60 protein-coding genes and 1 pseudogene (1 of these 61 running past the window's edge) are annotated in these 54989 nt (G+C 62.6%); 33 read left to right on the top strand and 28 right to left on the bottom strand.

Annotated features, from left to right (window positions below; genetic code table 11):
* Positions 1-173 precede the first annotated feature (173 nt).
* Positions 174-1427, bottom strand: coding sequence for a tyrosine--tRNA ligase (gene tyrS / locus NKH89_RS16140; RefSeq protein ID WP_352909310.1), 1254 nt, complete (start codon positions 1425-1427; stop codon positions 174-176).
* Positions 1428-1885: 458 nt separating this feature from the next.
* Between tyrS and NKH89_RS16135 the strand changes: the two genes are divergently transcribed.
* Positions 1886-2614, top strand: a complete 729-nt coding sequence (locus tag NKH89_RS16135) for a glycosyltransferase family 2 protein (protein ID WP_352495790.1) — start codon at positions 1886-1888, stop codon at positions 2612-2614.
* Positions 2607-2939: a lipid-A-disaccharide synthase N-terminal domain-containing protein gene (locus NKH89_RS16130; RefSeq protein ID WP_023674681.1), complete on the top strand. Its 333-nt coding sequence runs from the start codon at positions 2607-2609 to the stop codon at positions 2937-2939. The genes NKH89_RS16135 and NKH89_RS16130 overlap by 8 nt, the downstream gene beginning before the upstream one ends.
* Before the next feature lie 28 nt (positions 2940-2967).
* Here NKH89_RS16130 and NKH89_RS16125 read toward each other — a convergent pair whose 3' ends face one another.
* Entirely contained in the window at positions 2968-3618 is a 651-nt protein-coding gene (locus NKH89_RS16125) for an FMN-binding negative transcriptional regulator (protein WP_352495791.1), read from the bottom strand.
* 6 nt (positions 3619-3624) lie between these two features.
* Positions 3625-4299 carry an alpha/beta hydrolase gene (locus NKH89_RS16120; RefSeq protein ID WP_023717356.1) on the bottom strand — a complete coding sequence of 225 codons (675 nt, stop codon included), beginning with the start codon at positions 4297-4299 and terminating at the stop codon, positions 3625-3627.
* A 238-nt stretch (positions 4300-4537) separates the two neighbouring features.
* On the opposite strand from NKH89_RS16120, the gene NKH89_RS16115 reads away from it, so the two are divergent.
* The 7 genes from NKH89_RS16115 (at position 4538) to sufA (ending at position 11688) form a co-directional block, all read left to right on the top strand.
* On the top strand, positions 4538-5701 hold the full coding sequence (locus NKH89_RS16115; protein WP_352495792.1) for a cysteine desulfurase family protein: 1164 nt from the start codon (positions 4538-4540) through the stop codon (positions 5699-5701).
* Positions 5702-5888: 187 nt separating this feature from the next.
* A complete protein-coding gene (gene sufB / locus NKH89_RS16110; RefSeq protein ID WP_023717358.1) occupies positions 5889-7406 on the top strand; it encodes a Fe-S cluster assembly protein SufB in 1518 nt (505 codons plus the stop codon).
* A 30-nt stretch (positions 7407-7436) separates the two neighbouring features.
* On the top strand, positions 7437-8192 hold the full coding sequence (gene sufC, locus NKH89_RS16105) for a Fe-S cluster assembly ATPase SufC (RefSeq protein WP_023717359.1): 756 nt from the start codon (positions 7437-7439) through the stop codon (positions 8190-8192).
* Positions 8193-8235: 43 nt separating this feature from the next.
* Positions 8236-9504, top strand: a complete 1269-nt coding sequence (sufD, locus tag NKH89_RS16100) for a Fe-S cluster assembly protein SufD (protein WP_352481178.1) — start codon at positions 8236-8238, stop codon at positions 9502-9504.
* Positions 9505-9557: 53 nt separating this feature from the next.
* The gene (locus NKH89_RS16095; protein ID WP_352495793.1) at positions 9558-10799 is read left to right on the top strand and encodes a cysteine desulfurase; all 1242 of its coding nucleotides are present in this window, start codon (positions 9558-9560) and stop codon (positions 10797-10799) included.
* 5 nt (positions 10800-10804) lie between these two features.
* A complete protein-coding gene (locus NKH89_RS16090) occupies positions 10805-11197 on the top strand; it encodes an SUF system Fe-S cluster assembly protein (protein ID WP_023717362.1) in 393 nt (130 codons plus the stop codon).
* Positions 11198-11307: 110 nt separating this feature from the next.
* Positions 11308-11688, top strand: a complete 381-nt coding sequence (gene sufA / locus NKH89_RS16085) for a Fe-S cluster assembly scaffold SufA (RefSeq protein WP_006206001.1) — start codon at positions 11308-11310, stop codon at positions 11686-11688.
* A gap of 230 nt (positions 11689-11918) precedes the next feature.
* On the opposite strand, the gene NKH89_RS16080 is transcribed toward sufA, so the two are convergent.
* Positions 11919-12416: a GFA family protein gene (locus NKH89_RS16080; RefSeq protein WP_352495794.1), complete on the bottom strand. Its 498-nt coding sequence runs from the start codon at positions 12414-12416 to the stop codon at positions 11919-11921.
* A 90-nt stretch (positions 12417-12506) separates the two neighbouring features.
* On the opposite strand from NKH89_RS16080, the gene NKH89_RS16075 reads away from it, so the two are divergent.
* Positions 12507-12830 carry a TfoX/Sxy family protein gene (locus tag NKH89_RS16075; protein ID WP_023717364.1) on the top strand — a complete coding sequence of 108 codons (324 nt, stop codon included), beginning with the start codon at positions 12507-12509 and terminating at the stop codon, positions 12828-12830.
* 34 nt (positions 12831-12864) lie between these two features.
* Here NKH89_RS16075 and NKH89_RS16070 read toward each other — a convergent pair whose 3' ends face one another.
* The gene (locus NKH89_RS16070) at positions 12865-13809 is read right to left on the bottom strand and encodes a PfkB family carbohydrate kinase (protein WP_352909308.1); all 945 of its coding nucleotides are present in this window, start codon (positions 13807-13809) and stop codon (positions 12865-12867) included.
* A 277-nt stretch (positions 13810-14086) separates the two neighbouring features.
* Here NKH89_RS16070 and recA point away from each other — a divergent pair, with 277 nt between their 5' ends.
* From recA to NKH89_RS16055, 3 genes are all read left to right on the top strand, one after another.
* Entirely contained in the window at positions 14087-15184 is a 1098-nt protein-coding gene (recA, locus tag NKH89_RS16065; RefSeq protein ID WP_023717366.1) for a recombinase RecA, read from the top strand.
* A gap of 259 nt (positions 15185-15443) precedes the next feature.
* Positions 15444-18110 carry an alanine--tRNA ligase gene (gene alaS, locus NKH89_RS16060; RefSeq protein WP_352909355.1) on the top strand — a complete coding sequence of 889 codons (2667 nt, stop codon included), beginning with the start codon at positions 15444-15446 and terminating at the stop codon, positions 18108-18110.
* 66 nt (positions 18111-18176) lie between these two features.
* Positions 18177-18971: a PhzF family phenazine biosynthesis protein gene (locus NKH89_RS16055; RefSeq protein ID WP_023717368.1), complete on the top strand. Its 795-nt coding sequence runs from the start codon at positions 18177-18179 to the stop codon at positions 18969-18971.
* Positions 18972-19248: 277 nt separating this feature from the next.
* Here the strand turns inward: NKH89_RS16055 and NKH89_RS16050 are convergent, their stop codons facing one another.
* Together NKH89_RS16050 and NKH89_RS16045 are read right to left on the bottom strand one after the other, a co-directional pair.
* Positions 19249-19875: a glutathione S-transferase family protein gene (locus NKH89_RS16050; protein ID WP_023717369.1), complete on the bottom strand. Its 627-nt coding sequence runs from the start codon at positions 19873-19875 to the stop codon at positions 19249-19251.
* An 11-nt stretch (positions 19876-19886) separates the two neighbouring features.
* Positions 19887-21098 carry an NADP-dependent isocitrate dehydrogenase gene (locus tag NKH89_RS16045; RefSeq protein ID WP_352909306.1) on the bottom strand — a complete coding sequence of 404 codons (1212 nt, stop codon included), beginning with the start codon at positions 21096-21098 and terminating at the stop codon, positions 19887-19889.
* Positions 21099-21303: 205 nt separating this feature from the next.
* Between NKH89_RS16045 and NKH89_RS16040 the strand changes: the two genes are divergently transcribed.
* The 4 genes from NKH89_RS16040 (at position 21304) to NKH89_RS16025 (ending at position 24115) form a co-directional block, all read left to right on the top strand.
* Positions 21304-22170: an RNA methyltransferase gene (locus tag NKH89_RS16040; RefSeq protein WP_352855832.1), complete on the top strand. Its 867-nt coding sequence runs from the start codon at positions 21304-21306 to the stop codon at positions 22168-22170.
* Between the two features lie 79 nt (positions 22171-22249).
* Positions 22250-22894: a DUF805 domain-containing protein gene (locus NKH89_RS16035; RefSeq protein WP_023717372.1), complete on the top strand. Its 645-nt coding sequence runs from the start codon at positions 22250-22252 to the stop codon at positions 22892-22894.
* 140 nt (positions 22895-23034) lie between these two features.
* Positions 23035-23847: a glutamate racemase gene (gene murI / locus NKH89_RS16030; protein ID WP_352481172.1), complete on the top strand. Its 813-nt coding sequence runs from the start codon at positions 23035-23037 to the stop codon at positions 23845-23847.
* A gap of 79 nt (positions 23848-23926) precedes the next feature.
* A complete protein-coding gene (locus tag NKH89_RS16025; protein ID WP_023717374.1) occupies positions 23927-24115 on the top strand; it encodes a DUF3008 family protein in 189 nt (62 codons plus the stop codon).
* A 90-nt stretch (positions 24116-24205) separates the two neighbouring features.
* On the opposite strand, the gene NKH89_RS16020 is transcribed toward NKH89_RS16025, so the two are convergent.
* On the bottom strand, positions 24206-24418 hold the full coding sequence (locus NKH89_RS16020) for a hypothetical protein (RefSeq protein ID WP_023674706.1): 213 nt from the start codon (positions 24416-24418) through the stop codon (positions 24206-24208).
* A 380-nt stretch (positions 24419-24798) separates the two neighbouring features.
* On the opposite strand from NKH89_RS16020, the gene rpsD reads away from it, so the two are divergent.
* From rpsD to NKH89_RS16005, 3 genes are all read left to right on the top strand, one after another.
* Entirely contained in the window at positions 24799-25416 is a 618-nt protein-coding gene (gene rpsD / locus NKH89_RS16015; RefSeq protein WP_023717376.1) for a 30S ribosomal protein S4, read from the top strand.
* Positions 25417-25568: 152 nt separating this feature from the next.
* Positions 25569-26462: a tRNA 2-thiocytidine(32) synthetase TtcA gene (gene ttcA, locus NKH89_RS16010; protein WP_352641108.1), complete on the top strand. Its 894-nt coding sequence runs from the start codon at positions 25569-25571 to the stop codon at positions 26460-26462.
* Positions 26452-27279, top strand: a complete 828-nt coding sequence (locus NKH89_RS16005) for an inositol monophosphatase family protein (RefSeq protein ID WP_023717378.1) — start codon at positions 26452-26454, stop codon at positions 27277-27279. Before ttcA ends, NKH89_RS16005 begins: the two co-directional genes overlap by 11 nt.
* A 22-nt stretch (positions 27280-27301) precedes the next feature.
* Here the strand turns inward: NKH89_RS16005 and NKH89_RS16000 are convergent, their stop codons facing one another.
* Complete coding sequence (locus NKH89_RS16000; RefSeq protein WP_031193515.1) at positions 27302-28501, bottom strand: multidrug effflux MFS transporter; 1200 nt, start codon at positions 28499-28501, stop codon at positions 27302-27304.
* 206 nt (positions 28502-28707) lie between these two features.
* Positions 28708-29043, bottom strand: a complete 336-nt coding sequence (grxD, locus tag NKH89_RS15995; protein ID WP_023674712.1) for a Grx4 family monothiol glutaredoxin — start codon at positions 29041-29043, stop codon at positions 28708-28710.
* A gap of 162 nt (positions 29044-29205) precedes the next feature.
* On the opposite strand from grxD, the gene NKH89_RS15990 reads away from it, so the two are divergent.
* The gene (locus tag NKH89_RS15990; RefSeq protein ID WP_352495801.1) at positions 29206-30012 is read left to right on the top strand and encodes a phosphodiester glycosidase family protein; all 807 of its coding nucleotides are present in this window, start codon (positions 29206-29208) and stop codon (positions 30010-30012) included.
* A gap of 12 nt (positions 30013-30024) precedes the next feature.
* Here the strand turns inward: NKH89_RS15990 and NKH89_RS15985 are convergent, their stop codons facing one another.
* The 3 genes from NKH89_RS15985 to NKH89_RS15975 form a co-directional block, all read right to left on the bottom strand.
* The gene (locus NKH89_RS15985) at positions 30025-30258 is read right to left on the bottom strand and encodes a BolA/IbaG family iron-sulfur metabolism protein (protein WP_023674714.1); all 234 of its coding nucleotides are present in this window, start codon (positions 30256-30258) and stop codon (positions 30025-30027) included.
* An 86-nt stretch (positions 30259-30344) separates the two neighbouring features.
* On the bottom strand, positions 30345-32585 hold the full coding sequence (gene purL / locus NKH89_RS15980; RefSeq protein WP_023717381.1) for a phosphoribosylformylglycinamidine synthase subunit PurL: 2241 nt from the start codon (positions 32583-32585) through the stop codon (positions 30345-30347).
* Positions 32586-32734: 149 nt separating this feature from the next.
* Positions 32735-34147 (bottom strand): aminotransferase-like domain-containing protein, encoded by a 1413-nt coding sequence (locus NKH89_RS15975; protein WP_023717382.1) that lies wholly within the window; start codon positions 34145-34147, stop codon positions 32735-32737.
* Between the two features lie 93 nt (positions 34148-34240).
* Here NKH89_RS15975 and NKH89_RS15970 point away from each other — a divergent pair, with 93 nt between their 5' ends.
* A complete protein-coding gene (locus tag NKH89_RS15970; protein ID WP_352587713.1) occupies positions 34241-34492 on the top strand; it encodes a DUF1127 domain-containing protein in 252 nt (83 codons plus the stop codon).
* Positions 34493-34510: 18 nt separating this feature from the next.
* Here the strand turns inward: NKH89_RS15970 and NKH89_RS15965 are convergent.
* The 7 genes and pseudogenes from NKH89_RS15965 to purC all read right to left on the bottom strand — a co-directional run bounded on the left by NKH89_RS15965 (position 34511) and on the right by purC (position 38562).
* Positions 34511-35151, bottom strand: a pseudogene (locus NKH89_RS15965) (Pr6Pr family membrane protein).
* Between the two features lie 4 nt (positions 35152-35155).
* A complete protein-coding gene (locus NKH89_RS15960; RefSeq protein ID WP_023717385.1) occupies positions 35156-35566 on the bottom strand; it encodes a hypothetical protein in 411 nt (136 codons plus the stop codon).
* Positions 35567-35568: 2 nt separating this feature from the next.
* Positions 35569-36234 carry a glutathione S-transferase family protein gene (locus NKH89_RS15955; RefSeq protein WP_352477367.1) on the bottom strand — a complete coding sequence of 222 codons (666 nt, stop codon included), beginning with the start codon at positions 36232-36234 and terminating at the stop codon, positions 35569-35571.
* Positions 36235-36265: 31 nt separating this feature from the next.
* Positions 36266-36934, bottom strand: coding sequence for a phosphoribosylformylglycinamidine synthase subunit PurQ (purQ, locus tag NKH89_RS15950; RefSeq protein WP_352817470.1), 669 nt, complete (start codon positions 36932-36934; stop codon positions 36266-36268).
* Positions 36931-37488, bottom strand: a complete 558-nt coding sequence (locus NKH89_RS15945; RefSeq protein WP_352909353.1) for an RNA 2'-phosphotransferase — start codon at positions 37486-37488, stop codon at positions 36931-36933. The genes purQ and NKH89_RS15945 overlap by 4 nt, the downstream gene beginning before the upstream one ends.
* Positions 37485-37727 (bottom strand): phosphoribosylformylglycinamidine synthase subunit PurS, encoded by a 243-nt coding sequence (gene purS, locus NKH89_RS15940; protein WP_023717389.1) that lies wholly within the window; start codon positions 37725-37727, stop codon positions 37485-37487. Before purS ends, NKH89_RS15945 begins: the two co-directional genes overlap by 4 nt.
* 40 nt (positions 37728-37767) lie before the next feature.
* Positions 37768-38562 (bottom strand): phosphoribosylaminoimidazolesuccinocarboxamide synthase, encoded by a 795-nt coding sequence (gene purC, locus NKH89_RS15935; protein WP_023674725.1) that lies wholly within the window; start codon positions 38560-38562, stop codon positions 37768-37770.
* Between the two features lie 270 nt (positions 38563-38832).
* Between purC and NKH89_RS15930 the strand changes: the two genes are divergently transcribed.
* Both NKH89_RS15930 and NKH89_RS15925 read left to right on the top strand, forming a co-directional pair.
* The gene (locus NKH89_RS15930; RefSeq protein ID WP_023674726.1) at positions 38833-39153 is read left to right on the top strand and encodes a DUF1476 domain-containing protein; all 321 of its coding nucleotides are present in this window, start codon (positions 38833-38835) and stop codon (positions 39151-39153) included.
* Between the two features lie 120 nt (positions 39154-39273).
* The gene (locus NKH89_RS15925) at positions 39274-40047 is read left to right on the top strand and encodes an HpcH/HpaI aldolase family protein (RefSeq protein ID WP_023717391.1); all 774 of its coding nucleotides are present in this window, start codon (positions 39274-39276) and stop codon (positions 40045-40047) included.
* Here NKH89_RS15925 and NKH89_RS15920 read toward each other — a convergent pair.
* Complete coding sequence (locus NKH89_RS15920) at positions 40044-40592, bottom strand: RBBP9/YdeN family alpha/beta hydrolase (protein WP_023717392.1); 549 nt, start codon at positions 40590-40592, stop codon at positions 40044-40046. The two genes, NKH89_RS15925 and NKH89_RS15920, sit on opposite strands and share 4 nt — an antisense overlap.
* Positions 40593-40863: 271 nt before the next feature.
* Between NKH89_RS15920 and NKH89_RS15915 the strand changes: the two genes are divergently transcribed.
* Positions 40864-41676, top strand: a complete 813-nt coding sequence (locus tag NKH89_RS15915) for a VOC family protein (RefSeq protein ID WP_023717393.1) — start codon at positions 40864-40866, stop codon at positions 41674-41676.
* A 1-nt stretch (position 41677) separates the two neighbouring features.
* Here the strand turns inward: NKH89_RS15915 and NKH89_RS15910 are convergent, their stop codons facing one another.
* Genes NKH89_RS15910 through NKH89_RS15895 form a run of 4 tightly spaced genes read right to left on the bottom strand, consistent with a single transcriptional unit; the run spans position 41678 to position 44854 of the window.
* Entirely contained in the window at positions 41678-42250 is a 573-nt protein-coding gene (locus tag NKH89_RS15910; RefSeq protein WP_023717394.1) for an RBBP9/YdeN family alpha/beta hydrolase, read from the bottom strand.
* On the bottom strand, positions 42250-43557 hold the full coding sequence (gene purB, locus NKH89_RS15905) for an adenylosuccinate lyase (RefSeq protein WP_023717395.1): 1308 nt from the start codon (positions 43555-43557) through the stop codon (positions 42250-42252). Before purB ends, NKH89_RS15910 begins: the two co-directional genes overlap by 1 nt.
* Before the next feature lie 59 nt (positions 43558-43616).
* The gene (locus NKH89_RS15900) at positions 43617-44117 is read right to left on the bottom strand and encodes a hypothetical protein (protein ID WP_031193518.1); all 501 of its coding nucleotides are present in this window, start codon (positions 44115-44117) and stop codon (positions 43617-43619) included.
* Positions 44118-44128: 11 nt separating this feature from the next.
* Positions 44129-44854: a DUF2259 domain-containing protein gene (locus NKH89_RS15895; RefSeq protein ID WP_352909303.1), complete on the bottom strand. Its 726-nt coding sequence runs from the start codon at positions 44852-44854 to the stop codon at positions 44129-44131.
* A gap of 248 nt (positions 44855-45102) precedes the next feature.
* Here NKH89_RS15895 and NKH89_RS15890 point away from each other — a divergent pair, with 248 nt between their 5' ends.
* Positions 45103-45357 (top strand): DUF2171 domain-containing protein, encoded by a 255-nt coding sequence (locus tag NKH89_RS15890; RefSeq protein WP_254817658.1) that lies wholly within the window; start codon positions 45103-45105, stop codon positions 45355-45357.
* 29 nt (positions 45358-45386) lie between these two features.
* Here NKH89_RS15890 and NKH89_RS15885 read toward each other — a convergent pair whose 3' ends face one another.
* On the bottom strand, positions 45387-46406 hold the full coding sequence (locus NKH89_RS15885) for a P1 family peptidase (protein ID WP_352909301.1): 1020 nt from the start codon (positions 46404-46406) through the stop codon (positions 45387-45389).
* Positions 46406-47479: a branched-chain amino acid ABC transporter substrate-binding protein gene (locus NKH89_RS15880; protein ID WP_352909299.1), complete on the bottom strand. Its 1074-nt coding sequence runs from the start codon at positions 47477-47479 to the stop codon at positions 46406-46408. The genes NKH89_RS15885 and NKH89_RS15880 overlap by 1 nt, the downstream gene beginning before the upstream one ends.
* Positions 47480-47659: 180 nt before the next feature.
* Between NKH89_RS15880 and NKH89_RS15875 the strand changes: the two genes are divergently transcribed.
* From NKH89_RS15875 to NKH89_RS15845, 7 genes are read left to right on the top strand one after another with little or no spacing between them, the layout of a single operon-like run.
* Entirely contained in the window at positions 47660-48154 is a 495-nt protein-coding gene (locus NKH89_RS15875; RefSeq protein WP_023717402.1) for a flavin reductase, read from the top strand.
* 31 nt (positions 48155-48185) lie between these two features.
* Positions 48186-49115: an AAA family ATPase gene (locus tag NKH89_RS15870; protein WP_352909297.1), complete on the top strand. Its 930-nt coding sequence runs from the start codon at positions 48186-48188 to the stop codon at positions 49113-49115.
* Positions 49116-49119: 4 nt separating this feature from the next.
* A complete protein-coding gene (locus NKH89_RS15865) occupies positions 49120-50364 on the top strand; it encodes a vWA domain-containing protein (protein ID WP_352909296.1) in 1245 nt (414 codons plus the stop codon).
* A 25-nt stretch (positions 50365-50389) separates the two neighbouring features.
* Positions 50390-50728 (top strand): XdhC family protein, encoded by a 339-nt coding sequence (locus tag NKH89_RS15860; RefSeq protein WP_023717405.1) that lies wholly within the window; start codon positions 50390-50392, stop codon positions 50726-50728.
* Between the two features lie 6 nt (positions 50729-50734).
* Positions 50735-51439 carry an XdhC family protein gene (locus tag NKH89_RS15855; RefSeq protein ID WP_352909295.1) on the top strand — a complete coding sequence of 235 codons (705 nt, stop codon included), beginning with the start codon at positions 50735-50737 and terminating at the stop codon, positions 51437-51439.
* Positions 51436-53046 (top strand): NTP transferase domain-containing protein, encoded by a 1611-nt coding sequence (locus NKH89_RS15850; RefSeq protein ID WP_352495811.1) that lies wholly within the window; start codon positions 51436-51438, stop codon positions 53044-53046. Before NKH89_RS15855 ends, NKH89_RS15850 begins: the two co-directional genes overlap by 4 nt.
* 32 nt (positions 53047-53078) lie before the next feature.
* Positions 53079-53996 carry an alpha/beta hydrolase gene (locus tag NKH89_RS15845; protein WP_352855843.1) on the top strand — a complete coding sequence of 306 codons (918 nt, stop codon included), beginning with the start codon at positions 53079-53081 and terminating at the stop codon, positions 53994-53996.
* Here NKH89_RS15845 and NKH89_RS15840 read toward each other — a convergent pair.
* Positions 53993-54989, bottom strand: partial view of a DUF1176 domain-containing protein gene (locus NKH89_RS15840; protein ID WP_352860914.1) — the 3' portion only. The gene runs 35 nt beyond the window's last position; only the last 997 of its 1032 coding nucleotides appear in the window; its start codon lies beyond the right edge, outside the window; its stop codon occupies positions 53993-53995. The two genes, NKH89_RS15845 and NKH89_RS15840, sit on opposite strands and share 4 nt — an antisense overlap.

The raw sequence follows: 54989 nt of genomic DNA, 5'->3' as shown, positions 1-54989 counted from the left end.
TCCTGCCGGACATCTCCCCCACAAGTGGGGAGATTGGCAGCTTCCACGCTGCGCTCTTCCTGCAACGTTGTAGATTGGCGAAAGCCGGCGCGAAAGCCGATCTCCCCCCTTGTGGGGGAGATGTCCGGCAGGACAGAGGGGGGCGCTGTCCCGCCGGCACCAACGGTTGCGCGTCAAACCGGCCGCACCAGAACGTGCTTCTTCTTGCCGAGCGACAGCTTTGCGACATTTTCCAGGCCCATATCCTGCAGCGTCACCATCCTGCGATCGTCGGCAACGAGCTGGTCGTTGAGGCGCACGGCGCCGCCCTGGATATGCCGCCGCGCCTCGCCGTTTGACCCAGCCAGCCCGGCGGTGACGAACAGCGACAATATTCCGACGCCGGCTTCGAGCTCGGCCCTGCCCACCTCGACGGTCGGCAGTGTTTCGGCGAGCGCGCCTTCCTCAAATGTCTTGCGCGCCGTTTCGCTGGCCTCCTCCGCCGCCTCGCGGCCATGCAGCATGGCGGTGATTTCGGTGGCGAGGATCTTCTTGGCCTCGTTGATCTCCGAGCCGCCGAGCCGTTCGAGGCGCGCGACCTCGGCGAGCGGCAAGGTCGTGTAGAGCTTCAGGAAACGGCCGACATCGGCATCCTCGGTATTGCGCCAATATTGCCAGAACTCGTACGGGCTCAACATCTCCGCATCGAGCCAGACCGCGCCCGAGGCCGACTTGCCCATCTTGGCGCCGGACGAAGTGGTGAGCAGCGGCGTCGTCAGCGCATAAAGCTGCGCGCCTTCCATGCGGTGGCCGAGATCGATGCCGTTGACGATGTTGCCCCACTGGTCGGAGCCGCCCATCTGCAGCCGGCAGCCGAGGCGCTTGTAGAGCTCCACGAAGTCGTAGGCCTGCAAGATCATGTAGTTGAATTCGAGGAACGACAGCGACTGCTCGCGGTCCAGCCGGAGCTTGACCGAATCGAAGGCCAGCATGCGGTTGACCGAAAAATGCCTGCCGACATCGCGCAGGAAATTGACGTAGTTGATATCCATCAGCCAGTCGGCATTGTTGATCATGACGGCGTCGTTGGGGCCGCTGCCGAATTTGAGGTAGGGAATGAAGTTGCGGCGGATGCCGGCCAGATTGTTCTCGATGTCCTGCGGCGTCAAAAGCTTGCGCGCCTCGTCCTTGAACGACGGATCGCCGATCATCGAGGTGCCGCCGCCCATCAGCGCGATCGGCCGGTGGCCGGTCTGCTGCAACCAGTAAAGCATCATGATCTGGATCTGCGACCCGGCATGCAGGCTCCTGGCGGTCGCGTCGAAGCCGATATAGGCGCTCACCGTTTCCGTGGCGAAAAGCTGGTCGAGGGCGGCATCGTCCGAGGTCTGGTGGATGAAACCGCGCTCGCTCATCGTGCGCAGGAAATCGGATTTGAAGGCGGACATTTTTCTTTCCTGAAAGGCTTCCGGCCGAACGTGGCTCGGCTATGCATGAAGGCGGGCGTTTAGCACTCAAGCGCGATCAGCAAAAGTGGAATCCGGTTTTAGCGCGCCCTCTTCCCTTCTCCCCTGTGGGAGAAGGTGGACTGGCGCGCAGCGCCAAGACGGTTGAGGGGTGCTGGACAGAGCGCGGTTGGTGCCAAGCTGGAGCACCCCTCATCCGTCGCCTTCGGCGACACCTTCTCCCACAAGGGAGAAGGGAGAGCCGCGCGTCGCGAGACAAGCGGCTCTCCCCGGAACGGGTAACGTGAGAGGCCATCCAAACCTGAAGCGATCATCCTTCACTTCCGGCGCGCCTGCTTGCGTCCTCGTTTCGGCTGGCGTAATGAGGCGCCGCACCAGCGGGCCTCATCCGCTGGACCGCGCGGCATCGATCGAATGCCATATCCTGTGACAGAGTCGAGATGCCGGAGATATCCATCGTCATTCCTTGCCGGAACGAGGCGGCGAACCTGCCGCTTCTGCTCGACGAGATCGGCGCTGCCATGGCTGGGCGCGACTTCGAGGTCATCGTCGTCGACGATGGCTCGACCGACGACACGCCTTCGGTCCTTGCCGCTCAGGCGGCGCTTCGCGCGTTTCCGCTGCGCCACCTCAGGCATGCGAAATCCGCCGGCCAGTCGCTCTCGGTACGCTCGGGCGCCTGGGCAGCGCGCGGCGATATCATCGCCACCATCGACGGCGACGGCCAGAACGATCCCGGCTATATCCCAGTGTTGATCGACGCGCTCCGGCAGGCTGGTCCCGACGTCGGGGCTGCGCAGGGACAGCGTCTGAAGCGCCGCGACAGCAAGATCAAGCAGCTGGCGTCGCGTTTCGCCAACGGGCTGAGAAAGGCCATCTTGCATGACGAGACGCGGGATACCGGCTGCGGCCTCAAGGCGATCCATACCGATATTTTGAGGAAATTGCCGTTCTTCGACGGCACCCACCGCTTTGTTCCGGCGCTGGTCATCCAGGAGGGCTACCGCGTCGTCCATTGCGACGTCGTCGACCGCTCCCGCCGCCACGGCAAATCGAATTACGGCATCTTCGATCGCGGCCTGCAGGGCGTGCTCGATCTTGCCGGCGTCTGGTGGCTGCGCCGCAGGCGCCGCAGAATGCCCAAAGTAGAGGAAATCAGGCATGGGTAACGTGCTTCAGGAATTGGCGACCTGGCTTCACGATGTTTTCGTCAAGCAATTCGATGCCTGGGTCCTGCTCGGCTTCGTCGCCCAGTTCTTCTTCACCATGCGCTTTCTGGTGCAGTGGGTGGCGTCGGAAAAGGCCAAGCGCAGTGTCGTGCCGATCGCCTTCTGGTTTTTTTCGCTGTTCGGCGGCGGCCTGCTGCTGATCTACGCCATCCAGCGTCAGGATCCGGTGTTCATCGCCGGCCAGGCCATGGGCCTGTTGATCTATATCCGCAATCTCTGGCTGATCGCCAACGAGCGCAAGGCGGCGATGACCAAGGTCGATTGAGCCCGCAACCGGCCTAAGCCGATCGAGATTACTTGCCGTCCAGCCCGCCGTAGGACCTTACCAGTTCGATCATATCGGCCGAGTTGACGGTCTCGCTCTCGAGCCCCTCGGCGACGCCGACGCGGTCGGCGGCCGGCCGGTTCTGGCTGACTTTCCATTTGCCGCTGATTTCGGTGATCGCGATCTCCAGGCCGACAATGCCCTTGATCTGGGACTGGATGAAGGGGGCCGGCGCATCGGTCACCGCCCACGGCGCCGCGCGATTGCCCTCCTGCGACATCGTCAGATCGGAAATCTGCTCGGCCAACCAATCCTGGTCTTCGATCACCTTGACGATGCCGCGCACCTGGACGATGGCGTAGTTCCAGGTCGGTACCACCTTGCCGGTTTCACGCTTGGTCTCATACCAGGACGGCGTCACATAGGCATCGGCGCCCTGGAAGACGACCAGCACCGGCGCCAGGGGATTGTCGGCCAAAAGCCGCCATTGCGGATTGGCCTTGGCCAAATGGGCGCGCAGCCTGCCGTTCGGCGGCACATCGGCGTCTAGAAGAAAGGGAATTGCGTTGGCGACCGGCCCCTCGGTGCCGTTCGACACCAGCAGGCCAAGCGGATGCGCCCGGATCAGCCCGTGCAGGACGTCCGGCCGTGTTTCCTGGAAGTGAGGCGGTTGGTACATCGCCGACTATCTCAGCCGCTTCGGCCGTGGGTCGGACAGCTCCCCGGCCAGCCGGCGATCGAGATAGTCCGCGCATTCCTCGATCAAAAGCTCCGCATGGTTGGCAAAGAAATGGTTGGCGCCGGGCAAGGTCTTCTGGGTGATGGTGATGCCCTTTTGCGTGTGCAGTTTGTCGACCAGGCCCTGCACGTCCTTTGGCGGCGCGACCTTGTCGGCGTCGCCATGGATGATCAGGCCGGACGACGGGCATGGCGCCAGGAACGAGAAATCATAGGTATTGGGCTGCGGCGCGATCGAGATGAAGCCTTCGATCTCGGGCCGGCGCATCAAGAGCTGCATGCCGATCCACGAGCCGAACGAATAGCCGGCGACCCAGCAGCTCTTGGAATCTGGATGCAGCGACTGCACCCAGTCGAGCGCCGCGGCGGCGTCAGACAACTCGCCGGTGCCGTGGTCGAATTCGCCCTGACTGCGGCCGATACCGCGAAAATTGAAGCGCAGCGTGGTGAAATTGCGCTTCTGGAACATGTAGAAGAGGTCGTAGACGATCTTGTTGTTCATCGTGCCGCCGAACTGGGGGTGCGGGTGCAGGACGATGGCAATCGGCGCGCTCTTTTCCTTCGAGGGCTGATAACGACCCTCCAGGCGGCCGGCCGGACCGGTGAAAATGACCTCAGGCATGAAATACTCCACTTGGCATAAATTGCGCGGCGCCCGGAACAACTTTTCCTCTGGCCTTGACGCAGGGCGAGCGTCTTTCTAGAAGCTAGTTTAGAATTGTTCAAAACTGGGCGGCCAAAAACTGTGGCTCGGCCACCCGCGCCGCAAGCCGCGTAAATAGGACGTCTTGCCTTGCAATTTCAAGGAAATAACGCGCTATCTTCGCGAAACGGCTTTTGAAGGGACCAGTTGGACGGAAATGGCCGGAGCACGCGCATATCTCGACTACAACGCCAGCGCGCCGCTGCTTGCCTCGGCGCGCGCGGCCGTGGTCGCTGCGCTCGACGTCGCCGCCAACCCGTCCTCGGTCCATGCCGAGGGCCGCGCTGCACGGCGGCTGATCGAGGATGCTAGGCGCGACCTGGCACGACTGGTCAGCGCCAAAACAGAGCATGTCGTGTTCACCTCCGGCGCTACGGAAGCGGCCTCGACGCTGCTGACGCCGGACTGGCAGATGGGGCGCGGCGCCATCCGCATGAGCCGGCTTTACGTGTCCGAGGCCGATCATCCTTGCCTGCTGAATGGCGGGCGCTTCCCGGCCGCGCAGCTGACGCGGATCGGCGTCGACGCCGATGGCATCGTCAGGTTCGACGCCTTGGCGGCAGCGCTCGGTGCGCATGACAAGGCCGACGGCTTGCCGCTGGTAGCCATCCACGCCGCCAACAACGAGACCGGCGTGATCCAGCCAGTTGGCCGCATTGCTGAAATCGTCAAGGCGGCGGGTGGCATCCTGGTGGTCGATGCCGTGCAGGCGGCCGGCCGCATTCCGCTCGATATGTCAACGGGTTACGCCGATTATCTGATTCTCTCCTCGCACAAGATCGGCGGCCCCAAGGGCGTCGGCGCCATTGTCGCGGCGTCGGACTTGATGATGCCGAAGCCGCTGGTCAGCGGCGGCGGCCAGGAAAAGGGCCATCGCGGCGGCACCGAAAACCTGGCGGCGATTGCCGGGTTTGGCGCGGCGGCGCGTGAGGCGCTTGCCGGCTTGCAAACGATCGATGCGGTGCGGCAACGTCGCGACGAAATCGAGGCGATCGTGAAAACGCTGGTTCCGGATGCCGAATTCTTCGGGACCGGCGCGCCAAGGCTTGCCAACACCACATTCTTCGCTATTGCCGGCATCAAGGCCGAGACGGCGCAGATCGCCTTCGACCTGGCCGGTGTGGCGCTGTCGGCCGGATCGGCCTGTTCATCGGGCAAGGTCGGGCCTAGTCACGTGCTGAAGGCCATGGGTTATGGCGACAGCCTTGGCGCGTTGCGCGTGTCGATCGGTCACGCGACCGGCGCTGAAGACATCGAGCTGTTCCGTTCGGCGCTGGCGACGATCGTCGCGCGGCGGGCAAACAGGGAAAAGGCCGCCTGAGCGCGGCAACGTGACATTTGGGCCTTACGGCCTGGTAGAGCCGTGCGTTCGCATTTGGCCGGGTGAATTTCCGGCATGAACGCACTATATGAAACTTACGCCACTTCGGGTGCCCAGGGGTGCTCGCTTGCGGTGCCATAGTTTGAAAACTGCCGGGCCTTGACCCCGGCGTGGATGGAGAACGCTGATGCCTGCTGTGCAGGAGACGATCGATCGAGTTCGAAAGATCGATGTCGACCAGTATAAATACGGATTCCAGACCGAAATCGCGATGGACAAGGCCCCCAAGGGCCTGAGTGAAGACATTATCCGCTTCATTTCGGCGAAGAAGGACGAGCCGTCCTGGATGCTGGAATGGCGCCTGGAAGCCTATCGCCGCTGGCTGACGCTGGACGAGCCGAAATGGGCGCGCGTCCACTATCCCAAGATCGATTTTCAGGACCTCTACTATTACGCGGCGCCCAAGAGCACGCCCGGACCGACCTCGCTCAGCGACGTCGATCCCGAACTGCTGAAGGTCTACGAGAAGCTCGGCATTCCGCTCAGGGAACAGGAGATCCTCGCCGGCGTGCAGAAGACCGATGCCTCGGAGCTCGAAGAAGCCAGCGACAATGTCTACAAGTCGGGCCGTGTCGCTGTCGACGCGGTGTTCGATTCGGTCTCCGTCGTCACCACCTTCAAGAAGGAGCTGGCGCAGGCCGGCGTCATCTTCTGCTCGATCTCGGAAGCGATCCGCGAGCATCCGGAGCTGGTGAAGAAATATCTCGGCTCGGTCGTGCCGACCTCCGACAATTTCTACGCAACGTTGAATTCGGCGGTGTTCACCGACGGCTCCTTCGTCTTCGTCCCCAAGGGCGTGCGCTGCCCGATGGAACTGTCGACCTATTTCCGCATGAACGAGAAGAACACCGGCCAGTTCGAGCGCACGCTGATCATCGCCGAGGAGGGGGCTTACGTCTCCTATCTCGAAGGCTGCACAGCGCCGCAGCGCGACGAAAACCAGCTTCACGCCGCTGTGGTCGAGCTGATCGCGCTCGACGATGCCGAGATCAAATATTCGACGGTGCAGAACTGGTATCCCGGCGACGCCGAGGGCAAGGGCGGCATCTACAATTTCGTCACCAAGCGCGGCGACTGCCGCGGCCATCGCTCGAAGATTTCGTGGACGCAGGTCGAGACCGGCTCCGCCATCACCTGGAAATATCCGAGCTGCATCCTGCGCGGCGACGATTCCAGCGGCGAGTTCTATTCGATCGCGGTCTCCAACGGCTATCAGCAGGTCGACAGCGGCACCAAGATGATCCATCTCGGCAAGAACACGTCCAGCCGCATCATCTCCAAGGGCATTGCCGCCGGCTTTTCGCAGAACACCTATCGCGGCCAGGTCTCGGCCCACCGCAAGGCGACCAACGCCCGCAACTTCACCAACTGCGATTCACTGCTGATCGGCGACCAGTGCGGCGCGCACACCGTGCCCTACATGGAAGCCAAGAATTCGACGGCGCAGTTCGAGCATGAGGCGACCACCTCGAAGATTTCCGACGACCAGAAGTTCTACGTCATGCAGCGCGGCATCCCGGAAGAAGAGGCGATCGCGCTGATCGTCAACGGCTTCGTCAAGGACGTCATCCAGCAGCTGCCGATGGAATTCGCGGTCGAGGCGCAGAAGCTGATCGGCATCAGCCTCGAGGGCTCGGTCGGCTGACCGGATAAGAATTTTCAGGAAAAAGAAAAAATGCTTGAGATAAAAAACCTGCACGCCCGCATCGTCGATGACGGCACCGAGATCATCCGCGGCCTGAACCTGACGGTCAGGGCCGGCGAGGTTGCCGCTATCATGGGTCCCAACGGCTCGGGAAAGTCAACGCTGTCCTATATCCTCGCCGGCCGCGAGGACTATGAGGTCACCGAGGGCGATATCCTCTATGACGGCCAGTCGATCCTCGAAATGGATCCGGCCGAGCGCGCAACCGCCGGCATCTTCCTCGCCTTCCAGTATCCGATGGAGATACCGGGCGTGGCGACGATGGAATTTTTGAAAGTGGCGATGAACGAGCAGCGCAAGGCGCGCGGCGAGGAACCGCTGAAGATCCCGGAATTCCTCAAGCGCGTGAAGGAAGCGGCCGCCTCGCTCAACATGGATATGGCGATGCTGAAGCGGCCGCTCAATGTCGGTTTTTCCGGCGGCGAGAAGAAGCGCGCCGAGATCCTGCAGATGAAGCTGCTCGAGCCGAAACTGTGCGTCCTCGACGAGACCGATTCCGGCCTCGACATCGATGCGCTGAAGATCGTCGCGGACGGCGTCAACACGCTGCGCTCGCCGGACCGGGCCATCGTTGTCATCACCCACTACCAGCGCCTGCTCCAATACATCGTGCCGGATACGGTGCACGTGCTCTACAGAGGCCAGGTGATCAAGTCGGGCGACAAGTCGCTGGCGCTCGACCTCGAGGCCAATGGCTATGCCGGCGTGATCGGGCAAGCCGCGTGAGATGCCAGCAGGCCCGGAAGGCAAGCCAAACAAGGCGATACTGATGAACATGCACACGACACCCCAGCGAACATTGGCCGAAACGGCGCTGATCGACGCCTTTGGCGAGCGGCTGTCGCTGCTGCCCGGCGACGGCGCGGTGATGCTGAAGCGCGACGACGCCATCGAGGCGATCAAGGGCGGCCTGCCGACGCGGCGCATCGAATCCTGGCATTATACGGACCTGCGCCGGCTGCTGACCTCGGTGCCGGACTTCGATCCGGCAGCGGTCGCGAAAGCCATTGCGCCGATCGTCGAAGACTCCTCGGTTTTGCCGGTCCTGAACGGGGTTTCGAGCGCGAAACTGCCCGATATCGAAGGCGTCGCCGTACAGCGCCTGTCGGAGAAGCTGACCGACGGCAGCATCGCGCCGGGGTTGGATCCCTATGGCACCGATGACGCGATCGGCGCGCTGAACACCGCCTTTGTCGCCGACGGCTATTTCGTCGACATCGCCGACGGTGCCGAACTGGAAAAGCCGCTTGAGCTGCAGAATTTGCAGGCCGGTGGACAGACGCATGTACGCCTGGCCGTCCGCGTCGGTGCCGGCGCCAAGGCTGTCATCGTCGAGCGCCAGGCGGGCGAGGGGGCGGCGCTGGTCAGCTCGGTCAGCCAGCTTGTGCTTGGCGAGGGCGCCGAAGTGACATGGCTCATCGTGCAGGAGCAGCCGGATACGGCAACACATCTCGCCCAGTTCAAGGCGCATCTCGGCAAGAATTCGAAACTGACGCTGTTCGTCATGAATGCCGGCGGCAAGCTGGTGCGCCAGGAGGTCGTCGTGAGGACGACCGGCGAGGGCGCCGACTTCACGCTGCGCGGCATCAATCTTTTGGCCGGCGACACCCATACCGACGTCACCATGGTGCTCGACCATGCCGTGCCGCACACCGCCTCGACCGAAGTCATCCGCAACGTGGTGACCGGCAAGGCGCGCGGCGTCTTCCAGGGTCGTATCAACGTCCACCAATATGCGCAGAAGACCAACGCCAAGATGGCCTGCAACACGCTGCTGTTGTCGGACGACGGTGAGTTTTCGACCAAGCCGGAGCTTGAAATCTTCGCCGACGACGTCGTTTGCGGCCATGGCGCGACCGTCACCGAGATCGACCACAGCCATCTGTTCTACCTGATGGCGCGCGGCATCGACGAGAAGACCGCGCGCGGCCTGCTGGTCAAGGCCTTCGTCGCCGAAGTGATCGAGGAACTGGACGACGAGGCCATCGTCGAGGCGCTGGAACGACGGCTCGACGATTGGTTTTTGACGCACGGGTAGAATTGGCCGAGGGGTGCTGGACGGAATGAGGCGATGCCTCGAGAGAGCTTGTGATGGACCAGAAAGTCGAAAACATTCCCTACGACGTCGAGGCGATCCGCCGCGACTTCCCGATCCTGTCGCGGCAAGTCTACGGCAAACCGCTGGTCTATCTCGACAATGGCGCCTCGGCGCAGAAGCCGCAGGCTGTGCTCGACGCCATCCAGCACGCCTATTCCCAGGAATACGCCAACGTCCATCGCGGCCTGCATTTCCTGTCGAACGCCGCGACCGACGCCTATGAGAACGCGCGCAAGATAGTACAGAGATTTCTCAACGCGCCGAGCACCGACAACATCGTCTTCACCTCGAACACCACGGCGGCGATCAACACCGTCGCCTATGGCTTCGGCATGCCCAATATCGGCGAAGGCGACGAGATCGTGCTGTCGATCATGGAGCACCACTCCAACATCGTGCCGTGGCATTTCATCCGCGAGCGGCAGGGCGCAAAACTGGTTTGGGTGCCGGTCGACGATCTCGGCGTCTTCCACATCGAGGAATTCGAAAAACGGCTGACCGACCGCACCAAGCTGGTTGCCATTACCCATATGTCAAATGCGCTGGGCACGGTCACGCCGATCAAGGAGATCGTGCGCATTGCGCACGCCCGCGGCATTCCGGTGCTGGTCGACGGCAGCCAGAGCGCCGTGCATATGCCGATCGACGTGCAGGATCTCGACTGCGATTTCTTCGTCTTCACCGGCCACAAGGTCTATGGCCCGTCGGGCATCGGCGTGCTCTACGGCAAGAAGGATATTCTGGAGCGGATGCGCCCGTTCATGGGCGGCGGCGAAATGATCGAGGAGGTGACGCAAGACATCGTCACCTACAACGACCCGCCGCACCGTTTCGAGGCCGGCACGCCGCCGATCGTCCAGGCGATCGGGCTGGGTGCGGCGCTGGAATACATGGAAAAGATCGGACGCGAGCGCATCGCCGCCCATGAGGCCGATCTGAAGGACTATGCGCATGAAAAACTGCGCGCCATCAACTCGCTGCGCATCTTCGGCGATGCGCCTGGCAAGGGCGCCATCATCTCGTTCGAGCTGCAGGGCATCCACGCGCATGATGTGTCGATGGTCATCGACCGGCAGGGCGTGGCGGTGCGCGCCGGCACGCATTGTGCCCAGCCGCTGTTGAAACGCTTCGGCGTAACATCCACATGCAGGGCGTCGTTCGGCATGTACAATACCAGGGCCGAAGTCGATGCTTTGGCCGATGCGCTGGAAAAGGCGCGAAAGTTCTTCGGGTGACGACCATGGATGATGCCAGCCACACCGCCGAGACCAATTCGGAAACGACGACCAATGCGGCGGTTTCCGGATCGACAATCCCCGCCGACGAATTGGCGCGGCTGACAGACGACATCGTCTCGGCGCTGAAGACGGTCTATGACCCCGAAATCCCGGCCGACATCTACGAGCTCGGCCTCGTCTACAAGATCGACATCGAGGACGACCGCTCGGTCAAGATCGACATGACGCTGACCGCGCCGGGCTGCCCGGTGGCCGGTGAAATGCCGGGCTGGGTCGAAAACGCCGTCGGCGCCGTCGAAGGCGTTTCCGGCGTCGAGGTCAACATGACCTTCGACCCGCCTTGGTCGCCCGACCGCATGTCGGAAGAGGCACAGGTAGCGGTGGGGTGGTACTAGCATCCGACCAGCCAAAGGCTGGCGCACTTGCGCCGGGTACAAAACTTCACCATTTTAGGTGAGGAATCATTCGGCAGACCTTGAACCTGCGCGCAATGGAGAAGGAAAGAATGGGACGCTTTGCCGTCATCACGATGACCGAAAAGGCTGCCGACCGGGTGCGCGAGATCGTCGCGACCCGTGAGAATGCGCATGGCATTCGCCTCGGCATCAAGAAGGGCGGCTGCGCCGGCATGGAATATACGGTCGACCTGGTGACCGAGCCCAACACTAAGGACGATCATATCGAGCGCGACGGCGCCCACGTCTATGTCGCGCCTGAGGCAGCGCTTTTCCTGTTCGGCACCGAGATGGATTTCGAGCAGACGACGCTGCGCACCGGCTTCACCTTCCGCAACCCGAACCAGAGCTCGGCCTGCGGCTGCGGCGAATCGGTCGAATTGAAGCCTGCCGATCTGAAGGCACTGGCCGAGGCGCGCGCTTCGGCCTAAGGCTTTTCCTTCGCCGTTCCCGGCGGCAATCGCATACGGGGAGGCCCCCTCATCCGGCCCTTCGGGCCACCTTCTCCCCGATGGGGAGAAGAGGCTGGCGCCAGCGCTGGGCGACTTCCTCTCCCCTCGGGGAGAGGTCGGATTGCCCCGGATTGCCCTTCGCAATTCGGTTGGCAATCCGGGTGAGGGGGCGCTTGCCCATACGCGATAGCGAACGGGGAGAAGAAACGCTAATCCACCCACATCCCGGTTCGTTTGTGCCAGTCGGCGATCGACTCTTCCGGGTAGACATCGAAGACCTTGTCGCCCTTGCCGATATCGGGCTCGACCCAGTTCGCCTTGTATTTCAGCATCAGATGCACCTTCTCCGGCGGCTTCGGCAGGTTTGTGTCGATTGCCGAGGCAAACGGATGCACCAGCTCCGGCCAGGTTGGATCGTAGAGCCAGAGTGCCGTCCCGCATTTCGTGCAGAAGCTCCGTTCGCCCGTCGAGATCTCGCGTTGCGGGTGCTCGTCGTCCTCGATCTCGGCCCGGTAGACGCCGAGATGGCGCTTGCCCTCGATTTTCAGCGTCTCGTAATCGGCGCCGAGATTGATGGCGAAACCGCCGCCGCCCTGCTGCTTGCGGCAGATCGAGCAGTAGCACAGCATGAACGGCACCGGCGTGTGGCTTTCCACCTCGAAACGCACGGCATTGCACCGGCAGGACCCTTTGAGCAGAAGCGGCATGAAAAACTCCGATGAAACTGATTCTGAACTTGTCAGGATGGTGCCGGTAGCGGCGATGACAAGGGGAAATCCCGGTGACATGATCGCGCCATGGACAACGAGCGCATAGAAGAGCTTTTCGAAGGCCTCGGTCCGGTCAGCATCCGCAAGCTGTTCGGCGGCAAGGGCATCTATTTCGATGGCGTCATCGTCGCCATTGTCATCCGTGGCGAATTGATGCTGAAGGCCGACGCCGAAAGCGCCCCGGATTTCGAAGCGGCCGGCTGCCGGCAATGGACCTATACCGGCTCGCGCCACGGAAAGCTGGTGTCGATGCCCTATTGGAGCGTTCCCGACAGCGCTTTCGACGACCCCGACGAGATGGCGATCTGGGCGCGCCGCGCCTACGAGGCAGGACGGCGCGCCGGCAAATAGGCTGCGTCATGCTTCGGCAATTCTGGGCCGCATTTCACGCCAGGTCCCGCGCCTCGGGCACGAGCGCCAGCGCCTCGGCAAAGCCGGCACCGCTGAAGGCCGCAACAGTATCGGCGCTCTCGAGGGCGAGCATAGATACGGCAACGCCTTCGCGCAGTGCCGCGCGCAGCGTCAGGCCGCGCAGCAGGGCGGCGATCGTCGCGCCGGCCAATGCGTCGCCGGCGCCGGCAGCATCGGTCCGCTTTTGGAGCGGCGGTGGCAGGATCGAGAACGCGCCCAATTTGTCGAAACCGAGGACCGGTCCGTCGCCAGCGGTGATCACGCCGCTTTTAAGGCCCGCGCGTCTCAGGCCGTCGACGATGCCTTGGTCGTCAGCATCGAGGTCGACGCCGGCGAGCACGCCAGCCTCGTGCCGGTTCATGAAGGCGAGTGCCAGAAGATCAAGCACCGGCGTCAGCCGCGCCGCTTTGCTGGGCGAGACGGCAAGCGCAAACACCGGCTTGCCGGCGGCGAGTGCCGCCAGCCGCGCCACTGCGGAAGACGGCAGGTTGGCGTCGCACAGCACCGCGTCGGCCGAACCGATCGCGTCTCGCACCTTGGCGCGGCGGATCTGCTTGGGAAGCGCCAGCTCGTAGAGCACCATGTCGGCAAGGCCGGCGATCAGCCCGCCGTCGCTATCGACCAGCATCGTATGGCTTGGCGTCGCGCGGTCGAGGAACACCGCCGACAAATCGGCAATGCCGGCGTCGGTGACGGCGCGTAAAACCGTGTCGCCCAGGGCATCGCCGCCGCGCACCGAAAGCAGCGAGGCCGAGACGCCGCGCCGCACCGCACAGCGCAAGGCGTTGAAGGCGGCGCCGCCGACATGCTCGCGCATCGTGCCGGGGTTGGAAGCGGCCGGCACGAAGGCGCCGGCAACCCGGCCGCGCCGCTCGATATAGGCGCCACCCACGGCCAGGATCGTCGGGGATTTCATCATGCCGGCAAAATGCCCTTTGCTGTTGCCCGGGAGGAGACTAGGTCGCCGGGCGGAACCCTGCAATCGCGGGTGCGATTCGGATGGTGGCGGCAACGGCGCCGCATGCGAGGCGGGATACGTCCGGAAGCAAAATTGCGAAACAAAAATAGAACAGATATGGATATCAGTTATTTTTCAAACCCTTGGGGCTCATTGACAAATGAGAACAAACGAGGTACATTCTTTTAAGGATTGCGGGATTGTCCGGCCTCCATTGACGACCACGGGGTGATGTATCATGGCTCAGAATTCTTTGCGGCTTGTAGAGGACAAAGCGGTGGACAAATCAAAGGCTCTGGATGCGGCGCTGTCGCAAATCGAGCGTGCCTTCGGCAAGGGTTCGATCATGCGGCTCGGCGCGAACGAGCAGGTCGTCGAGATCGAAACGGTGCCGACCGGCTCGCTTGGGTTGGACATCGCGCTTGGCGTCGGCGGCCTGCCGCGCGGCCGCATCGTCGAGATCTACGGACCGGAAAGCTCGGGCAAGACGACGCTGGCGCTGCACACGGTGGCCGAAGCCCAGAAGAAGGGCGGCATCTGCGCCTTTGTCGATGCCGAGCATGCGCTCGATCCGGTCTATGCCCGCAAGCTCGGCGTCGATCTCGAAAACCTGCTGATCTCGCAGCCCGATACCGGCGAACAGGCGCTGGAGATCTGCGACACGCTGGTGCGCTCCGGCGCCATCGACGTGCTGGTGGTCGATTCGGTGGCGGCGCTGACGCCGCGGGCCGAAATCGAAGGCGAGATGGGCGATTCGCTGCCCGGCCTGCAGGCCCGCCTGATGAGCCAGGCACTGCGCAAGCTCACCGCCTCGATCTCGCGCTCCAACACCATGGTCATCTTCATCAACCAGATCCGCATGAAGATCGGCGTCATGTTTGGTTCGCCCGAGACGACGACCGGCGGCAACGCGCTGAAATTCTATGCCTCGGTCCGCCTCGACATCCGCCGCATCGGCTCGGTCAAGGATCGCGACGAGGTCGTCGGCAACCAGACCCGCGTCAAGGTCGTCAAGAACAAGCTGGCGCCGCCCTTCAAGGTGGTCGAGTTCGACATCATGTATGGCGAGGGCGTCTCCAAAACCGGCGAGCTGGTCGATCTCGGCGTCAAGGCTGGCGTGGTCGAAAAGTCGGGCGCCTGGTTCTCCTATAATTCGCAGCGTCTCGGCCAGGGCCGCGAAAACGCAAAACTGTTCCTGCGCGACAATCCCGACACGGCGCGCGAGATCGAATTGGCGCTGAGGCAGAATGCCGGATTGATCGCCGAGAAATTCCTTGAGAACGGCGGCTCCGAAAGCAGCGACGACGGTTTCGAGGACGACGCCGGGGCGATGTAGGAAAAGCGACGCCTCCCGGAGCGTCAGCCAGGTTTGGATTTGATGTTTTGATTTTGAGTTTGCGTAATCGGTACATTTTGAACCGCCGGCCCCGTGCCGGCGGTTGGCGTTTGACGGCGAGTCAGACGCATTTCAAAGCGCCGGTGAAAGCCGGGATTTGAGCCCATTTGGTGTTTCTGGACAGGCTGCGGTGCGACCGCTAAAAGGCCATGTCTATTTTCCGCCGGCAGCCGGCGGTTCTCTCGAAAAGGCAGTATTCATGAGTGGCGTCAACGAGATCCGGTCGGCATTTCTCGACTATTTTCGCAAGGAAGGTCACGAGGTCGTCGCGTCGAGCCCGCTGGTGCCGCGCAACGACCCGACGCTGATGTTCACCAATGCCGGCATGGTGCAGTTCAAGAACGTTTTCACCGGTCTGGAGAAGCGGCCCTATTCGCGTGCGACGACTGCCCAGAAGAGTGTTCGTGCCGGCGGCAAGCACAACGACCTCGACAATGTCGGCTACACCGCGCGACACCTGACCTTCTTCGAGATGCTCGGCAATTTCTCCTTCGGCGATTATTTCAAGGAGCGCGCCATAGAGCTTGCCTGGAACCTGATCACCAGGGAGTTCGGGCTGAAGAAGGACAAGCTGCTGGTCACCGTCTATCACAACGACGACGAGGCCGCCTCCTACTGGAAGAAGATCGCCGGTCTTTCCGACGATCGCATCATCCGCATCGCGACCTCGGACAATTTCTGGGCAATGGGCGACACCGGACCGTGCGGGCCGTGTTCGGAGATATTCATCGACCGTGGCGAGCACATCTGGGGTGGCCCTCCCGGCAGTCCCGAGGAGGATGGCGACCGTTTCCTCGAATTCTGGAACCTGGTGTTCATGCAGTATGAACAGGTGACGAAGGACGAGCGCGTCGACCTGCCGCGTCCGTCGATCGACACGGGCATGGGCCTCGAGCGCATGGCCTCCATCCTGCAAGGGGTTGAAAGCGTCTTCGAGACCGACCTGTTCCGCCACCTGATCGACGCTGCGTCGTCGGCGCTTGGCCGCGGTCCGGATGCGGACACCGTCGCATCGTTCCGCGTCATCGCCGACCACTTGCGTTCGTCCTGCTTCCTGGTCGCCGACGGTGTGCTGCCGTCCAACGAAGGGCGGGGCTACGTGCTTCGTCGCATCATGCGCCGCGCCATGCGCCACGCGCAGTTGCTCGGCTCGAATGAGCCGCTGATGTGGAAGCTGGTGCCGGCGCTGGTCCGCGAGATGAGCCAAGCCTACCCGGAACTGGCGCGCGGCGAGCAGATGATCACCGAGACGCTGAAGCTTGAGGAAACTCGTTTCCGCAAGACGCTGGTGCGAGGCTTGGGCTTGCTTTCGGAGGCGACGGAAAAGTTGGTCTCCGGCGACATGCTGGATGGCGAGACAGCGTTCAAGCTCTACGACACCTATGGCTTTCCGCTCGATCTGACGCAGGACGCGCTGCGCCAGCGCAACATCTCGGTCAACCTTGCCGGCTTCACCGAGGCGATGGAGCGGCAGAAGGCGGAGGCGCGCAAAAGCTGGGCTGGTTCCGGTGAGGCCGCAACCGAAACGGTATGGTTCGCGGTGCGTGAGGAGAACGGCGCCACCGAATTCCTGGGCTATGAGACCGAGCAGGCGGAAGGCCTCGTCCAGACGCTGGTCAGGGACGGCAAGACCGTCGACAGTGCCGGCAAAGGCGACGCCGTTGCCGTGGTTGTCAACCAGACGCCGTTCTATGGCGAGTCCGGTGGCCAGATGGGCGATACCGGCGTCATTTCAGGCGACGGGTTCTCGATCGAGATATCCGATACGCAGAAGAAGGCCGATGGGCTTTTCGTCCATGTCGGCAAGGTGGCCAACGGCACGGTCAAGACGGGCGCGACCGTCGAGCTGAGGGTGGACCACGCGCGCCGCTCCAGGCTGCGCGCGAACCATTCCGCCACGCATCTGATCCATGAGGCGCTGCGCGAGGTGCTGGGTACCCATGTGGCGCAGAAGGGCTCACTGGTCGCGCCCGAGCGTCTGCGCTTCGACATCTCCCACAACAAGCCGATCTCGCCGGACGAGCTCGAAGAGGTCGAGCGCATGGCAAACGAAATCGTCGTTCAGAATAGCCCTGTAACCACGCGCCTGATGTCGGTCGACGACGCCATTGCCGAAGGCGCCATGGCGCTGTTTGGCGAGAAATATGGCGATGAAGTGCGCGTCGTTTCGATGGGCACGGGCCTGCATGGCGCCAAGGCCAACCGGCCCTATTCGGTCGAGCTATGCGGCGGCACCCATGTCAGGGCGACCGGCGATATCGGCCTGGTGCGCATCGTGTCCGACAGCGCGGTCGCTGCCGGCGTGCGCCGCATCGAGGCGTTGACCGGCGAGGCGGCCAGAAAGCATCTCGACGAGCAGGACAAGCGGCTGAAGGCGGCCGCCGCCGCGCTGAAGATTTCGCCGGCCGATGTGCCGGCCCGCGTCGAGGCACTGCTCGACGAGCGCAAGAAGCTCGAAAAGGAGCTGACCGAGGCGCGCAAGAAACTGGCGCTCGGCGATCGCTCGCCAGCCGGTGTGCCTGCGGAAAACGAAACGATTGCCGGTGTCGGTTTTCTCGGCAAGGCGGTATCGGGCGTCTCGCCAAAGGATTTGAAGCCGCTGGCCGATGCCGGCAAGAAGTCGCTCGGCTCCGGCGTCGTCGTCTTTGTCGGCGCCGGCGAGGACAACAAGGCGAGCGTCGTCGTCGCGGTCACCGATGATCTGACCGGCCGCTTCAGCGCAATCGATCTGGTGCGCGTCGCGTCCGCGGCATTGGGCGGGCAGGGCGGCGGCGGTCGACCCGATATGGCCCAGGCCGGCGGCCCGGACGGCTCGAAGGCCGAAGACGCGATCGCTGCGGTGAAAGCGGCTCTCGAGACGGCGTGAACCTGCACCGGGGGCGGGCACGGCCGAAATGGCGCGCCGCCCAGCGGACATCCTTGAGGGCCTGATATGCCGACGCTGACGATGTATCAGGTCGACGCCTTTGCCGAACAGGCCTTCCAGGGCAACCCTGCCGCCGTTCTCCTTTTGGAGGAGTGGCTGCCGGAGCAGGTAATGCAGGCCATCGCCAACGAAAACAATCTTGCCGAAACGGCGTTTGTGCGGGCGAATGGCAAAGGTTGGGATTTGCGCTGGTTCACGCCGGTCCATGAAGTCGACTTCTGCGGCCATGCCACTCTTGCGGCCGCCCATGTGCTGACCACGGAATACAGTGGTCAGGGCGAAATGGCCTTCGCCACCCGGGTGGGCGAGTTGCGGGTTTCCCAGCGGGAAGGGGCCTATCAGCTCGATCTGCCGTGTTTTCCGCCGCAGCCCGTCGAGGAAGAGCTGAAGTCGGCGCTGCAAGCGATATTGTCTCAGCGGACGGTTGCGGGCTTCCGCAATTTCGAGAACCTGTTTGTCGAGCTTGCCGACGAGACAAGCGTGCGATCTTTCGTTCCCGATCTGCTCAGGATCGGACGTTTTCATCCTCTCGGCTTGGTCATTACCGCGCCTGGGCAGGCCCATGATTTCGTCTCGCGTTATTTCGTGCCCGGAGCAGGCATTCCCGAGGATCCGGTAACCGGCTCCATTCATGCGACGCTGGTGCCTTACTGGGCTGAAAAACTCGGCAAGACGCATCTGTCGGCATTCCAATACTCGCAACGCGGCGGGCACTTGCTATGCGAGCTGGCCGGAGATCGCGTGCTGATCACAGGCCGTGCGAAGACCTTTATGAAGGCGGAGATCTACCTTCCCGATTGAGCGGTATTTCGCAGTGGGTCGCCTTCGGCGAAGCTGCCGATCTCCCCCTTTGCGGGGGAGATGCCCGGCAGGGCAGAGGGGGGTGCTGTCCCTCCGACTGTCAGCCCAATCGGAGCCACGTTCTCAGGCCGTTCCCAATTGGAAAGGATCAGTCGAAGGTTAGCGATCCTTCACACCCCCCTCTGTCCTGCCGGACATCTCCCCCGCAAGGGGGAGATTGGATGTCACTTCGGCTTTCGCTAATCACCAGAAGGCCTATTGCCGAATGCTTGTCTCCTCACTCTGCCTTTTCGGTCTTCGCAAAACCCGCACGCGCCGCGATGCGCACATACCAATCCTGGATATCGGCAAACTCCGCCAGCAGTTTTCGCCCCTCGGCGACCTTGACGAAATAGCCGATGATCGGTGCGGCGTGCAGGTCGGCCAGCGTCAATTCCGTCCCCAACAGCCAAGGCCCTTCGGCTTTCAGCGAAGACAGCGCCTGCAATGCCGTTCTCGCCTGCCTCAACCCGTTGGCGATCACGGCTTCGTCGGGCGGCGTTTTTTCCAGCCGCTCGACGGCGACATCCCAGACCATGGCCCTGTAGGCGTAGGCGTCGAGCAGGCCGGTGATCTGGTTCATGCGTGATCGAGGCCGGGCTTCGACCGGTTGCAGCGCCGGGCCGTCAAAGGCTTCGTCGACATAACGGGCAATCGCGCCGGTCTCGTAAAGGCGAAAGCCGTCATGCTCGAAGGCTGGGATGCGGCCGAACGGCTGGTGCTCGAAGTACCAGCCGGGAATGCCGTCCGCCGCAAAGATGTCGACGGGCACCAGCTCGTAGCCGACGCCCTTTTCCTCGAGCACCAGCCGCACGATGCGCACATAGACGCTGTAGTCCGCGCCGTAGACGACGGGCTTGTCCATGTCGGAGGAGCTCAGGCCATCGCCTTCTGCAAATTCTCGTCGATCTTGTCGAGGAAGCCGGTGGTCGAAAGCCATGGCTGGTCGGGACCGATCAGCAGCGACAGGTCCTTGGTCATGAAGCCGGACTCGACCGTCTGGATGCAGACCCGTTCCAGCGTCTCGGCAAAACGCTTCAGTTCGGCATTGTCGTCGAGCTTGGCGCGGTGGGCGAGGCCGCGCGTCCAGGCAAAGATCGAGGCGATCGAATTGGTCGAGGTCTCCTCGCCCTTCTGGTGCTGGCGATAGTGGCGGGTGACGGTGCCGTGTGCGGCCTCCGCCTCGACGGTCTTGCCGTCCGGCGTCATCAGCACCGAGGTCATCAGGCCGAGCGAGCCGAAGCCTTGCGCCACCGTGTCCGACTGCACGTCGCCATCATAATTCTTGCAAGCCCAGACATAGCCGCCCGACCATTTCAGGCTGGAGGCCACCATGTCGTCGATCAGCCGGTGCTCGTACCAGAGTTTCTTGGCCTTGAACTCGGCTTCGAACTCCGCCTCGTAGACCTCCTGGAAGATATCCTTGAAGCGGCCGTCATAGGCCTTGAGGATGGTGTTCTTGGTCGACAGGTAGACGGGGTAATTGCGCAGCAGGCCGTAATTCAGCGAGGCGCGGGCGAATTCGCGGATCGACTCGTCGAGATTGTACATGGCCATGGCGACACCGGCGCCGGGTGCGTCCAAGACGTCGTGCTCGATCACCTGGCCGTCCTCGCCGACGAACTTGATCGTCAGCTTGCCCTTACCGGGAAAGCGGAAGTCGGTGGCGCGGTACTGGTCGCCGAAGGCGTGGCGGCCGACGATGATCGGCTTGGTCCAGCCGGGCACTAGCCGCGGCACGTTCTTCATAATGATCGGCTCGCGAAAGATGGTGCCGCCGAGGATGTTGCGGATGGTGCCGTTCGGCGACTTCCACATCTTCTTCAGCTTGAATTCCTCGACGCGCTGCTCGTCGGGCGTGATCGTCGCGCATTTCACGCCGACGCCGTATTTCTTGATGGCATTGGCCGAATCGATGGTCACCTGGTCGTTGGTGGCGTCGCGATGCTCGATACCGAGATCGTAATATTCGAGCTTGAGGTCGAGATAAGGGTGGATCAGCTTGTCCTTGATGAACTGCCAGATGATGCGGGTCATCTCGTCGCCGTCGAGTTCGACGACCGGGTTCGCCACCTTGATCTTCGCCATGGAAAGAATGCCTCGCTTTTGGGAACGGAACGGCCTTGCCCGCACGGCTGCCGGCCCTGGGATGCGGCCCGTATATCAAAGGCTTTTTGGCCGCGCAAACGGCGAACCGCGCCGTAGTGCCGGCATTCTTTGCGAAAGCTTCATTTTCGCCGCCAAATGTGGCAGGGGACTGCGAAATGCCGCAAACAGCAGTTCATTGACAACCATGACCGCCACCCAGGATCCCGACAACCCTCTTGCCTCCGGAACGCCTGCGTCCGGACCGGCGATCATCCTGGTCGAGCCACAGCTCGGCGAGAACATCGGCATGGTTGCACGCGCCATGGCCAATTTCGGCCTTGCCGAACTGCGCCTCGTCAATCCGCGTGACGGCTGGCCGAGCGAGAAGGCGCGTGCCGCGGCAAGCCGCGCCGACCATGTCATCGATGCCGTCGAGGTGTTCGACGACCTGGGCTCGGCAGTCGCCGACTTGAACTTCGTCTTCGCCACCACGGCGCGCGCGCGCGACAATTTCAAACCGGTGCGCGGCCCGGTCGAGGCGGGCAGGGCGCTGCGCGCGCGGCAGCGGGCCGGCCAGCGCACCGGCATCCTGTTCGGCCGCGAGCGCTTCGGCCTCTATAATGACGAGGTCGGCCTTGCCGACGAGATCGTCACCTTCCCCGTCGATCCAGCCTTCTCCTCGCTCAACATCGCCCAGGCGGCCCTGCTGATGTCCTATGAATGGATGAAGTCCGGCCTGGAAGACGAGACCAGGACCAACTTCTCCGGTCCCGAAATGCCGCCAGCTGCCAAGGAAGAATTGCACGCCCTGTTTGCGTATCTGGAAGGTGCACTGGAGGCGCGCGGCTATTTCCGCCCGGCACCGAAGAAGCCGAAGATGGTCGACAATTTGCGCGCAGTGCTGACCCGCCCCGGTTTTGCCGAGCCGGAGCTCAAGGTGCTACGCGGTATTATATCATCGCTGGACAGGTTCTCGCCGGCCATGCCGCGCGGCGACGGATCGCCCGGCGACGATCCAAGGCGGCTCCCGGCGGCCGCGGCACGCGCCGGCAAGGCGAAGGACAAAGACTAGCCTTCGAGTTGCCCATATCTCACCAGTAACCGAATGTTATTTGATGTGATCCATTGTCTGGAAAACGATGGATCCTCGGATGTTTAGCTCGGATATCGGTCGTCCTCGCTTTTTCTTCTATTCGGCGGCCTTGCTGGTTGCGGAAATCGTGACCTTTGTGCTGTGCGTCGTGCTGACCATCGGCATCGAGGGTTTGGCCAATTCGAAGCCCGGACCTTCCAGGGAAGGGCTGGCCGCGGCCGTTCTCGTCGCCTCGCTGGTGATTGTTCTGTTCCGCGCGAATTTCGCCTGGCGTCGAAGCCGCGATGCACAAGGGTCCGGTTGGATCCTTTGGTCGTATATCGTGTTCTCGACCCTGTTTGCGATTCTGCAGGCCGGCACTGTTCTTGTCGTAAAGTTCGACGGCGACGAGTCGCATTCCGGCCTTAACCTGCTGGGATTAGCTCTCGTCGGGCTGTGGGCGGTCATCTTGGCGGCCAAGCCGGCGGGCGGTAGCTCTTCGGATATGGCGTCATCCCTGAGTTTCGACGATTTCGACCCGCCCGGGCCGCTGCGCGGCGCCGCGGCGCCCCATTCAGAGTCGGCCGCCGGCGTGGCGGCCCTGGCTCCGGCCTATGCCATGCGGGCCGCACCGGTGCCGTCGAACCACCCTGCATCTCACCCTGCATCTCCGGCGAACGGCCGGCCGCGGGCCGGCGGCTTCGGCAAGCGGGGCCTTGTGTGACCGTCTCGCCGCATCAAGGCCATGATGGTTCCAGATAGAAGCGGCCGGGATAAAGCATCATTGGCCAAAGCAAAAAGCATGGGCCGAGCCTTCTCTCGTGATCTCGTTTGTGATTCCCAGCCCTTAGTGACTCAATGATAATGACCAGTCCATCGAGCGCCCGTCCGATCCTGATGTTCGATTCCGGCATTGGCGGCCTCACCGTGCTGCGTGAGGCGCGCGTCCTGATGCCTGACCGCCGCTTCATCTATGTCGCCGACGACGCGGCGTTCCCCTTCGGCGCCTGGGAGGAGCCGGCGCTGAGAACACACATCCTAGAGTTGTTCGCCAGGCTGCTCGAACGGTTTTCGCCGGCCATTTCGGTCATCGCCTGCAACACCGCCTCGACGCTGGTCATCGAAGCGTTGCGCGAGAGGTTTCCCGGCCACCCTTTCGTCGGCACCGTGCCGGCCGTCAAGCCGGCGGCGGAACGCACGCGCTCAGGCCTGGTTTCGGTGCTGGCGACGCCCGGCACCGTCAAGCGCCAGTACACGCGTGACCTGATCAGCAAATGGGCGCAGAAATGCCATGTCCGCCTGGTCGGCAGCGACAGGCTGGCTGGATTGGCCGAAGCCTATATGCGCGACGGTTTTGTCGACGAGGACGCCGTGCGCGCCGAGATCGCGCCGTGCTTCGTCGAGCATGACGGGCTGCGCACCGACATCGTCGTGCTTGCCTGCACCCATTATCCCTTTTTGGCCAACCGCATGCGCAAGACAGCACCTTGGCCGGTCGACTGGCTCGACCCGGCCGAGGCGATCGCACGCCGCGCGCTGTCGCTGCTCGCCGATACCGAGGCCCGTTATCGCAGAGAGGTACTGCCGGAAGGCGCCGATTTTGCCGTCTTCACCTCGAACGAGGCCGATTTTCCGACGCGCCGGCTGATGCAGGGATTTGGCCTGGCGGTATCCTGACCCCAGGCACTTTGGTGCTCCGGGAACATCAGCCCAGGGCGATGCGTTCTTTTCTCATTGAGGAACAGGAGAAACGATCATGCCAGCCACCTCGAAAGCCCAGCAGAAAGCCGCCGGTGCTGCACTGTCCGCCAAGCGTGGCGAGACCAAGAAGAGCGAGCTCAAAGGCGCGTCGAAGGGAATGTATAAATCCATGAGCGAAAAACAGCTCGAGGAATTCGCCGAGACCAAGCGCAAGGGCCTGCCGGAAAAGAAATCGAAACACTGATCGACTGACCATTCTGGCGGCGGATGCCGGTCGATAAAAAGCCCGCGGCTGAGCCGCGGGCACTGAAGTCTCAACGGGCGAGGGCGAAAATTACCAGTTCCAGCCCCAACCGCAGCGCCGCACTTTGTAGCGGATGACCTTGCGATGACCGTGCCGCCACACCACCTTCTTCTTGACCACGATGCGGCAGACCTGGTGATGCCTGTGGCCATGCCAATGCCGGGCCTGCGCCGGCTCGGGCGCGACCGCCATCGTGCCGGCCATCACCGCGGCTCCTACCAACGTAAGGAAGAACTTCTTCATGCGAATTCCAGCTCCTCTGACTTCAGTCCCTTCCTGATGCCGCTGGCGCAACCTCCCGCCACATCCGGCACGTTCTACAACCGCAACACTATCCGGTTCGGCGATTCGCGCCAGCCGGAAGCTTGACAGCGGTTAAATCTCCGTTTAACCAGCCCACCAACACCGGGCCGCAATGCCCGGTGGTTTTCTTTATGTGTGCAAGACGTTTGGGAAGCCGATTTTACTTTCCTTATGTCTTGTTTGAAATGACGTGTCCCGTGGGTTTTCCGTCGCGTTGCGTGGAAAACCCTGTCAGGTCTCGAAAACGGAGGCCAGAGGAGGGCGCGTTTCCTTCACCCGGACCATGAGGTTCCGGGTGCGTTGTTTTGAAAGGGAATGCGATGAGCAAGCGCGAATCCGCGAAGTACAAGATCGACCGCCGTCTTGGCGAAAACATCTGGGGCCGCCCGAAGTCCCCGGTCAACAAGCGTGAATACGGCCCCGGCCAGCATGGCCAGCGCCGCAAGGGCAAGCTTTCCGATTTCGGCCTGCAGCTGCGCGCCAAGCAGAAGCTGAAGGGCCACTATGGCGACGTTTCGGAAAAGCAGTTCCGCAAGGTCTATGAAGAGGCGGACCGCCGCAAGGGCGACACCTCGGAGAACCTGATCGGCCTGCTCGAATCGCGCCTCGACGCAGTCGTCTACCGCGCCAAGTTCGTACCGACCATCTTTGCGGCGCGCCAGTTCGTCAATCACGGCCACGTCAACGTCAACGGCAAGCGCGTCAACATCGGCTCGTACCGCTGCAAGCCGGGCGACGTCATCGAAGTGCGCGAGAAGTCGAAGCAGCTGGTCATCGTGCTGGAATCGGTGGGCCTGGCCGAGCGCGACGTGCCCGATTACATCGAGGCCGACCACAACAAGATGACCGCGGCCTTCACGCGCATCCCCGGCCTGGCCGACGTTCCGTTTGCCGTGCAGATGGAACCGAATCTGGTCGTCGAATTCTATTCGCGCTGATCGGCGCGTTCGTACGCGATACAAGCGAAGGCCGCCCGTCGGGGCGGCCTTACTTTTTCGTTCCTTTTTCGCGGCGTGATTCCGAAATCGATTTCGATTTTCGATCCGATGCGCTACTGCGGGCGGCAACAGGACTTTAGGGCCGCCGCGCCGTGAACATGCAGCCAGACGCCGAAACGCTCGAACCGGTCGCCGACGCCGAAGGCGGCTTTCATCCGCTGTTTGCCGATGTGCCGTCCTCCGTCGAGTTCAACAAGCTGCGCAAGCGGCTGCTGCGGCTTGCCCGCCAGGCGATCGACGATTTCTCAATGGTGAGGCCCGGCGACCGCTGGCTGGTCGCTCTGTCGGGCGGCAAGGATTCCTACGGCCTGCTTGCCGTGCTGCTCGATCTCAAATGGCGCGGGCTGCTGCCGATCGAGCTGTTGGCCTGCAATCTCGACCAGGGCCAGCCGAACTTTCCCAAGCACATATTGCCCGACTATCTCGACAGCCATGCCATTCCGCATCGCATCGAATATCAGGACACCTATTCTGTGGTCATCGACAAGCTGGCCGAGGGCAGCACCTATTGCTCGCTGTGTTCGCGGCTGCGGCGCGGCCATCTCTATCGCATTGCCCGCGAGGAGGGCTGCTCGGCGCTGGTGCTCGGCCATCACCGCGAAGACATTCTGGAAACCTTCTTCATGAACCTGTTCCATGGCGGACGCCTCGCCGCCATGCCGCCGAAGCTGCTCAACGACGAAGGCGACGTCATGGTGCTGCGGCCGCTCGCCTATTGTGCGGAAGCCGATCTCGAGAAATTCGCCGGCGCCATGAAATTCCCGATAATTCCGTGCGATCTGTGCGGTAGCCAGGAAGGCCTGCAGCGCAACGCCATGAAAGCGATGCTCGACGACATCGAGAAGCGCATGCCCGGCCGCAAGGACACCATGATCCGTGCCATGGCCAATGTGCGGCGCTCGCATCTGCTCGACAGGACGCTGTTCGATTTCGCCGCCCTCAACGATGCTCTTAACGCAAAGCAAGACGGTCCCCATGACATTTGACGACAGCGCGATCGACTGGCTTGCCGACCTTCTGTCGGACGCTGCCGTCGCCGAGATCATGCCGCGCTTTCGCCGGTTGAGTGAGGGCGACGTGCGTCGCAAGACCTCGGCCGCCGATCTTGTGACCGAGGCCGACGTGAATGCCGAGCGGCTCATCACCGCCAGGCTGCTTCAGCGTTATCCCAAGGCGATGATCGTCGGCGAGGAGGCCTGCTCCGACGACCCGACGCTGCTCGACGGTCTCGGCGATGCCGAACTCGCCTTCGTCGTCGACCCGGTCGACGGCACCTTCAACTTCGCCTCCGGCGTGCCGCTGTTCGGCGTCATGCTTGGCGTCGTGGTCAAGGGCGAGACGGTCGCCGGCATCATCCACGATCCCGTCGGCAAGGACTGGCTGGTCGGCGTCAGCGGCGCCGGCAGTCATATTCGGCACGCGCATGGCAATTTCGAAAAAGTCCATGTCGCCAAACCGGCGCCGATATCGGAAATGACTGGAGCGGTCTCGTGGCACTATCTACCCGAGCCGGACCGCTCACGCCTGGCGCGCAATCAGACCAAGTCGCTGTCGCAGTTCAACTATCGCTGCGCAGCCCACGAATACCGCCTGCTGGCCAGCGGCCACGGCCATTTCGTCGTCTATAACAAGCTGATGCCGTGGGACCATCTGGCCGGCGTACTGATCCATGCCGAGGCCGGCGGTTATGCCGCGCGCTTCGACGGCAGCGCCTATCTGCCGTCACATGTCGGAGGTGGCCTGCTGGTCGCGCCGGACAGGGAAAGCTGGCGGGAGCTGCGCCGCGAGCTTTGGGCGGAATAGTTTTATCCGCCAGCGCGTAAAACTAGACCGGCGGGTTTTGCGGCTGGAACAGCCTGCCGCGCTCGGCGATGAGAATCATCAGCAGCGCCGCCACCGACACGCTGCAGAACCCGGCGGCCAGCGGCGTTACCGTACCGTTGAAGGCCTGGCCGATCAGCGTGCCGAGGATGCCGCCAAGAAATGTCTGCATGAACCCGAGAATCGACGAGGCGGTGCCGGCCAGGTGACCGAGCGGCTCCATGGCGAGCGCGTTGAAGTTCGCGCCGAGCGCGCCGAACGGTACCATGGCGCAGGCAAAGAAAGTAATGAAGAGCCAGAGCGGCATCTTCATTTCGATGGAAACGACCAGCCAGGCAAGGCTGATGGCCAGAAACAGCAGCAGCGCGCTTTGCGACAGACGGCGCATGCCGATGCGGCCGACGAGGCGCGAGTTGAGGTAGTTCGAAAAAGCAAGCACGCCGGCAACCCCCGCGAAGATGACCGGGAACATCTCGCCGACATCGAACACGCTGACATAGATCTGCTGGGCCGAGGCGATGAAGCCGAACATGGCGCCGAAGATGAAGGTGCTGGCGAAGGCGTAGCAGAGCGCGATGCGGTTGGTGAGAACGATGCGGAAGCCGCCGATGATGGAGGACAGCGTCAGCGGCCGGCGATATTCTGGATGTAGTGTCTCGGGCAGGCGCAACAGCGACCAGGCGGACACGATCAGCGCGCCGGCCGCCATGGTGACGAAGATCACGTGCCAGGTCGCAAACAGCATGATGAATTGGCCGATACCGGGTGCCACCACCGGAATTGCCATGAACACCATGAAGATCAAGGACATGACTTCGGCCATGCGCCTTCCGTCGAACGTATCGCGCACGATCGAGACGGCAATGACGCGCGTCGCCGCCGCGCCGATGCCTTGCACGGCCCGGCATAGCAGAAGCGTGGCGAATGACGGGGCGACTGCAGCAGCGCCCGCCGCCGCAACATAGATCACCAGCCCGGCAACCAGCGGAGCGCGGCGCCCGAAGCGGTCCGAGACGGGCCCGAAGAACAGTTGCCCACCGCCGAAGCCCAGTATGTAGGCGGTGATCACATATTGCCGGTGGTTTTCATTTTCGACGCCGAGCGAGGCGCCGATCTGCTGCAGCGCCGGCAACATGATGTCGATGGCCAGCGAATTGAGCGCCATCAGCGCCGCGCATAGCGCGATGAATTCCCAGCGCGGAATAGGCAAGGTGCTTGCCTTTTGCTGCGCTTGTGCTTGCTGATCCACGGCCAGTCCGATCTTCAAACGAAAATGCGCCGGCGTGCCGACGCATCCATTCGTTCATTGCCCCGATAGCGGGCACAACTTTTTGCCAAGGTGCCCCGGCGCTAAGCGCATGACCCCGACAATCGCAGTCGATCTTCGGAGAGCCATACGCAAAACAGAAGTCAGGCGGCGCCTTTGACGCTGACGCCCTTTTCGACGAGGAAGGTCTGCAATTCGCCCGCCTGGAACATCTCGCGGATGATGTCGCAGCCGCCGACGAATTCGCCCTTGACGTAGAGCTGCGGGATGGTCGGCCAGTTGGAATAGTCCTTGATGCCTTGCCGTAGCTCGGCCGACGTCAGCACGTCGACACCCTTATAGTCGGCTCCGATATAGTCGAGGATCTGCACGACCTGACCGGAAAATCCGCATTGCGGGAAGCCGGGCGTGCCTTTCATGAAGAGAACAACGTCGTTGCCCTTCACTTCATTATCGATGTAGTCGTTGATGCCGCTCATGGAATACCCTTTCATGCCTGTGGGAGTCAGGCTCGAACATTACCCTTCAAATAAACCCATGGGTTGCGCGAAACAAGATGTTTGCCGCCTTGCCATGCAAATGGCGCAAAGGAACGTCTGATCTTGTGCCAAGCCGTTGGCCACCATCTTTCCCGAGGCGCGATGAAAAGACGATATCTCGCCGGGTTCCTCCTCGCCGTTCTGCTCGCCGCACTGGCCTTGATTTGGTGGGCCAGGTCGCCGAGACAGCCACCCCTCGTCGTCGGCGGTGAATTGCCGGCGCCGTGCCGCGACGCGAGCTTCGAGGCGGCCGCCTACGTCGTCTGCGAAATCGATCTGCGCCGCTATGACATCGGTGTGTTCCACGTAGGCCTCGACGGCAAGGCCTTCGGTTCCCTGGACAAATTCGACAAGGCGATGGCGGATCAGGGCCGGCCGGTGCTGCTCGCCATGAACGCCGGCATGTATCACCAAGATCTGACCCCAGTCGGCCTTCTCGTCGAAGACGGCCGGGAGAAGGCGCCGCTCAACGTCGCCGACAGCGAAGGCAATTTCTTCCTGAAACCGAATGGCGTATTCGTGGTCCGCAAGGACGGCAAGGCGGCGGTCATGGAGACAAGTGCCTATGCCGCGGCCGGGCCGGACGTGATGGTCGCCACGCAATCCGGCCCGATGCTGGTGATCGACGGCCGGCTTCATCCCCGTTTCGAGCAGGACGGCACATCGCGCTATATCCGCAACGGCGTCGGCGTGCTTGACGAAAACACCGTCGTGCTGGCGATCTCGCGCTCTCAAGTCAGCCTCGGCAGCTTCGCACGGCTGTTTCGAGATGCGCTCAATTGCCCCAATGCGCTTTTCTTCGACGGGGTCGTGTCGGCGCTGTCGAATGGCGAGCGGATGATTGTTGGTGGAAACTATCCGGCCGGGCCGATCATTGCCGTGACCGGCAAGGCGCTTGCGAGCCGGTAACTGGACGGGAGTTTAGTCCGGCACGCTGGTCTGCAGGGCAAGCGCGTGCAGCACGCCGCCCATGTTGCCCTTCAGCGCGTCATAGACCATCTGGTGCTGCTGGACGCGGCTTTTGCCGCGAAAGCTTTCGGCCACCACCTCCGCCGCATAATGGTCGCCATCGCCGGCCAGGTCGCGAATCGTCACCTTGGCGTCCGGAATGCCTTCCTTGATCAGCCGTTCGATGTCGTGGGCGTCCATTGCCATGCGAGGATTCCTTGTTCAGGTCGTGAACTCATAGATATGGTCGAAACGGCGGATGAACCACAGTGAAACGGCTCCACTCGATCACATCACGGGTCCACGACCTCATTTGCCATGAAGCGAGGGAACCAGGATTCGTGGGCAGCGGTCAATTCACTGACCGGTATCGCACGTGCCTCGCCCAGCTTCAGTTCGCTGCCGCCGGTCGAGCCGATCCACGGTGCAAAAATGCCGAGCTTGCTTTGCTGTTCGCGAATGGCATCCCACGCCTCGCTCTGCGGGTCGATCGACAGCGTCAGCAGATAGCGGCCCTGATCCTCGCCGAACCAGACCGGGATCGGATCGGTGCCGATCAGGCCGGGGATGGTCGCGCCGATGCCGGAGGCCATCGCCATCTCGGCCAACGCCACCGCGATGCCGCCATCGGAAACGTCATGCGCCGCGGTAACGACGCCCGACGCAATCAGCGCCCGCACATGGTCACCGACGCGCTTTTCGTGATCGAGATCGACGGGCGGCGGCGGGCCGTCGGCACGGCCATGGATGTCGCGCATATAGACCGATTGGCCAAGATGCGTGCCCCACATGGTCGGTGCGCCGACCAGCACGATCATCTGGCCTTCGGCGGCAAAGCCGATCCGCACCATTTTCGACCAATCGGCAATCAGCCCGACGCCGCCGATGGTTGGTGTCGGCAGTATGCCTTGGCCGTTGGTCTCATTGTAGAGCGAGACGTTGCCGGAGACGATCGGGAAGCCCAGCGCCCTGCAGGCATCGCCAATACCTTTCACCGCGCCGACCAACTGACCCATGATCTCCGGCCGTTCCGGATTGCCGAAATTAAGGTTGTCGGTGGCCGCGAGCGGCAAGGCACCGGTGGCGGTAAGATTGCGCCAGCATTCGGCCACCGCCTGCTTGCCTCCCTCGTAGGGGTCGGCCTCGCAATAGCGCGGCGTCACGTCGGAGGAGAAGGCGAGCGCCTTGGTCGGATGACCGTCGATCCGCACGACGCCGGCATCGCCGCCGGGAAGCTGCAACGAATTGCCTTGGATCAGCGTGTCGTACTGCTCCCACACCCAGCGGCGCGAGGACAGGTCCGGCCCGCCAAGCAGCTTCAGCAAAGCCTCGGCCACATCGGTTTGCGGTGCATCGCCGGCGCCCAATGGCGCCGGCTTCTTCGGCTCGACCCAGGGACGGTCATATTCCGGCGCCTGGTCGCCGAGATCCTTGATCGGCAGGTTGGCGACCTCGTCGCCCTGGTGCAGCACGCGGAAGCGCAGATCGTCGGTGGTCTTGCCGACGATGGCAAAGTCGAGGCCCCATTTGTGGAAGATCGCCTCGGCCTGTTTTTCCTTTTCGGGGCGCAGCACCATCAGCATGCGCTCCTGGCTCTCCGAAAGCATCATCTCATAAGCGCTCATGCGCTCTTCACGCACCGGCACCTTGTCGAGATCGAGCTCAATGCCGAGGTCGCCCTTGGCGCCCATTTCGACCGCCGAGCAGGTGAGACCAGCGGCACCCATGTCCTGGATGGCAATAACGGCGCCGGACGCCATCAGTTCGAGGCAGGCTTCGAGCAGGCATTTTTCGGTGAAGGGATCGCCAACCTGGACCGTGGGCCGCTTCTCGTCGATCTTGTCGTCGAATTCGGCCGAGGCCATGGTGGCGCCGCCGACGCCGTCGCGACCGGTCTTGGCGCCGAGATAGACGACCGGCAGGCCGACGCCCTTGGCCTCGGACAAAAAGATTGCGTCCGTCTTCGCGAGGCCCGCGGCAAACGCATTGACCAGGATATTGCCATTGTAGCGGGCGTCGAAATTGACCTCGCCGCCGACCGTCGGCACGCCGAAGGAATTGCCATAGCCACCGACGCCGGAAACGACGCCGGCAACGAGGTGCCTGGTTTTGGGATGATCCGGCGCACCGAAGCGCAGCGCGTTCATCGCCGCGATCGGCCGCGCGCCCATGGTGAAGACATCGCGCAGGATGCCGCCGACGCCGGTCGCCGCTCCCTGATAAGGCTCGATATAGGAGGGATGGTTATGGCTCTCCATCTTGAAGACGACGCAGTCGCCGTCGCCGATGTCGACCACGCCGGCATTCTCGCCCGGGCCCTGGATGACTTGCGGCCCGGTGGTCGGCAGCGTACGAAGCCATTTTTTCGAGGATTTGTAGGAACAATGCTCGTTCCACATCGCGGAAAAAATACCGAGTTCGGTAAAGCTCGGCTCGCGCCCGACCAGGTCGAGGATGCGTTGGTACTCGTCGGGCTTCAGCCCGTGCGCGGCAATGAGTTCCGGAGTGATCGGCACGGAATTGGAAATGGTCATGATCGGCAATTTGTGTCCTTGGGATCGAGTCCCGTCTTATCGCAAGCTTTGCAGCCGATACACCCCGTCGGATGACTAAAACGACGGAAAGCAACAGCTTGCCGCAAGTAGCGGAAGATCGCCACTCGACCCGCCGGTTTCAAGCCGGTTCAGGAAAAGCTGTCGTAGCCGGCGCGGCCTTCGTCCAGAAGCCGCCGGATCACAGCGACGCCGTGCGCAATATCGTCCCGCTGTCGCGGCTGCGAGATGCCAAACCGCACGCCGTGAAAGGCCTGTTCGGAACGCCCCGCCTTGAACTCGTCCTCGTCGTCGATGAGCACGCCATGTTCGAGGCAAGCCTGTTTGAAAGTGCCGGAAAGCCATGGGTCCGGCAAAGTGAGCCAGACGAACGGCACATTATCCAGCGCCTTGAAGTCGAAGCCGTCGAGTGTCTCGCGCACGATCGCGATGCGCGCACCGATCTCGGCAATGCTGCGCTTGCGCATCTCGGCGGCCTGACCGGACAACACCAGCCGGCTGCCCACCTCCGCCAGCAGAAAGGGCAGGCCGCCCGTCATCATCTTATGGGCAACCCGGATGCGGTGACGATAGGCCGGCGGGCAAGCGAGCCAACCGCCGCGAACACCCGCCGCGACCGATTTCGACAGGCCGCCGGCAACGATGGTCCGTTCGGGAGCATATTCGGCCAGTAAAGGCGTCGGGTCGTCGGTCAGTCCGCCATAGAGATCGTCCTCGATCAAGACGACGTTATATTGACGGGCGACATGCGCGATTGCCTCGCGGCGCGATGCCGACAGCGTTGTCAGCGTCGGGTTCTTGGCCGTCGGCATCAAAAACATCATCTTCGGGTGCTTTTGTGCGCAGACGCGCTCGAAATCCTGGGGATCGATGCCCTCGTCGTCAGCCGCCACCAGTGCGGTCCGGCGACCGATCAGGCCGGCGCTGCGGGAGATCTGCGAATAGGTGAGGTGCTCGAAGACGACATAGTCGCCGGGGGCGGTGAGCCCCGCAATTGTTGCCATCACCGCGGCGTGGGTGCCGAGCGTGGGGACAATGGCATCCGCCGCCGGGCGATAGGAATTGCGCGACAGCCAGCGCCTGCCGGCCTCGAACCAGCGGTCCGGGAAATCACGCGTGTAGCTTGAAATCTCATGCGGATGGTCTTGCGCCGTGCGTGTCAACACATCGGCGACGATGGCACCCTGGCCGACATCCGGTGCGGCGGTGCTATCGAAGCGCATCTTGTCGCCGGGCGCATCCATATAGCGCGTGCCTTGTTCGACCGGCTCCAGGAAATCCGGCTTTGCGCTTTCCGACTGCTGAGCGAGAACATAGGTTCCGCGGCCCACCTCGCCGCTGACCAATCCCCGCTCGCGCAGCAATTGATAGGCCCTGCCGACCGTGCCGACGGTCGTGCCGATGTCGTATGCCAGATCGCGCTGCGGCGGCAGCTTTGCCCCTGCACCGATCAGGCCGCGGTCGATGTCCGTCTCGATGGAATCGGCAAGCCGCTGATAGAGCGGGCCGGTACCCGCGGTAAGATCTGGCAGCCAAGTTGTCATGGTGACAATTTTTTACATTGCACCAGGATGTGAGTCAATACATATCAGATCGGCGGCGAGAAGGGTACAATCCGAAGTTTTGGCAGAAAAAAAATGGCTACAATAGAGACAATCCGCTCCGTTAGGGCTGAATTGCAGATGCAGGTGGCGCCTCCGTTAGGCCGGCCAACCTATGTTAGTCGGCTGGTGCGTACGCTCGGATCCTTCGCGAGATGGATTGGCAGGCTAATGGATCGTCGGCGCAGCCGGCTGGTCCTGCTCGAGATGACCGACGACCAGCTCAAGGACATAGGCATTACGCGTTGTGATGCCCATCGTGAGGGCCTCAGGCCGTTCTGGGACTGAGGGTTGAGGCACCGCACTTTAGCGGACGCCCGCCGCCCTGAGCCTCGATACGCCGTGGTCCACAAGCACGGCCACGATACACAGAACCAGAAAATGCCCGGTGATGGCCAGAGCCGAGACGGCGACGCTGGCCGCCCCGTGTTTGGAGACGTCGAGGAATGGATAGGGTACTTCGCCGACGATCGGCGCCCGCAGCAGCGCGTAGGCCAGATAGGCGATCGGATAGATCATCCACCACGAGATGTCACGCCATCGCGTCGAGCCGTCGGCGCCCGCCACAAGCCACCACAGCACGAACACCACCGGCGTCACATAGTGCAGGAGCACGTCGCAGAGCAGGAACAGCCCTTGCGGCTGCCAAAGCTGCGCCAGGACCGTGGCATAGATAATGAGGACCAGGCTTATGGCGACGGCTACGCCCGCCCGTATCCGTGGCCCGGCAAGGCCGGAAACCAGGCATAACCCGTCGACGACAGCAACGAGGCATGGACGAGCACCGCGCCGATGTTGGTCAGGATGGTGAAGAAGCTGAAATAGAAGACCAGCGAGCCGACAAAGCCGCGGCCGGCTTCCATTGATGCCGGGACGGTGATGCAGAGCTGCAGGACGAGCCCGGCCAGGCCGACGACCAGACCGGTGATCTGCAGCAAGCGACCCATTGGGCTAGGCAGCAGCGCCACAGGCCGGATTGCCCGCCTGCCAGCGGGCAATGTCCGAGCCGATGCGGCCGCCGAGCGGTTCCGCCATCAATGGGCCGAACACGTCGACGCGGCTCGAATTGCCTTGCGCCTGCACGACCAGCAACGGCTTTCCGCCATAATGTTTGGCCGGCACCAGCAGGAAGCGCGGCGTGCCGCTGAACGAATTCAGCTCGTTGGCCATCTGATAGGACTTGAAGGCAGGGTCCTTGCTGGCGATCCAGCATTTGTGGGCAGCTATTGCCACCTGCTCCATGGCAAGCAGTGACGCGCTCTTGCCCGCCGGCGCCGGCGTGCTCTTCGGGCTTGACTGGCATGAGGCGAGTACAAGCCCGGCGGCAGTAGCGACGGCGAGGCGGGCGAGTGTCAATCGCATGGTCAAGCGGCGCCCATCTCGAGTTCGGACAGAAAGATCTTCAGACCGTCTGTCATCTCACCCCAGACGCGCGACAGCGCCGGATGCTGCAAGGCGATTTGCTCATAGGCATCGAATTTCGGATAGGCGTCAAGCAGGTCGGGGCGGCCGATCGTCGCCCTGAAATTGTTGAAGACGAAGCGGGTCGGCGTCAGCCACGCATCGGCGAAGGAGATGTCGTCGCCGAGCGCGAACGGGCCATGCGCCATGCGGGCCTCGATTGCCGCAAGCCCGTGATGCAATCGGGCGAACTGTGCCTTGATCTCCGCCTCGTTGCGCTGCGGCACGAAATAGAGCTCGAACAGCTTCATCGTTGGGGCGAGCACGTCAAGGTCGGTGATGCGGGCGAACATGCGCACCAACGCCCGGTCTTTCGAATCCTTGGGCAGCAGCGCTGGCTCGGGAAAGCGCTCCTCCAGATATTCGGCAATGACCACGGATTCGACGATCGTTTCGCCCGAGCCGGTGATCAGCACTGGAATCCGGTTGAGCGGGGAGATGGCACGGAATGCCTCGGGAATGGGAAACCCAGGCGGCGGTGCAATGACCTTGAGCGGCACGTTCTTGATGTAGGCCAGCGCCCGCACGATCGACGAATAGGGCGACAGCGGTCGCGAATAGAGTTTCATGACCGTCGCTCCAGGAGGAAGATTGAATGCATCAAGCGGCGATGCCCAGCGCGCTTTCGAACAGCGCCCGGCCGTCGCTGCCGCCATGCGCCGCTTCAATCAGGTTCTCGGGATGCGGCATCAGGCCGAGCACATTGCCACGGCCGTTGACGATGCCGGCAATGTCGTTGATCGAGCCGTTGGGATTGGTGCCTTCGGCGTAGCGGAACACCACCTGGCCTTCGCCTTCGAGGCGGGCCAGCGTTTCGGCATCGGCAAAATAATTGCCGTCATGATGCGCCACCGGCGCGCGGATGACCTGGCCCGGCTGATAGCGGCTGGTGAACATCGAGTTGGCATTGGCGATCTGCAGCTTGACTTGCCGGCAGACGAATTTCAGCGAGGTGTTGCGCATCAATGCACCCGGCAACAGGCCGGCCTCGACCAGGATCTGGAAGCCGTTGCAGACGCCGATGACCGTGACGCCCTTGGCCGCCTTTTCGGCCACAGCCCGCATTACCGGCATGCGCGCGGCAATAGCGCCGCAGCGCAGATAATCGCCAAAGGAAAAGCCGCCGGGAATGGCGATCAGGTCGACGTCGGGAATTTCAGTGTCGGTCTGCCAGACGGTGACCGGCGGCGTGCCGGAAATCTTGGTCAGCGCCGCGATCATGTCACGGTCGCGATTAAGGCCGGGGAGCAGGACGACGGCTGATTTCATGAGAATTCATGCTCGTTGAGTTGGAACAGATATCGCGGCAAAACATGGCTGGTCAGCCAGACGCCATTTTCGGAAAGAAAAAATAAGGCGCCGTTTTTGGCCATGTTTTCCGAGTCGATCCGCAGGATAACACTTCTCCCCTTGCGGCGCTGTGCGACGATCACAGCTGTTTCAATGTCTTTTGACAAATGAACGTGCTGCCGAGACTGGCTGATCAAGCCTTCTCGTAAGATGCTGGGGAGAAACTCTTCCTTGGTGCCGTGATATAAGACTGTTGGAGGAATTGATGGCGACAGGCCGAGATCAATCTCGACACTGTGGCCTTGAACCGCACGGACACGATCACCGTCGATTGCAAAGCGCTTTTTCGGGTTCTCGTCGATGATCCGAACAACCTCGGCGGCGGATGTGCCGAACTTCGCCTGAATCGCCGCGCAAAGTTTGTTGAAATCAGTCCAACCGTTCTCATCCAAAGTCAGCCCCGCTTCATTGGGAGCATGGCGTAAAACAAGACTCATGAACTTCGATATCTGGATGTCTTTCGACAAGCTCAGCCGATCTCCACCGCGTAATTCTCAATCACCGTATTCGCCAGAAGCTTGTCGCACATAGCTTTCAGATCGGCCTCGGCCTTGGCCTTGTCGCCCTCGGCAAGCTCGATATCGAAAACCTTGCCTTGCCGCACCTGGCCGACGCCGCCGAAACCCATTCCGGAAAGCGCATGCTCGATTGCCTTGCCTTGTGGGTCGAGCACGCCGTTCTTGAGGGTTACGGTAATGCGGGCCTTGATCACGCTGGACATGCTCCTGTTCACCTGTTGAGCGGGCAAGCCGTCAGTGCGGCTTGCCTTTGACACCGTCGGTCGATGCGACGAGCACCGGTCCGGCAGGGCGCGGCGGTTCGTTCTCGTTCATGATGCCGAGGCGGCGGGCAACTTCCTGATAGGCTTCGACGAGCCCGCCCATGTCGCGGCGGAAGCGGTCCTTGTCGAGTTTGTCCTGGGTCGCCACGTCCCACAGCCGGCAGGAATCCGGCGAGATCTCGTCGGCGACGACGATGCGCATCATATCGCCTTCGAACAGGCGGCCGCATTCGATTTTGAAATCGACGAGCTGGATCCCGACGCCCATGAACAGGCCGGAAAGGAAGTCGTTGACGCGAATGGCCAGCGCCATGACATCGTCGATCTCCTGCGGGCTCGCCCAGCCGAAGGCGGTGATGTGCTCTTCCGATACCATCGGATCGTCGAGCGCATCGGCCTTGTAATAGAATTCGATGATCGAGCGCGGCAGCACGGTGCCTTCCTCGATGCCCAAGCGCTTGGCCAGCGAGCCGGCGGCGACGTTGCGCACCACCACTTCGAGCGGGATGATCTCGACTTCCTTGATCAGCTGCTCGCGCATGTTGAGCCGGCGGATGAAGTGGGTCGGAATGCCCATCCGGTTGAGATGATTGAAGATGTGCTCGGAAATGCGGTTGTTGAGCACGCCTTTGCCATCGACGATTTCATGCTTCTTCTTGTTGAAAGCGGTGGCGTCGTCCTTGAAGAACTGGATCAGCGTGCCAGGCTCCGGTCCCTCATAAAGGATCTTGGCCTTGCCTTCATAAATGCGGCGGCGATTTTTCATCTGATTTTTCTCTGGATTTGCGGGCAGGCGGCAAGCGACCAGTTCCTGTCCGTCTGCCTAAAATAAGATGGCGACGGTGGGGTTCAATGCCGGTGTCTATCCCAATCGCACTGTTTGCTCAATCGGCAAATCCTTTCAACCAACCGCTTTCGGGGACCGAAATGCCGCAGCGCAGCAAGCAATGTAGCATATTGACCGGCCGGCGCCCTTTTGGTTTGTGCTCCGGCAACACATATTGGCACAACGAATCGGATTTCACGGAGGGATGCCATGAGCAGCATGAAAGACCGCGAAGAGGGCTTCGAGCGCAAATTCGCATTCGACGAGGAACTTCGGTTCAAGGCTGCGGCACGCCGCAATAGAGCGCTCGGCCTGTGGGCTGCCGAAAAGCTCGGCAAATCCGGCGCCGATGCCGACGCTTATGCCAGGGAAGTGGTCGTCAGCGACATCGAGGAAGCCGGCGATCACGACGTCTTCCGCAAGATACGCAAGGATTTCGATGCGGCCGGCATCGATCAGTCGGACCATCAGATCCGCCGCACCATGGATGAATTGATGGCGCAGGCGATTGAGCAGATCAAGAACACCTGATCCTTCCACCGACATCGATCGAATGCTGGACCAATCGACCGCCCGGCCTAACCGGGCGGTTTTTCTTTGCCTTTGCGGTCATTTCCGGCTGAATTGCTGCAAGCAAAGAGGAAATCACCAATGTCCCTGAAGTCACGCCTGGCGGCCGACGAGACGCTGTTCACCGCATGGTCCGGCGTGCCGGATGCCCTGACTGTCGAGATATTGGCCAGACAAGGGTTCGACGCGGTTACGCTCGACATGCAGCATGGTGGCCATCACGAGGACAGCGTGCTGCGCGGGCTTGTGCCGGTGCTGGCGGCCAACAAGCCGGCGCTGGTGCGCATCCCGGTCGGCCGCTTCGACATGGCCAGCCGCGCGCTCGACTTCGGCGCCGAGGCTGTGATCGCCCCGATGGTGAATTCGGTGGCGGACGCAAAGCTGTTTGCCGCCGCCATGAAATACCCGCCACTCGGCGAGCGCTCCTGGGGGCCGACCTATGCCTTTCCGCGCCATGGCAAGGGCGATTATGCCGACTGGCTGCGCGACAGTAACCAGCGCACCATGGCGTTCGCCATGGTCGAAACGCGCGCCGCGCTTGATGCACTCGACGGCATTCTCGACACGCCGGGTATCGACGGGATCTTCCTCGGCCCGTCGGATTTCTCGATCGCCTGGTCGAAGGGAACCACCGTCAGTTCGACGCTGGAGAGCATGATGGAGACCGTCGCCTCGATCGCCGAGCGCACCCGCAAAGCCGGCAAGCATGCGGCGATCTATGTGATGGAACCGGCCATCGCCGGTCGCGTGGTGTCGATGGGTTACCGGCTGCTGGCGATGGGTTCCGAGCATTCGCTGATTTCGCTTGGGGCAAAGACCCTGCTGAGCAGCGTCAGGGGTTCAATCGCTTCCTAGAGATCCGTCAGGAATTTCGCGAACGTCATCGACCCTTCGGGCCAGGGGCCAAAGCCGGAATCCGCGTTGAGATGGCCGGCATCGCCGGCGTCGATGAACAGCGAGCCCCAAGCCGCGGCAATGTCCTCGGCGACGCCGAAGGCGCAGAACGGGTCGTTGCGGCTGGCGATCACCACCGACGGAAACGGCAGCGGGTCACGCGGATAGGGACCGAAGGTCATCAGGTGCCTCGGCTTTATCTTTGGATTGGCGACATCGGGCGGCGCCACGAAAAAAGCGCCGGCGACCGGCCGCTCGAACCGAGACAAGGCCTGGATGACCGCGGCGACGCCAAGCGAATGGGCGACGATGACGACCGGCCGCTCGGCCTCGTTAACCGCCTTGGCGACACCGGCCGTCCAATCCTCGCGCACCGGCTTCGACCATTCCGCCTGTTCGACGCGGCGCGCTGTCGATAGTTTCGACTGCCAGCGGCTCTGCCAATGATCGGGGCCGGAATTGGTGTAGCCCGGCACGATGAGAATATCTGCTTCCCTGACTTTCATGGCGCGCATGTAGCGAGAGGCGCTGTCGGGTGCAACCGGGTATAAACTCAACAGCGACACGCAAACGGCCTCTCACGAGCCCGGTTCTGCTCGCTATTGTGAACACCATGTTCGCTTCTTGCGCTCTTGTGTGAACGATCGCGATCGACGATCTGTCGCCAGGAAAGAATGGCTGTTCCGAGATTTTGGCACGGACACGGCGTAGAATGATTGATGGCGCCGGGTTCCTCTGTTGGAAGCTTGTCGAGCGCCGCCTGAACGGAGCACTTTGATGAGCGAACTGCCTTTTGCCGCGACGACCCCGGTCAGCGTTGCCCGCGTCGGCTTGCGGGCGCGCCATGCAGAAAATCTCGCTGCCTACTATCGCAAAGTCGTCGGTTTGCAGGAACTGAGCCGCTCCGGCGGCACGATCACGCTCGGCGCAGTCAATCGTCCTTTGCTCGACATCGAAGCGGATCCGGCTGCGAAACCGGATGACCCGCGCAGCGCCGGTCTTTTCCACACCGCCTTCCTACTACCCAGTCGGGCCGATCTCGGCCGCTGGATCAATCACGCCATCGCCGGCAAGATTGGCATCGAGGGCGCGTCCGATCATCTGGTCAGCGAGGCGCTTTATCTGACCGACCCGGAAGGCAACGGCATCGAGATCTATGCCGACCGCCGTCCGCAGGACTGGAAATGGAACGGCGACAAGATCGCGATGGCGACGGAGCGGCTGAACATCCCTTCGGTGGTTGCCGAAGTGCCGGCCGGCGACACCGGCTGGCAGGGCGCGCCGGAAAACAGCATTATCGGCCACGTCCATTTGCGGGTCGGCAGGCCGGAAGAAGCCGAAGCATGGTGGCACCAGGAGTTCGGTTTCGACACGGTGGCAAAATATGGTGGCGCGGCGGTGTTCCTGTCGTCCGGCGGCTATCATCACCACATTGGCGCAAATGCGTGGCAGAGCCCGGGTGCCGGTCGCCGAGATCCCTCCCGCTCCGGCCTGGCCTGGGTCGAGATGCGTTCGGACAATGCCGCGAGCGACACTACCCGCGAGGATCCGTGGGGCACAGTGATAAGGACGGTTCCCGGTAAGGCGTAGGCTAGAGGTTAGCCTTCTCGAGTAAGCGTCCTAGCATCAGCAGGCCCGCTGGCCATACGCCCAGGCGGGCCTCGTTTCCCATATGGCCGAGATCGCCGGCATCGGCGATATCCGCGCCCCAGGCTGCGGCAAAAGCGGTCGCCTTGTCGAAGGTGACGCGCGGGTCGCTGCGGCTCGCCACCACCAATGCCGGGAAGGGCAGGCGCTTCAGCGGCATCGGCGCGAACGGGCGCACCGCGTCGAATGAGGGATCGGTATCCTCGACATTGGTCGCGGCGACCAGGAACGCCGCCGCGACCTTGTCGAGCTGGCTTTGACTGGCCCCGGAAGCCCACTTCACCGCCGTCGCCACTGCCAGCGAATGTGCAAGCAGCACGATGCGGCGCGGTGCGGCGGCCACCGCAGCATCCACCTGGCCGATCCAGTCTTCAGGCTTCGGCCGGTCCCACTCTGCCTGCAGCACGCGGCTCGAATTGGGGAGCACCCTGCACCAATGCGACATCCAATGATCCGGTCCGGAATTGCCGCGGCCGGGCAGGGCAAGAAAATCGAAATCTCCGGCCGCCGAAATCATCAGGCTTCTCCGAACACTCGGCTGAAGATCGTGTCGACATGCTTGGTATGATAGCCCAAGTCGAATTTCTCGCGGATCTCGGCCTCAGGCAGGGCTGCAACAACGTCCTTGTCGGCCAAAAGTTCCTCAAGGAAATCAGCGCCTTGCTCCCACACCTTCATGGCATTGCGCTGCACCAGCCGGTAGGCTTCCTCACGCGAAATGCCGGCTTGCGTCAGCGCCAGCAGCACGCGCTGCGAATGCACGAGGCCGCGGAACTTGTTCATGTTCTTCAGCATGTTGTCGGGGTAGACCAGCAGTTTGTCGATGACGCTGGTCAGCCGTGACAGCGCGAAATCGAGCGTCACCGTCGCGTCGGGCCCGATCATGCGCTCGACCGACGAGTGCGAGATGTCGCGCTCGTGCCACAGCGCCACATTCTCCATTGCCGGCAGCGCGAAGGAGCGCACCATGCGAGCAAGGCCGGTGAGGTTCTCGGTCAGCACCGGGTTGCGCTTGTGCGGCATCGCCGACGAGCCCTTTTGTCCGGGCGAAAAATACTCCTCCGCCTCCAGTACCTCGGTGCGCTGCAGATGGCGCATCTCGATCGCCAGCCGCTCGATCGACGAGGCGATGACGCCGAGCGTGGCGAAGAACATCGCATGGCGGTCGCGCGGGATCACCTGCGTCGACACCGGCTCGGGCTTCAGCCCAAGTTTCTTGGCCACGTACTCTTCGACATAGGGGTCGATATTGGCGAAGGTGCCGACCGCACCCGAGATGGCGCAGGTGGCGATGTCCTCGCGTGCGTGCACCAGCCTCTCGCGGCAGCGCGAGAATTCGGCATAGGCCTGCGCCAGCTTGACGCCGAAAGTGGTCGGCTCGGCATGGATGCCGTGGCTGCGGCCGATGGTAATCGTATCCTTGTGCTCGAAGGCGCGGCGCTTGAGCGCCGCAAGCAGCCCGTCAATGTCGGCCAGGAGGATGTCGCTGGCCCGGGTGAGCTGCACGGCAAAACAGGTGTCGAGAACGTCGGAGGATGTCATGCCCTGATGGATGAAGCGGGCATCCGGCCCGACGAATTCGGCAAGATGGGTGAGAAAGGCGATGACGTCGTGCTTGGTGACGCGTTCGATCTCGTCGATGGCTTCGACATCGAATTTCGCCGCCCCGCCTTTCTCCCAAATGGTCTTGGCGGCCTCCTTCGGGATGACGCCGAGCTCGGCCAATGCGTCGCAGGCGTAGGCCTCGATCTCGAACCAGATGCGGAACCGGGTTTCGGGCGACCAGATGGCCACCATTTCCGGCCGGGAGTAGCGAGGGATCATCAGTCGGTCCTGACTTGCAAGAGCATTTGCCCGCGTCCTAACAGAGGCAAGCAAAATGCTCAACGTTGCTGGCGCGCAAACCAGACACTGGCGACAGCCAGCGCAATGAAACCGAGCGGAAAATACAGCCGGATGCCGAGGACGACGAACTGGTAGAGCGCCGTCAACATCGTGAACACGAACTGGAAAACCCAGGTGATGGTGAGCGCGGGCGCATGCCATTGGACATAGTAGGAGCGGTATTGCAGCCCAAAGAGGCCGCCGGTGAAGGCGATAGTCACGGTGAGAAGGCAGACGAAGGCGGCAGCGAGGGCGATCTCCCAGTTGCGTCCGAGGGAGACGAGTCGCGCCAGAAACAGCCCAACCGGGAAGGCCAGCGCGCCGCCGGCAGCATAAAGCAGCGAGACGAAGCGGACCTTCGCCGGGGTCTCCCAATCGTACAGCTGCAGATTGAGCAGCGCGCTGGCGCCCATCGCCATGGCCCACAACAAGGCACCGACAAAAGCGGTGCGCAGCGGCGGCAAGGAGCGGCGGAGACGGCGCAGAGCGCGATAGCGCATGGCGGGGAACGTCACAGGCGACCGGTTACCGCGATCCAGCGATAGTCCGGCCCTTCGAAGCCGTATTGGCGCACCGCGATCAGCACGGCATAGGCGCTGAGGCTATCCAGCGAAAATGTCTGGACCGCGCCGATCTGGTACCCATTCGGACAGCCTCTGCTTTGCGGGATCGATTTGTCCTCGTGAATAATCCTCGTCAGGCTGCCGTCTCTCGCTTCGATGCGCAGCAGGCGAAAGCCCTTGATCTCGCCCTGGCTCTGGCAGCGTTCGGTGTCGTTCATGCCGATCTGGTCGAGCCGGAACTCGAGCGGTTCGTCGACCGGCGAAAAGATCGGGCGCGGATTGACCACCATGCGGAAGGGGTCGGCAGAAAGCTCGGTCACCGGGTTGAAGCCGGCGGTGATGCCGCGATTTGCCGTGACTTCCGCCTGACTGACGATCGCTTCGCCCTTTTGCCGGGCCTGCAGCCGCGCTGCGTCCACGGTGGCATTCTCGTGGTCGAGCCGGATACGGATCGGCGAGCCCTTGAGAAAATTGTCGTCGGCCGTGTTGATGTAATAGCGGTTGGCATACGGGAATCCCGATCCGTCCTGGACGCCATATTCTTCGAAGGCGAAGATGCCGCCGTCACTGCTGAAGCCGAGGATCTCAAGCTCGGCGACATCGCCTGCGTAGGCGGCGACCAAAGTTGCAAGCTGGGCGAACAGGCAGACGGCAAACAGGGCAAGATTTCGCATGGGGCTTTCCGTTCAGGCAGTCGACGTCGTTAAATTCCCTATCACGATGCTGTCAAAAGATCGTGCTAACTGAAACACGAAGTCGATGCATCCAATCCGGCTGTCGTTTGTTATTGTCGGCAGCTTCATCGCATCGTGCCTTCCGAAAATCAGAATCGATTTTCGGAAGGGCACGATGCATTGATTCAAAATGTTTAGAGCATCCTTTGCGCGTCCAAAGGACGCGCGGCGCCCTAAGGGAGACCCCCATGACCGATGCAGCCAAGATCCGCGAACGTATGGAAGTGATCGGCGCCGACGGCGTCCATGTCGGCACCGTCGACAAGGTCGACGGGGATCGCATCAAGCTGACCAAGCGCGACAGCGGCGAGGGCGCTCACAGGGGCCATCACCACTTCATTCCTCTCAGCCTCGTCGCCGAGGTCGAGGGCCAGAAGGTGCGCCTGTCGGCAAACTCGGATGTTGCGGTCACGTTCGAGGAAGAAAAATCCGACCCCACCTGATCGGTCGCCCGACCACAGCGTTGGCGCGTTCAGCGCGACGACCAGACCGGGAAGAGATCGCCCTCGGCCGGCGTCGCGGCAAAGACGCCGCGGCTGATGGCGCGCGCCATCGTCGCGCCGGCAGCTGCGTAGAGATCGATTGCATCGTTGGGCCCGAGCTCGATGCCGCTCTTGCCCGTTGCCAGCGCGAAGACCAGATCGCCGTCGGCGGGCGTGTGCGTCGGCCAAATGGCACGGACAAAGCCGTCATGCGCTGATATCGCCAGGCGTTTGGCGGCGGCCTTGGTGAGGACCGCATCAGTGGCGATCACGGCGATGGTCGTGTTGGCGCCGGTTTCCGCCTGCTCTGCGGCATGCTTGTCACGGAACTTCAGCAGGATCTTTCTGGCACCGTGAGGCATCGGGTGGGGATAGCCTAAGCCGCCGAACTCGTCGCCGATCTCGAACGGTGCCGCCCAGAAATGGCGGGTCCCGGCGACCGTCACCGAGCCGGTCGGGTTGACGGCGGCGAGCGCGCCGATGGTGACGCCGCTGTCCAGCATTGTCGAGGCCGAGCCGAGCCCGCCCTTCAGACCGGAGCTCAGCGCGCCGGCACCCGCGCCGGCGGTGCCGAGCGCAAAGTCTATCGCGGCGGCTTGCGCGGCTTCGTAGCCGAGGTCGCGGTAAGGCGGATACCGGCCCCAATCCTTGTCGCCGCCATTGCGCAGGTCGAACAGGATCGCCGCCGGCACGATCGGCACGCGAAAGCCGCCGACCTCGACGCCGATGCCTCTTTCGCGCAATGCCGCCTGTACCCCCGACGCGGCGTCGAGGCCAAAGGCCGAACCGCCCGAAAGCACCACGGCGTGGATGGCATGGATTGAATTGTGCGGCTCGAGCAGGTCGGTTTCGCGGGTGCCCGGCGCACCGCCCAGGATTTGCACGCCGGCCACGGCCGGTTCGTCGCAGATGACAGTGGTCACACCGGATTTCAGCTTGGCATTCGCCGCATTGCCAACCCGCAAGCCGGCAACGTCGGTGATGAGATTGCGCGGACCGGTATGGAACATTATTGGCTCTCCGCCCGCACGAAACGGCCGCCGTCGAAACGGTAGGCGCGATAAGGATTTTGCGTCAGGTCGCCTTTCTCGTCAAAGCGGATCGGCCCGATCGCCGTAGTGAAGTCATGTCCAGTAAGCAGGTCAGCCAGGCTTTTGCCGGAGGTTTCGGAAGCCGCAAAGGCCTCGCGGGCGATCTCGACCGCGGCATAGGCGGGAACCGTATAACCATCCGGCACGATGTTTTGTGCGACAAAGCTTTGCAGCACCTTGGGGTCGGCGACGTCAACCCATTCGGGCGGCGCGATCATTAGCGTGCCGACGGCGTAAGGCACGTCGCCGAGCGGCGCGCGCAGCGCTTCACCGCCGGCAAACACCATGCCGGTATCGAGCTGGCCGGCGTCGCGGCCCATAATGGCGACATCATCGCCGTCACCACCGGCAAAGACATGCGTTGCGCCGGCTTTCTTCAGTCGGCCGATCAGGCCGATCTGGTTGTCGAGCTGCGGCCGGAACGTGTCGACGAACACTGGCTTCAATGCCGCCTGCTCGGCGGCAGACCGAAACGTCTCGGCCATTTCGCGGCCATAGATCGTGCCATCGTCGACGATAGCGAACAGCTCGTTCTGCCATAGGCGGGTGAGGGTGGCGGCGACGGCATTGCGCTCGTCGTCGCCGCGCGGCCCGAGACGATAGATCGGCCATCCCGTCTTGGCGCGCCGGTCGGTCAGGCTTTCCGTGCGCACGCCGACGGTGATCACCGGGATGTCGGCATCCTTGAGGATCGGCAGAGCCGCCTCGATTGCGTCGGTGCACAGAAAACCGATGACGACCTTGACCTTGGCCGCGGCGAATTCCCGCGCGGCGGCAACGCCGCCAGCGGCCGTGCAGGCGTCATCGATCGTCCTGATCTCGGTATCACTCGCTTCAGCCGCCATTGTCGCGCCTGCCTCGATCTGCTTGCCGAGGATCGCCGACGGCCCCGACAAAGGCGCCGCGACACCGATCAGCAGCGTCTCGGCACTCGCACTACCGGCGAGCGAGAGCCAGGCCAGCACCGCTATCGTGGTTGTCCAAGGTCGCATGCGAGCGAAGAATTCCTCCGCGCCGGTCGCGTGTTTTGCCGGCGCCAATGCCGTCAAGACCTAAAGGCTGGCCAGCTTTGGCGCAACACGCGAATTCGGGATATAGCTCAAGCACTTCGCTTGTGGCATGCAATATGCGGTCATATATAACGGCTGGTTCTGACTAACGGAAAATCATCGGTGCTGAAGAAGAATGAAATCGGGCCGCAGGCCTACCGCGACGCTATGGCCCATTTTGCCGGCCATGTGCATGTGGTCACCACTGACGGCCCGGCGGGCAAGCGTGGCGCGACGGTGATCGCGGCCTGCTCGGTGTCGGACACGCCGCCGACCATCCTGGTCTGCCTCAATCGTGAAAATCCCAAGAACGAGCCGTTTGTGAAAAACGGCAAATTTGCCCTGAACACGCTGGCTTCGGATCAGGAGCCGCTATCGATCGGCTTTTCCGGCATCACCGGCCTGCCGGTCGAGGAGCGTTTCGCATTGGCCGAATGGGACGTCATCTCGACCGGTGCGCCGACGTTGAAGGGCGCGCTTGCCGTCTTCGACTGCGAGCTGATCGACACCAAGGATTTGGCCACTCATCGTGTGCTTTTTGGCAAGGTGACAGGCCTGCGCACCGGCGATAATTTGCGGCCGCTGATCTATCACGACCGCAGCTACCACGCTCTGTAGAGGCTTTGATGGCCGCGTCCATGGAGATCAAATGACCGAGCTGAAATCGCGCCCCGTGCCGCGGACCATCGACGAGACGCTCGATCTGTTGACCGGTGCGGATTATGTGGCGGACCGGTCGCTGGCGACTGTGCTGTTTTTGTCGCTGCGCATGAAGCGTCCGCTGTTCCTTGAGGGTGAGGCGGGCGTCGGCAAGACCGAGATCGCCAAGGTGCTGGCCGAGGCCCTTGGCCGTAGGCTGATCCGCCTGCAATGCTATGAAGGGCTCGATGTCTCGTCTGCCGTCTACGAGTGGAACTACGCCGCGCAGATGATCGAAATCCGCATGGAGGAGGCGGCCGGCAAGGTCGACCGCTCCGACATGGAACGCAACGTCTTTTCCGAAAAGTATCTGATCCGCCGCCCGGTGCTCGATGCGCTGACTGGCAAGCCGGGCGCCGCACCGGTGTTCCTGATCGACGAACTCGACCGCACCGACGAGGCCTTCGAGGCATTCCTGCTCGAAATCCTTTCCGATTTCCAGGTGACGGTGCCCGAACTCGGCACCATCAAGGCGGAGGAGCCGCCGATCGTCATCATCACCACCAACCGCACGCGCGAAATCCACGACGCGCTGAAGCGGCGCTGCCTTTATCACTGGGTCGATTATCCCAATGCCGAGCGCGAGCTTGAGATCGTCCGCCGAAAGGTGCCGCAGGCCAACAGCCGGCTTTCGGCCGAGGTCGTTTCATTCATCCAGAAGCTGCGTCAGATCGAGCTGTTCAAGGTGCCCGGCGTCGCCGAGACCATTGACTGGGCCGGCGCGCTGACCGAACTCGACAAGGTGGCGTTGGACCCTGAGACGGTTTCCGACACGATTGGCGTGCTGCTGAAATACCAGGACGATATTGCCCGCATCGGTGAGGGCGAAGGCCGGCGCATCCTCAACGAGGTCAAGGCCGAGCTGTCGGCGGCGGAGTAGGGCGATGCCGCGTGCGGAACCCAAAGAGGCAACGGCGGACGGGCGGATCGCCGACAACGTCGTCTATTTCTCCCGCACCTTGCGCAAGGCCGGTATGCGTGTCGGACCGGCCTCGGTCAAAGACGCCATCGAGGCAGTGCTCGCTGCCGGCATCGGCTCGCGTGACGATTTCTACTGGACGCTGCACGCCGTGCTGGTCTCGAGGCACGAAGATCACGCCACCTTCGACGAGACCTTCCGGCTGTTCTGGAAGTCGCACGAGCTGATCGAAAAGATGCTGGCGATCTTTTCGCCGATCGCTCCCGACAACAAAGGGAAGCAAAAACCCCGCGCGGCCGAGAACCGCGTCAGCCAGGCGATGTTCGAGGGTCACCAGAAGAACCAGCCGGCGCAGGAAGTTCCCGAGATCGAGGTCGACGCGCGCTTCACCTTCTCCGGCAACGAGGTGCTGAGAGGCAAGGATTTTGCCCAGATGAACGCCGCCGAGGTGGCCGACGCCAAGATAGCGATCGCCCAGTTGCGGCTGCCCTTCGACATGGTTCGGACGCGGCGTTTCAAAGCCGATGCGCATGGCCGCCGTATCGATCCGCGCGCCATGATGCGCTCGGCTGCGCGCACCGGCGGCGAGTTGATCCTGCCTAAATTCCGCTCGCCCCGCGAAGTCCATCCGCCGCTGGTGGTGCTTGCCGACATTTCCGGTTCTATGAGCCAGTACACGCGGATCTTCCTGCATTTCCTGCATGCGCTGACGGAAAAGCGCCGGCGCGTGCACGCCTTCGTCTTCGGCACCAGGCTTACCAATCTGACCCGTCAGATGCGGCATCGCGATCCCGATGCCGCACTCGCCGACTGTTCTGCCGCGGTAAAGGACTGGTCGGGCGGCACGCGCATCGGCGATACGCTGGCAGAATTCAACCGTTTTTGGTCGCGCCGCGTGCTGGGGCAAGGCGCGGTGGTACTGCTGATCACCGATGGGCTGGAGCGCGACGAGGTCGCCGGCCTGTCGGAGGAAATGGAACGGCTGCATAAATCCTGCCGGCGGCTGATCTGGCTGAACCCGCTGCTGCGCTTCGACGGCTTCGAGGCGCGCGCCCGCGGCGTCAGGGCGATGCTGCCGCATGTCGACGAATTCCGTTCGGTGCACAATCTCGACGCGCTCGCCGATCTCTGTGCGTCGCTGGACAAGAATTCGGTGCGTTCGGTCGACCCGCGCCGGTGGATCCAGGCTGGCGCGAAGCGCGTCGCATAACCACATGTCTCCCAGGGAGAAAATCATGGAACACAGTGTCTATCTCGATGAAGCCCGCGACCCGCTGATCATCGCGGAGGGCTGGATGAAGGACGGCAAGGACGTCGCCATTGCCACCGTGGTCGAAACCTGGGGTTCGGCACCGCGGCCGGTCGGTAGCCATCTGGTCATCGACACCGAAGGCAATTTCCATGGCTCCGTTTCGGGCGGCTGCGTCGAAGGCGCAGTGGTGACCGAAGCAATCGACGTCATCGATAGCGGCAAGGCGAAGATGCTGGAGTTCGGGGTCGCCGATGAGACTGCGTGGCAGGTCGGCCTGTCCTGTGGCGGCCGCATCAAGGTCTATGTCGAAAGATTGGGCTGATTGTCGATGGATCCTTACGCGCTGAAGACACTCAACGCCGAACGTCGTGCCCGCCGCGCGGCGGTTTTGGTAACCGATCTTGGTGACGGCCGGGACCGTATCGTGCGCGAGGGCGACCAGGTTGCCGGCGAACTCGGGGCAGCCATCGCCAAGGCATTCCGCACCGGCAATTCCGGGTCGGTCGAAGCTGAGGGACGGGCCTTCTTCCTCAACGCACATCTGCCGCAGCCACGCCTGGTGGTGATCGGCGCCGTCCACATCAGCCAGGCGCTTGCACCGATGGCCAGGATCGCCGGCTATCCAGTCGAGATCATCGATCCGCGCACGGCGTTTGCCACGTCCGACCGCTTTCCCGACATCGCGCTGCATGCCGAATGGCCGGAGGATGTCCTGAAGCGTCAGCCGCTCGACGGCTATACCGCGCTGGCTGCCCTCACTCATGATCCGAAGATCGACGATTTCGCGCTGAAGGCGGCGCTCGACGCCAACTGCTTCTATGTCGGGGCGCTTGGCAGTCGCAAGACCCATGCGAAACGCGTCGAACGCTTGCTGGCCTTGGGCGCGACCGCCGACCAGATCGCCCGCATTCATGCACCGATCGGCCTCGACATTGGGGCTGCCAGCCCGGCCGAGATCGCCGTCGCGGTGTTGGCGCAAGCGATCCACGCCTTTCGCTCTCGCGGCCTCGAATCCAAAGGCGCGGTCGCGTGAAATTTGGTCCCGTTCCGATCGATGCGGCCGAAGGGGCAGTGCTGGCGCACGCCACCACAGCCGGAGAGCGCCGCTTCCGCAAGGCGCACAGGCTAAGCGCCGAGGATGTGTCCCTGTTGAAGGCCTCCGGGATTTCCGAGGTCGTCGCGGCGGTGTTGGCGCCCGATGATCTCAGCGAGGATGCCGCGGCCGAAAAGCTCGCCGCATATATGATCCATCGCAACATCGAGGCGAAGCGCGCTGCGACCGGCAGGGTCAACCTCCACGCGCAGGCTGCCGGCATATTCACCGTCGACGCGGCGATGATCGACGCCATCAATGCCGTCGATCCGACGATTACCATCGCCACGCTGGCGCAGCATGCGCCGGTCGAAAAAGGTCAGATGGTTGCGACGGTGAAAATCATTCCGTTTGCGGTCGCCTTCGCTTTGGTCGATGCGGTGGCAAGGATCTGCGCCGAGGGCGAGATTTTTGCGGTCAACGCCTATCAGCCGGTGCGCGTCGGCCTCATCCAGACGGTGCTGCCCGGCATCAAGCCGAGCGTGCTCGACAAGACGCTGCGCGTCACCGAAGCGCGCCTGGCGCGTTCGGGCAGCCGGCTGACGACGGAGCGTCGAACCCCGCATGAGGTCAGCCCCGTCGCCGAGGCTGCCGCCTCGCTGATCCGCGACAACGATATGGTGGTGATCTTCGGCGCCTCGGCGATGGCCGATTTCGGCGACGTCGTGCCCGCCGCCATCGAAAGGGCAAGCGGCACCGTCATTCGCGCCGGCATGCCGGTCGATCCTGGCAATCTGCTGGTGCTCGGCAATCTAGGCGGCAAGCGCATCATCGGTGCGCCCGGTTGCGCCCGTAGCCCCAAGGAGAACGGCTTCGACTGGGTGCTCGACCGGCTGATTGCTGGTCTCGACGTGACCGCCAGGGATATTGCCGGCATGGGCGTTGGCGGGCTGCTGATGGAAATTCCGACGCGGCCGCAGCCGCGCGAGCCGCTGCCGGCCAAAGCAGAACCAAGGGTCGAGACGGTGCTTCTGGCGGCCGGCCGCTCCAGCCGCATGAGCGGGCCGAACAAGCTTTTGGCGCTGTTCGACGGCAAGCCCCTGGTCCGCCGCACCGCCGAACGCGCGGTCGGTTCGAAAGCCGCGGCCACCATCGTCGTCACCGGCCACGAGCGCGAGCGCGTGCGCAGCGCACTGTCGGGCATGGATGTGACCTTCGCCGACAATCCGGATTTCGCCGAGGGTCTGTCTTCGTCGCTGAAGGCAGGCATCGCCAAGGTTTCTGGCGACGCCGCCGGCGCCCTGATCGTCCTCGGCGATATGCCGGGCGTCGCCTCGGCCGACCTCGACAGGCTGATCGAGGCGTTCCGCAAGTCCGAAGGGCGATCGGTGGTGCGCGCCTCTCATAATGGCCGGCGCGGCAACCCGGTGCTGCTGCCGCGCTCGCTGTTCGCCGCCATCGCTCACCTCGAAGGCGATACCGGTGCCCGTCATCTGGTCGAGGCCGAAGGGCTCGACGTCATCGATGTCGAGATCGGCGAAGGGGCGGCCGTCGATGTCGACACGCGCGAGGCGCTGGAAAGCGCCGGCGGCGTGCTGCAGGATTGACAAACCGAAGCCGAAAAACGCATGGCTGCGGGATGGCCTTTCGTTCTTGCTTCCGGTTCCGCTTGCCCCCCTCTGGCCTCCCGGCCCTGCTGATCGCGATTCTTTTGTCGCTCTCTTGTGCCGCCTACGCCAACGCTCTCGAACTCAAACCCTTCAAGGATGATCTGTTCGCCTATCCGGCGACGCTCTCATCCGAAAACAACGGCGCCTATACGGTCATCGACTATCGTGAGTTGCGCGACATCAACGCCCGTGACGAAGTGCCTGAGCGTCGTGTGCACGCGCAATACACCGATACCGGCGTGCGCAAGGTGCAGCAGGATCTGTTGCTGAAGACCGACGCTGGAGATGTCCGCCACATTGCCGTCGGCAAAGTCGGGGGCGCCAGCATCATCGTGCTTTACCTGCACGGGCAGGGCGGCAGCCGTAAGCAGGGCACCGACGACATCACCTTCGGCGGCAATTTCAACCGCATCAAGAACCTGATGGCCGGCAATGGCGGCCTCTATCTGTCGCCGGATTTTTCCGACTTCGGCGACACCGGTGCCGCCCAGATCGCTGCGTTGATCGGCCACTATGCCGAGCAGTCGCCGGGCGCAAAAATCTTCGTCGCCTGTGGCTCGATGGGCGGTTCGTTATGCTGGAAGCTGGCCGATCGCAAGGACACCGGCGGGCGCATCGACGGGCTGCTGCTGCTCGGCTCGCTGTGGGATGAGAGTTTCTTCTCAAGCCCCGCATTCAAGCGTCGTGTGCCGGTCTTCTTCGGCCAGGGTAGCAAGGACCCGGTGTTTCCAATCGAGAAACAGGAAGGCTTCTTCCGATCGATCCTAGCCAAATCGAGAACCTATCCGACCCGCTTCGTCCGTTTTGAAACTGGCACGCATGGCACGCCAATCCGCATGACCGACTGGCGGGGTACACTCAACTGGATGTTATCGAAGGCCCCCTAGGGCGCGGTGTTGTAGTCGACGACCGTCTGCGGATTTTCCTCGCCGTCGTAAGACGCGTCGACGTCGTACTGGACCAGGGAAAAATCGCCGTTGCGAAACAGATATGTCCCCGATGAAGAGGCATCGCCGATGCCACGCCATTTGTTGAACGTAGCGATCGTCTTGGTCTCTTCGTCGTAATCGGAATTGGTTGCCCAGCCGGAGGTCTGGAAGCCAACTATGGTCATGCCCAGCAGTTTGCCTTCGCTGTCGTTGTTTTCGTAGCGAATGTCCATTTCGGGTTCGGCGAACTGCAATTGCCTGACGCCGAGCACGTCGTCGCTCATGTAATAAATAGAGCTTTCGTTATAGGCCGCGGCCGAGCAGGAGAAGTGGAAAAGCCGCGTTTCCCTTTCGGGATCACTGGCAGCCGCATCCTTGTCTTTATACTGGATCGAGAAAATGTCCGGCTCGGTGCTTAGAAACTCCTTGTCACATTGGTCGCCATAGGTGGCGCCAAACGCCTTTTTGGCCTGCTCAAGCGCCGCGTCCTTCTTCGGCGGCGGCGGTCCTTCGCCGCAGCTTGCCGGCACGGCATCTTCGAAATCGGCCCTTGACGGTTTCAGCGCACCCTTGTCGATGAAGATCGGGCGAAATGGCGGTTCCTGGATCGAGGCGTTGATCTGTCGCAGCGTATAGCAGCCGGCAAAGACATTTTGGCTGCCGTCCTTGGCCGTCGCCCGAATGGCGACCGGAACGCTGTAATAGATACTGCCGGCAGCACCGTCTTCGGACACACCACCGGTTTTTACGTCGACCGTGTCGGTGCCGTCATAGCCTTTGACGAAGGAGTTGAAATCCTTGGCCGGCTTGGTGTCGCCGAAATAGTCCCAGGCGCGCGCGAATTCGTGCCGGCTGATGGCACTATAAAGCGACCGGATGACCGCTTCGGCATTCGACCTGTCGTCGATATAAGGCGCGTCTGCGGCGAGCGCCGATTGGCCGGCAAGAGAG

Source organism: Mesorhizobium sp. M0923 (assembly GCF_040319365.1).
In the GTDB taxonomy this organism is placed as follows: Bacteria; Pseudomonadota; Alphaproteobacteria; order Rhizobiales; family Rhizobiaceae; genus Mesorhizobium.
Note: the sequence above shows the minus strand (reverse complement) of the source record. Positions and strands in the feature narration are given on the sequence as shown.

Bases quoted from the DNA above. Each gene is read 5' to 3' on its own strand.
- tyrS (WP_352909310.1), bottom strand. From the start codon at position 1,427: ATGTCCGCCTTCAAATCCGATTTCCTGCGCACGATGAGCGAGCGCGGT.
- NKH89_RS16135 (WP_352495790.1), top strand. From the start codon at position 1,886: ATGCCGGAGATATCCATCGTCATTCCTTGCCGGAACGAGGCGGCGAAC.
- NKH89_RS16130 (WP_023674681.1), top strand. From the start codon at position 2,607: ATGGGTAACGTGCTTCAGGAATTGGCGACCTGGCTTCACGATGTTTTC.
- NKH89_RS16125 (WP_352495791.1), bottom strand. From the start codon at position 3,618: ATGTACCAACCGCCTCACTTCCAGGAAACACGGCCGGACGTCCTGCAC.
- NKH89_RS16120 (WP_023717356.1), bottom strand. From the start codon at position 4,299: ATGCCTGAGGTCATTTTCACCGGTCCGGCCGGCCGCCTGGAGGGTCGT.
- NKH89_RS16115 (WP_352495792.1), top strand. From the start codon at position 4,538: ATGGCCGGAGCACGCGCATATCTCGACTACAACGCCAGCGCGCCGCTG.
- sufB (WP_023717358.1), top strand. From the start codon at position 5,889: ATGCCTGCTGTGCAGGAGACGATCGATCGAGTTCGAAAGATCGATGTC.
- sufC (WP_023717359.1), top strand. From the start codon at position 7,437: ATGCTTGAGATAAAAAACCTGCACGCCCGCATCGTCGATGACGGCACC.
- sufD (WP_352481178.1), top strand. From the start codon at position 8,236: ATGAACATGCACACGACACCCCAGCGAACATTGGCCGAAACGGCGCTG.
- NKH89_RS16095 (WP_352495793.1), top strand. From the start codon at position 9,558: ATGGACCAGAAAGTCGAAAACATTCCCTACGACGTCGAGGCGATCCGC.
- NKH89_RS16090 (WP_023717362.1), top strand. From the start codon at position 10,805: ATGGATGATGCCAGCCACACCGCCGAGACCAATTCGGAAACGACGACC.
- sufA (WP_006206001.1), top strand. From the start codon at position 11,308: ATGGGACGCTTTGCCGTCATCACGATGACCGAAAAGGCTGCCGACCGG.
- NKH89_RS16080 (WP_352495794.1), bottom strand. From the start codon at position 12,416: ATGCCGCTTCTGCTCAAAGGGTCCTGCCGGTGCAATGCCGTGCGTTTC.
- NKH89_RS16075 (WP_023717364.1), top strand. From the start codon at position 12,507: ATGGACAACGAGCGCATAGAAGAGCTTTTCGAAGGCCTCGGTCCGGTC.
- NKH89_RS16070 (WP_352909308.1), bottom strand. From the start codon at position 13,809: ATGATGAAATCCCCGACGATCCTGGCCGTGGGTGGCGCCTATATCGAG.
- recA (WP_023717366.1), top strand. From the start codon at position 14,087: ATGGCTCAGAATTCTTTGCGGCTTGTAGAGGACAAAGCGGTGGACAAA.
- alaS (WP_352909355.1), top strand. From the start codon at position 15,444: ATGAGTGGCGTCAACGAGATCCGGTCGGCATTTCTCGACTATTTTCGC.
- NKH89_RS16055 (WP_023717368.1), top strand. From the start codon at position 18,177: ATGCCGACGCTGACGATGTATCAGGTCGACGCCTTTGCCGAACAGGCC.
- NKH89_RS16050 (WP_023717369.1), bottom strand. From the start codon at position 19,875: ATGGACAAGCCCGTCGTCTACGGCGCGGACTACAGCGTCTATGTGCGC.
- NKH89_RS16045 (WP_352909306.1), bottom strand. From the start codon at position 21,098: ATGGCGAAGATCAAGGTGGCGAACCCGGTCGTCGAACTCGACGGCGAC.
- NKH89_RS16040 (WP_352855832.1), top strand. From the start codon at position 21,304: ATGACCGCCACCCAGGATCCCGACAACCCTCTTGCCTCCGGAACGCCT.
- NKH89_RS16035 (WP_023717372.1), top strand. From the start codon at position 22,250: ATGTTTAGCTCGGATATCGGTCGTCCTCGCTTTTTCTTCTATTCGGCG.
- murI (WP_352481172.1), top strand. From the start codon at position 23,035: ATGACCAGTCCATCGAGCGCCCGTCCGATCCTGATGTTCGATTCCGGC.
- NKH89_RS16025 (WP_023717374.1), top strand. From the start codon at position 23,927: ATGCCAGCCACCTCGAAAGCCCAGCAGAAAGCCGCCGGTGCTGCACTG.
- NKH89_RS16020 (WP_023674706.1), bottom strand. From the start codon at position 24,418: ATGAAGAAGTTCTTCCTTACGTTGGTAGGAGCCGCGGTGATGGCCGGC.
- rpsD (WP_023717376.1), top strand. From the start codon at position 24,799: ATGAGCAAGCGCGAATCCGCGAAGTACAAGATCGACCGCCGTCTTGGC.
- NKH89_RS16005 (WP_023717378.1), top strand. From the start codon at position 26,452: ATGACATTTGACGACAGCGCGATCGACTGGCTTGCCGACCTTCTGTCG.
- grxD (WP_023674712.1), bottom strand. From the start codon at position 29,043: ATGAGCGGCATCAACGACTACATCGATAATGAAGTGAAGGGCAACGAC.
- NKH89_RS15990 (WP_352495801.1), top strand. From the start codon at position 29,206: ATGAAAAGACGATATCTCGCCGGGTTCCTCCTCGCCGTTCTGCTCGCC.
- NKH89_RS15985 (WP_023674714.1), bottom strand. From the start codon at position 30,258: ATGGCAATGGACGCCCACGACATCGAACGGCTGATCAAGGAAGGCATT.
- purL (WP_023717381.1), bottom strand. From the start codon at position 32,585: ATGACCATTTCCAATTCCGTGCCGATCACTCCGGAACTCATTGCCGCG.
- NKH89_RS15975 (WP_023717382.1), bottom strand. From the start codon at position 34,147: ATGACAACTTGGCTGCCAGATCTTACCGCGGGTACCGGCCCGCTCTAT.
- NKH89_RS15970 (WP_352587713.1), top strand. From the start codon at position 34,241: ATGGCTACAATAGAGACAATCCGCTCCGTTAGGGCTGAATTGCAGATG.
- NKH89_RS15960 (WP_023717385.1), bottom strand. From the start codon at position 35,566: ATGCGATTGACACTCGCCCGCCTCGCCGTCGCTACTGCCGCCGGGCTT.
- NKH89_RS15955 (WP_352477367.1), bottom strand. From the start codon at position 36,234: ATGAAACTCTATTCGCGACCGCTGTCGCCCTATTCGTCGATCGTGCGG.
- purQ (WP_352817470.1), bottom strand. From the start codon at position 36,934: ATGAAATCAGCCGTCGTCCTGCTCCCCGGCCTTAATCGCGACCGTGAC.
- purC (WP_023674725.1), bottom strand. From the start codon at position 38,562: ATGAAAAATCGCCGCCGCATTTATGAAGGCAAGGCCAAGATCCTTTAT.
- NKH89_RS15930 (WP_023674726.1), top strand. From the start codon at position 38,833: ATGAGCAGCATGAAAGACCGCGAAGAGGGCTTCGAGCGCAAATTCGCA.
- NKH89_RS15925 (WP_023717391.1), top strand. From the start codon at position 39,274: ATGTCCCTGAAGTCACGCCTGGCGGCCGACGAGACGCTGTTCACCGCA.
- NKH89_RS15920 (WP_023717392.1), bottom strand. From the start codon at position 40,592: ATGAAAGTCAGGGAAGCAGATATTCTCATCGTGCCGGGCTACACCAAT.
- NKH89_RS15915 (WP_023717393.1), top strand. From the start codon at position 40,864: ATGAGCGAACTGCCTTTTGCCGCGACGACCCCGGTCAGCGTTGCCCGC.
- NKH89_RS15910 (WP_023717394.1), bottom strand. From the start codon at position 42,250: ATGATTTCGGCGGCCGGAGATTTCGATTTTCTTGCCCTGCCCGGCCGC.
- purB (WP_023717395.1), bottom strand. From the start codon at position 43,557: ATGATCCCTCGCTACTCCCGGCCGGAAATGGTGGCCATCTGGTCGCCC.
- NKH89_RS15900 (WP_031193518.1), bottom strand. From the start codon at position 44,117: ATGCGCTATCGCGCTCTGCGCCGTCTCCGCCGCTCCTTGCCGCCGCTG.
- NKH89_RS15895 (WP_352909303.1), bottom strand. From the start codon at position 44,854: ATGCGAAATCTTGCCCTGTTTGCCGTCTGCCTGTTCGCCCAGCTTGCA.
- NKH89_RS15890 (WP_254817658.1), top strand. From the start codon at position 45,103: ATGACCGATGCAGCCAAGATCCGCGAACGTATGGAAGTGATCGGCGCC.
- NKH89_RS15885 (WP_352909301.1), bottom strand. From the start codon at position 46,406: ATGTTCCATACCGGTCCGCGCAATCTCATCACCGACGTTGCCGGCTTG.
- NKH89_RS15880 (WP_352909299.1), bottom strand. From the start codon at position 47,479: ATGCGACCTTGGACAACCACGATAGCGGTGCTGGCCTGGCTCTCGCTC.
- NKH89_RS15870 (WP_352909297.1), top strand. From the start codon at position 48,186: ATGACCGAGCTGAAATCGCGCCCCGTGCCGCGGACCATCGACGAGACG.
- NKH89_RS15865 (WP_352909296.1), top strand. From the start codon at position 49,120: ATGCCGCGTGCGGAACCCAAAGAGGCAACGGCGGACGGGCGGATCGCC.
- NKH89_RS15860 (WP_023717405.1), top strand. From the start codon at position 50,390: ATGGAACACAGTGTCTATCTCGATGAAGCCCGCGACCCGCTGATCATC.
- NKH89_RS15855 (WP_352909295.1), top strand. From the start codon at position 50,735: ATGGATCCTTACGCGCTGAAGACACTCAACGCCGAACGTCGTGCCCGC.
- NKH89_RS15845 (WP_352855843.1), top strand. From the start codon at position 53,079: ATGGCCTTTCGTTCTTGCTTCCGGTTCCGCTTGCCCCCCTCTGGCCTC.